The organism is Erwinia mallotivora (assembly GCF_000590885.1).
Taxonomy (GTDB): Bacteria; Pseudomonadota; Gammaproteobacteria; order Enterobacterales; family Enterobacteriaceae; genus Erwinia; species Erwinia mallotivora.
Window position 1 is genome coordinate 1 of record NZ_JFHN01000010.1, and the last position, 57,671, is coordinate 57,671.

Below are 57,671 nucleotides of genomic sequence, written 5' to 3' on the forward strand. Positions count from 1 at the left end.
GACTAGTCCTGGCATAGGTTGACACTTTACGCCCTCAAAACGCCTGATGTACTGCATCTGGCGTTTTATATTTCAGCGACAGATGCGGTCGCTGGCTATTGTAGATTCTTACCGACTCCGCCACCATTATTTCTGCCTGAACGATGTCTGCCGGGCGCGTTATCAGCAGCTCGTTTTTCAGTATTCCGTTGACCCTCTCCGCAATGGCGTTCTGATAACAGTCATACCCATCCGTCATTGAGCAGATTAGCCCGTGTCTTTCATGCACCGACTGGTACATCGCTGAGCAGTACTGTATGCCGCGATCGGAGTGATGGATCAGCGGTGTCCTGCCATGCCGGTTTTTCAGTGCCATCTGTAGCGCCTTCACCACGTGCTCTGTATGAAGACTTTCATGCACATGGTAACCCACTATTTTCCGTGAGAATGCGTCGGTTACCAGGCTCACGTAAGCCGTGCCGGTTCTGACCGGAAGCCAGGTAATGTCCGCCACCCAAACCTGCTCCGGGCCGGAGATGACGGTCCGCCCCGGCCCGTCTTTCAGCAGGTTTGGATGCTTATAAAAGCGATGATGGCTGTGGGTTGTTTTATGATAAGCCCTGGCCGGACGTACCCGCAGCCCGGCCTCCCGGAGTACGGTAAACAGGCTGTCCCGCCCGATATGCAGTTCAGGTGCATCCCGACAGTTAAGGATATGGTGCAGCTTGCGCGTGCCCAGGCGCGGTTGCTGCATCCTGAGGTTTTTCACTTCCTCAGTAATGCGGCAGGCCTGCTCTGACTTACGTTGCACGCGCTGACACCCCTGATACCAGGCCTGACGGCTTATTTTTAAAAACCGGCAGACCCTGACGATGGTCAGTCCGGGTGTTTTTGCCTGCGCGATAACGAAGCTAACTGCTTTTTTGTCAGCGTGGCACCGAACTCAGTGTTCATGACCTTCACGACGGCCTCAAAGAACTGCGCCTTCACTTCGGATTCAGCCAGCTGCTGCTCAAGCTCTTTGATTCGTTGTTCAGGCGTAAGGGGAAGGGATTTTTTCATGAGTCCTCCACGTGCGCTGCGCTGCTTTGAAGAGTGCCAGTCCAGCTGGCCATATTTACGCAGCCACTTCAGAACGGTGGAGCACCCCTGGATACCGTAGCGCTCCTGAGCCTGACGATAAGTCATCTCACCTTTTTCAACCTGCTCAACGACGGCCAGTTTAAAGGACAGAGAGTAGTCGCGTTGTGTACGTTTAACATATTGCTTCATCACATTCTCCTCAGAATCGCGGGAAAATGTGTCAACGCTATTCAGGACGGGTCAATGGCAAAAGAAAGGGATGGTTGTTGGAAAAAACACTTACTACCAAAACATATCAATATTAAGAAAAACGTTTAAAAGCATTGGAATGGATGAAGACATTGTTATCACCATACCTCGTATTGGTTTAACTCTGGCGCAGGGAGTTGATATTCGTTCTGTTCCTGCTGAAGAAAGGAAATCACTATTGACAGTAAGTAAAAAAAACAAGCAGACAGAAAAACGTACCCCGGATTTACATTCACCACCGGAAAACTTACCGGAATCACCCTCTGAACTTCCCGAAAAATTGCTACCTGAGCATAACAGCAACCACATCGAAATTAAGTCAGACGAAACAGCAGAACGCGTGACTGCTCAACCCCTTAAAATTGCAGGAAAGAGATCAAAAATTGCCTGGTTAGTCAGGCCATGCACAAAATACAAAATACTTATTTTTTTTATTTTAATAATAATTCTGACGGCCAGCCTGATATTGCAAGCCAGATCTGAATATGAAGATAAATCGGGAGCACTTCCTGACAAAAATTATGCATGCTTATATATGAATGAAAAAAACAAGACTGAAAATTAAATTATTTGCATTAAAATCACCTGATTGAAAAATTTCAAGTAAACGTTACTTAAAAAAAGAATTCCAAAACCTCAATGTAATTTATTGCAAAAATATGATTTATGAAAAAGAAAATAAATTCAGGCTACATTATATAAATTAAATAAACCTGCAATTATCAATAAGTGCTCTCCCTCTGTTTGTTTTAATCTTATCACTATTTTTATTACTTTCCTTTCTGATATAACTGCCTGAGCAGAATCATCATGCCTTTGTTGAATTATAAATTTACAGAGAATTATGTTTAAACCTCACAAAGAGAGCAATTAACACCCCCTATATACCGCTGAACTAAAACTCACTATTAAATATATTATCGCGGCATTAAAACCATCATCACCGACAGCTTTAATAACAAAACAAAGTATACAAATCGTGCCGATTTTAGTTTTTCCCCAAAAAAAACCATTTAATCAACTTATCTTAATTAACTTATTTTTTTCTGAATATTTCAACACACCCATAAACTTAACTGGCATTCATTTATCATGTAACAATATAGTATCACCGCTGCCAATGTTCCCATTGCAGTAACAACAGACTGGAATCTGTATTTCGTCTTGCAACATATCTCATCAATTAGCGTTAAAGCCTGGTAATGATCAGACTCGCCAGGATTAAATTTAAAGGAATAAATAATGAAAAAGATCGTTTCTGTTTTAGCATTAATGACCGCTATCTCTTCAGCTTGTGCTGCTGATGGCACCATTAATTTCACAGGGAATATCATTGATTCAGCATGTACCGTTGACCTGGATGGCGCAGGCGCAACAACCATGGATGTTGCAATGGGTAATGTCAGTAAGTCTTCATTTACAGGTGTAGGATCCACCGCCGGAGGTAATTCCAGTGCGACTAAATTTAATATCCTGCTGAAAAATTGTCCCGAAACGGTGTCCACAGCCACAGTTAAATTTGATGGTACGGCCTACTCAGGTGACAACAGCGTTCTGGCACTGACCGACGAAACTGGCGTAGCTACCGGCGTGGGTATCCAGCTCTCAGACAACAGCGGCGTGCTGTCTCTGTTCACTGAATCGGCTGCCTATACCCTGACCAGCGGCAGCAATACCAACACTCTGGACTTTACCGCACGCTACATTCAAAAAGCGGCAACCGTAACGGCTGGTAAAGCTAACTCTGTCGCCACTTTCACCGTTAATTATTAATCTTCAATCCGAACACCATCCATCCCGGATGGTGTTATTCATTATGTTCAGAGGAATACAGCGTGAGATATGTTCACATATTTCTGTTATCAGTGGTGCTGTCAGTTACAGGACGTGTAAATGCAGGGGTTATTATCGGTGGTAGTCGCCTGGTATACGAGAGCAGCAAGAAAGAAAAGTCGATTAGCGTGGAAAATCCCGATAAATCACCTTTTCTCATCCAGTCATGGATAGAGGATGCCGAAGGTAACAACATCAGACAGGCCTCTCCCTTTATTATTACACCACCTCTGTTCCGGTTAGACGGTGGGCAAAAAAACCTTCTGAGAATTGTCAGAACCACAACCCAGCTTCCTCAGGATAAAGAATCTTTATTCTGGTTAAACATCAAGTCCATCCCCTCAAAATCTGCGAATGATAAAAATACGCTTCAGATAGCGATACGTTCTCGCCTGAAATTGTTCTATCGACCGGATATGCTCAAGGACAGTTCACCTGAAGACTACGGCAATAAACTTTTCTGGCAGGCGCAAAATGGTCAGCTGAAAGTCACAAACCCATCGAGCTACTTTATGAATTTTTTGTTCATAAAAATTAACGACCATAAAATTATTGATGGCGGTCTGATTGCACCATTATCGTCTGCAACATTCAAACTCCCCGATCACATTCAGTCTGGCGATATCAGCTGGAAATTAATTAATGACTATGGAGGAACAGGTCAGCTGCATCATTCCCGGATTTGATGATTGCAAGGAAATAATCAATCAGATGCTGACCGAATGAATGTCTGCTGGACTGTACGACGGGTTATTCATACACGACGGAGTGTGATAATGAATGGAATTCGCAAAGTTAATGCAGGACGCGCCACCCAATGTGTTTGGGCTTTTTTCGTTTCAACAATTGCATATAACTATGCTGGCCATTTTGCTTATGCCAGCGAAACGTTTAATCCCAATTTCCTGCAAACCAGTGGTGGGAATAATATCACCACCGATCTTTCTGTTTTTGAAAACAAATCACAACCCGAAGGTGTTTATGTTGTCGATATATGGCTGAATGGAACATTTGTAGAAACAAAACCGGTTAATTTTCACAGCCGACAGGATGCCAGTCGCGCTCTTCCTGAGCCTTGTCTCAATGTTGAATTACTGGCCACCTATGGTGTACGAACAACAGCATTTCCCGAATTAATTAATGATGATAAAGGTTGCACAGAAATTACTGTCATTCCCCAGGCATCTGCCACTTTTAATTTCAATTTACAGCGCCTGGACCTGAGTATTCCGCAAGCTGCAATGCAAAACAGTGCCAGAGGATTTGTATCATCGGAACAGTTTGACGAAGGGATCACCGCGCTACTGCTTAATTATCGTTTTTCTGGCGCACAAAATAAGGCTTTGAGTCTCTCATCGAGGGACAATGACAGTCAGTATCTCAATCTGCGTCCAGGATTGAATTTTGGTGCCTGGCGTTTACGTAATTACGGTACCTGGAACCGCAACTCCCTGAGCGGAGGGAACGGAAAATGGGATTCCCTCTACACCTATTTACAACGCAATATCGTTCCGTTGAAAGCTCAGTTAACTTTAGGTGAAAGCACCTCGCCTGCTGAAATTTTCGAAGGTGTTCCTTTTCGTGGTGCTCAGCTCGCCTCGGACGATGAAATGCTGCCAGAAAGCCTGCGGGGATATGCGCCAGTGGTAAAGGGAACCGCGAGGACTAATGCGCAGGTTATTATCCGGCAAAATGGCTACATCATCTATCAAAGCTATGTTGCGCCGGGTGCTTTCGAAATCACCGACCTGTATGCAACGGGTGGCAGCGGCGATCTTTATGTGACGGTCAAAGAAGCCGACGGCAGTGAGCAAACTCTGGTGGTGCCCTACGCCTCGCTGCCGGTGTTGGTTCGCGAAGGTTATCTGAAGTACAGCCTGACCACGGGTCAATATCGTCCATACGATAACGCCGTTGAAAAAAAAGCATTTTCTCAGGCAACGGCCATTTATGGTTTGCCCTGGAATTTTACCCTGTATGGCGGAACGCAGGCCGCAGCCAGTTATCAGTCGGTTGCCTTTGGCATCGGGAAAAACGTTGGTCGTTTTGGTGCATTTTCTGGTGATGTTATCAACGCATGGTCGACGGTGAAAAACGCGGCAAGAACCGACGGGCAGTCTTTACGGGTGCGCTACAGTAAAAACTTCTACGAAACCGGCACCAACTTTGCCATTGCCGGTTACCGTTACTCAACCCGGGATTATTACTCGTTGCCTGAACTGATGGATACCTGGCGCTCTGGCGTCAGTTCATCGCTGCGGGAACAGGCACGAAATCGCACTGAGCTGACACTTAACCAGAACCTGGGATCGGCAGCCGGTTCAGTCAGCGTCAGCCTGTTGCGTGAAGACTACTGGAGAACCGAACGGCGTATGGAGTCGATCTCTACCAGTTACAACAACAGCTATAAGGGCATCAGCTATGGCATCGGATACAGTTACAGCCGTAACTCGCAGAATGCCACCCGCACCCGCAGTTACGAAAGAAATCAGATTTTTATCTTCAACATTTCCATCCCGTTGGATCGCTGGTTATCAAATTCATGGGTGAACTATACCGTCGCTCACAGCAAACCGGGAAATACCAGCCATAGCGTTGGGCTTGGCGGTACCGCGCTGGAAAACAATAACCTCTACTGGAATGTGCGTCAGGGCTATACCACTGCGGGTAAAGGTAACAGCGGCAGTGTTGACGGAGGCTATCGCGGGACCTACGGCGAACTCACCGGAGGTTACAGCTATGACCATGATATGAGGAGACTGAATTATGGCGTGGAGGGAGGGATGATCCTGCATGCAAACGGACTGACTTTGAGTCAGGCCTTTGGTAATACCGCCGCTTTGATAAAGGCGCCTGGTGCAGGCGGTGTACAGGTGACTAATCAGACCGGGGTTAAAACGGACTTTCGCGGCTACACGGTTACGCCCAACCTCACCCCTTATCGTCGTGCAAACGTTATGCTCGATACCACAACGCTCTCCAGTGATGTCGATCTGGATCTGAGCACACAAAGCGTGGTGCCAACCCGGGGGGCGATCGTTCGTGCGACTTTCTCCGCTCAGATTGGCGGCAGAGCCATGATGTCTCTTATCTATCAGGGACAGCCCGTTCCCTTTGGCGCAGTGGTCAAAGATGCCGGTGAACAGAATAAACAGATTTATATTGTGGGGGATGAAGGACAGGTTTATCTGAACAGTCTGAAGCCTTCAGGTGTTTTGCAGGTGCAATGGGGGAAAAGTTCAGATCAGCAATGTCGTGTGAATTACCTTTTGCCTGAGAAAAAATCAGAAAATGGCATTCAGATGTTGAATGGCGTCTGCCAGTAATCGGAAAAGCTAACTATTCTCTGGAGCCGTAAAATGAACATATTTAAATTTATCCACCCATTTTCCGTCGTTATTTTATTCATTTTCCCGTCATTGTCCTATGGTGCCAGCTGCGTGATGGGAGCAACTGGAAAAGGGACAACCGGCGCCATCACGCTGGCCGTCGATCCCACTATTGCTGTTGGTGAAACCCTGGCTATACGTTACAGCAAGGGGCTTTCCGGACAAACGCTGGTGATTGGTTGTACCGGCACCAGCAGTTATCGATCGGCTTCCGTTCTGACTCAAAGCACCACCGTGGATGGTGCTTATGACACCGGAATTGCTGGAGTAGGAGTAATTATTAGCGACCTGTATAAATCAGGGCAGACCGTTCCTTATTCAACATCGATATCGCAGAATTTATTAACACCCTGGACTAATCAAAATGAGGTAAGGCTGACCTTTGTCAAAACCGGTGCGATTACGCCGGGTACCGTCAGTAGCAAAATTTACAGCCGCTACTATCTGAACTCCAGTATATTTGCCACCTTCACCATGGGCAGTCTGACCGTTATTCAGAAAAGCTGCCTGGCAGACGTCAGCTCGAAAAACCAGACGGTCAATCTGGGAAGCCCCAGCCGCAGTGAGTTCTCCGGTGTGGGCAGCACCGCAGCCTCTTCTGAACGGTCCTTCACTATTCTGTTGCAGTGCGAGTCCGATAATATTCCGGTACAGGTGACATTTGATCCGGTCACCAGCTCGACGGGTGACGGAATGCTGAGCATCGATGAGGGGACCGGAGCCGCTACCGGTGTCGCAGTTGAAGTGCTGGACAGCAGCAGCACGCCCCTTACCTTTGCTACCGCGAAGACTTATCATAACCTTGCCGAAAAAACGATTCAGATTCCCTTAACGGCTCGCTATAAACAGACCGGCGAGATTACTGCGGGTACGGCTAATGCGGCAATGACCTTTACCATTACGCAAAACTGATGAGATCTGAATGTGATCACATCCTGAAGTTAACAGATTTATATCTTCAGGTTTATACAACAGTGAGTTGAGATAAAAGTTTTGATGCACAGACAATATTACTCCACCACTAAACACAACTAATAAACAGCTATAATTCACAATAGTTAAAATTAAATAAGTTGTAATAACCAAATTCAGGAAAGTAGAATCCCCCTGTCCAGACAAAAGCGGACATATTAAACGACCTTAACATCAGGGTCAGGATATAAAAAACAAGATATAAGAATAAGGAATCAATGTAATGAGAGAACTTTCCGTAATTGAAATGAACGAAGTTGCAGGTGCATACAGCTGGGATTTTAGTAGTGCTGCTAATGGATTATTAAGCGTTGTATCTAATGGTGCTGAGCTTATCGCTTCTGTTGCAGTTGGTGCTTCTGTGGGTGCCCTGAGCATTGGATATATTGGTGGCCGTCATGGCGCTGAAGGTGGTGGCTTACTGGGTATTGGAATTATTTCTCAAGGCGTTGGCCTGGTTGCTGGTATGATTTTAGGCGGTATAGCTATGGGCGTCACTGGTGCTGTTACTGGCCTGGATAACTCCCTGAAGGTTGCTCAACAATTCTATGATGCTTTCGCAAATGGAACCATTGCTTAATTGTTGATTGAAAAGCCAGGATATTCTCTGTAGCTTAAGATTGCTGACAAAATCAAAGTTTATATGATAAGAAAAGCAAAAATTCCAACTACCATGAACATAGTCTGACATGGCAGCATAGATAACGTTTTTTGCATCATTATGGCAGGTTCATTTCAGCATCTTATCAGATTCAAGCCATGATTATTCATGGCTTTCTACTATTTAAGCCATGGAATTTTTTCATCCCCAAAATAAATATCCCCACCCCTAACATTCACCTTATAAAAAAGGGTCACAGCTATAGTAAGTGTCACTCAGAGTATCATTATACTACATCTTCACAATGCAAAAAATTAACCATTGAATCATCTAATCCTGGCCACAGTAACTCAAAAAAACACCATTACTATAAATAAAAACCTTATAAGTTACATCGCCCATATTCATCTCGAAACCAGTACTTCAATAAAAAACCTTTCAATCCTCACCAGTAATTTCCCACTGTCACCAGATTCTCTCCCATCATATTTACCAAAACATATTTAAGACTCTTTGAACCTTTCATGAGACGGTGGGAAACGCAATAATCCACTCCTTAAGAAGGCATCTTGCCCGGATTTCTCCGGGACTAAAGGTTGTTAAAAGGATTTTTACCATGCCGGATATTGTGGTGATTGATGACCACCCTGCGATTTGTTTCGCAGTCAAAACGCTGCTGGCTCCGCTGGCACAAAGTGAAATACGCACCGCCACTAACGGTATTACCGCGCTCGCCTGTATTAAACAGCACCAGCCCGAACTGGTTATTCTCGATATTATGCTGGATAAAATGGATGGCCTACAGATACTCCAGCACATCCGGCAGTTAACCCCCGGCGTGCAGGTTATCGTTTATACCAGCCTGCCCGCCGATATTTATGCGCCAAGAGCCCTGCGTGCCGGGGCTTCTGCTTTCTTTAATAAAGAGGCGGATATCCGGCAGCTGATCCCTCTGTGCCAGCTGGTATTACAGGGCTATGCCTGTTTCCCACAGACAACGCTGGCCCAGAAAAAAGAGTCGGCGTCGGCTGCCAGCGAGGAGGATCCGCTGGCCCTGCTGTCCGATCGTGAAATGACCGTATTACGCTATCTCGCCACCGGTATGAGTAACAAAGAGATTGCCGATCGCCTGTTACTGAGCAACAAAACCATCAGTACTTATAAACGACGCCTGCTGGATAAACTTCAGCAGGAAAGTACCGCCGGGTTAGCCGACCTGCTGGCGTTGTCGTCAGAGACAGGAGCGGACAATGCGTAAGCTCTGGAGCCTGCTCTGGTTGTGCTGCCTGCCCGTGCTGGCCGGGGAAAAACAGAACTATCGCCAGCTGGAACTGGTTAGCCGGGAACATATTCAGACCCCCTGGCCGGTGTTGAAACAGAACCAGTGGCAATGGCTGCATCGCAGACGCACGCTCAGTTTTGGCGTGGCCAGGCCAGAGTCGCCCCCCTATGAGATGATCACCGGATACCATCAGTTTGACGGTCTGAATGCCGACTATCTTGGCCTGCTGGCTTACAACCTTAATCTGAAAATCGTGGTGCATTATTATCAGAACAAATCGCTGCTGATGGATGCGCTGAGCCGGGGAGAAGTCGATTTTATTGGCAGCGTCACCGCAGACGAGGCCAGAGAATATGGTCTGATAGTCACCACCCCTTATCAGACGCTGATGCCCGCCGTGGTGGAACGGAAAGATATGCCAATCCATCAGACAACAAAAAAGCGGGTCGCCATTGAACCGCTGTTTGAGGCGCGCAAAAGTCTGGCTGGTTATCTCAGCGGCAATCTCGTGCAGCATTATGATTCCCCGCGCATGGCGCTTGAGGCGCTGTCGTTTAACAATCTCGATAGCTGGATAGGCGATGCCATTTCCGCTCGCTATCTGATCAATCAGAACAACCTGATGAATCTGCGTCTACAGGTTCTGTCACAGGAAGAAAGTAATGATTTTGCCTTTGGACTGACCGCCAATAATAAACCGTTGCAGGCTATCCTCAATGCGGTACTGGAACGCATCCCCAAAAATATCCAGGGCAATATTCTCAGCCGTTGGCGGGGAAATGTCCCTTCCCCCACCACCGCCCCCACTCTGCTGTTCACCGCCTTCGAGAGTAAATGGCTACAGGAAAACGCCCTGGTGCGTCTGGTCATTAACGAAGATGCCGGACCGCTTAACTTTTTCGATGATACCGGCCATTTTCGCGGGCTGACGGCGGATATCATCAACACCATAGCGGAACAAACCGGCCTGAAATTTACTTTAGTCCGCTCCGCCACGCTGGCCGAAGCCCTGTCGATGGTGAAATCCGGTAAGGCCGACGCCATCGCCGGCGTGCCCAGAGATGCAGCCTGGTATAACGGATTGATCACCACCCGATCCTATCTGCTTAATTCCTGGGTACTGGTTGGGCATAAAAGCCAGAAACGTCCCGTCAAGATGCAACGGATTGCATTAATCAGGGGGCATCCTTTAGAAACCCCGCTGCAACAAAGCTATCCCGGTGTACAGATCCTTCCTGTCGATACGGCGCAGGAGGGGTTAGTGGCCGTGGAAAAAAATCAGGCTGACGGGCTGGTCCTGCCGATGATTGAGGCAAACTCGCTGCTTGCCCAGAGGAGAGAATCCGGCCTGACAATCCTGACCGGGCTGGATACTGAACAATCACATTTTGTCATTGCCGTGGGGAATGAAAAATACACGCTGGCGACCATCCTCGATAAAGCGTTACTCAGCCTGACGCCTGAAGAAATGCATGCCATGATCCGCAACTGGTACAGTGACGCAGCCCGTATTCGGGTCAACCCGGAAAATAACGATCTGAGCGCTGGCTGGCTCCCCCCTTTGCTGGTGATGGTCGTCATTCTGTGTACCTCTGTGGCGATATACCATTATCTGCGGCGACAACAGGCACAGCAGCACCGGCTGACAGAGCAGTACCAGCAGGCCAAAAATCAGGCTGATGAAGCCAGCCGGGCCAAAAGCACCTTCCTTGCGACGATGAGCCATGAAATTCGTACGCCACTCAATGCCATCATTGGCACACTGGAACTGGTGCTACGCCAGCAACAGCAGGAGCAGCCTGTTGATATCTCGCTGCTGACCATCGCTCATGATTCGGCACATTCGCTGCTGGCGCTGATTGGCGACATTCTGGACATCTCACGCATTGAAAGTAACCGTCTGGTACTGCATCCCACTCGTACCAGCCTGCGGCAACTGATTGAGTCTGTAGCCCTGCTATTTGAAGGCGTGGCGCAGCAAAGAGGGCTGAATTTCAGACTGGAAATTGAAAATGGCCTGACCGGCGATGTGCTGGCCGACCCGGTCAGAGTAAAACAGATTCTGTCCAACCTGGTCAGCAATGCGATTAAGTTTACCGAACAGGGCGAAGTCACCCTCAGCGCGCAGTTGATGAGTATCACTGAGCAGCGGCTGGACATTTGCCTGCGTGTTACCGACACCGGGCAGGGAATGGAACCCGCCGTGCAGCAACGGCTGTTTCAGCCATTTGTGCAGGGCAACAATCCGGCAGGCACCGAGGGTGCGGGTCTGGGGCTCTATATCTGCCGGATTCTGGTTGAAATGATGGCCGGAGAAATTACCCTCTCAAGTCAGCAAGGGGCTGGCAGCACCTTCACCGTGACGCTCTCCCTTCCCCGCATGCTGGCAAAAGTCGATCCGCCCGTGCAGCCTGCCGCAGCACAGCCTCCACATCCCCTGAAAATCCTGATTGTTGAAGATCATCCCGCCGGTCGCGTGCTGCTGCTTCAGCAGTTGCAACACTTGGGGCATCATGCCACGGCGGTGGCAGATGGTGCTGAGGCGCTGCAATACTGCCAGCATCACCGCTGTGACCTGGTCATCACCGACTGCCACATGCCCAGGCTGGATGGCTTTCAGTTCACTCAACAGCTGCGGCTACTGGAGCAGGAGCGGCAACAGAGCCGCACCCCGGTCTGGGGGCTGACGGCCAATGCCCAGAGCAGCGCACAGGAGGCTTGTCTTCAGGCTGGCATGGATGACTGCCTGTTCAAACCCATCAGACTGAAGCTGCTGAAAGAAAAACTGCAAAGCCTGCCGTGCCCTGCACAGGCCGCCTTTAATCCGGATCACCTGCCCGACGAGCTGAAAGATCCCGCCGTGCTGAGGGAGTTCATGCAGACCATGCTGACCAGCCTGCAACAGGATCTGACCCGCCTGATCGATGAAGCTCAGCATTCGCCGCTGCGCGAGGAAGCGCTTGCTGAACTGGCGCACAAAATTGCCGGCGGAGCACGACTTATTCAGGCCGCCATGTTGGAAACCGCCTGCCGCAGGCTTGAGGATGCGCCCTCCGCAGAGACGCTCGCCACCGTCATCCAGGAAACAGAGCGCCTGATCGCCAGTCTGATGGCGGTGCCGGGGACTACAGATGAATAGTCCGGTCCTACAAGCCGATGAGTCCGCTCGCCGCTTTTATCGCGCCGCTCATCACACTATTCTTTTTCGCACTGAGAGGGAGAAAGGGTTTCTCCCCGGTACAAGAATAAAGGATGCCAATATGAACAAGTTCAACACTCGCGTAATCCCTCTGATGCTTTTACTGACCGCCGGTTTCAGTGGCATGGCCCTCGCCGATTGTGATACCAAAATTTCCGTACTCGAAGCCAAAATCAGCGCGGCAGAAGCCCACAACAATACGGCTAAAGCCACTGCACTGAAAAAGGCGCTGGCTGAACTGAACGCCAACTGCACCGACAGCGCCAAACTGGCGGCGGCCGAGCAGAAAGTAGCCAAGCTGGAAGCAAAACTGGCGGATAAACAAGCGAGCCTGGCCGAAGCTCAGGCGGATCTGCGTGAAGCTCAGGCCGCAGGTAACAGTAAGAAAATTGCCAAATACCAGAAAAAAGTGCTGGAAAAACAGGCTGACGTAAAAGAAGCCACCGCAAACCTGGCGCAGGCCCGCGCGGCTCTGGCGGCATTGCAGGGGTAATTGCTCCCTCAGCGCCTGGCGTCCCACCAGCACGCCAGCGGGCGTTGATAAACTGCACGCCCGGTGTCACCAGCCACGTTATGGGCCGGTGACGTGATCATGACAGGCATATTATGCCAATAAATACTGGCGTCCCGGATGGGACGCCTTTTGCCGTTACAGAAGGAAAAGTGTATTTCACGGATGAACATAGTGCCGCGCCTGCTGGCCAGTCTTCTCATCGATGCGGCTTTGGTCAGTTTTGCCGAAGGCGCGTCACAATACATACTGGTTAACGATATTTATCGCGGGCAAACCGAGCTGAATTTCAGTAAGACAAACACGCCCTGCCTGACCGCTCCCCTGTTGCAGGAGTGGGGAATACGCCAGCAGGAGATGCAGAGGCTACACTTCTCTTCGCCCGCAGGCTGTGCCACCGCCCGTTCGCTCGCCGGGCTAAAGATACGCTACTACTATGACCAGCAGGCTCAGGTTTTTACTCTGTATATTCCGCCTGAGATTACCAGTCCGGTGACCAATGGCGTGGCAACCAGCCGCTGGGATGACGGCGTTAATGCTGCTTTTCTTGACTATGACCTGAGCTATTCACATTTCACCGGCGGCAGCTATCGCCGCTATCCCCGCCAGCACAGCCTGGATGTCACCACCACCTGGGGTGCCAACCTGGGTCCGTGGCGCTTTCGCTATCAGCCGGTCTACAGTAAGGATGCCTACAGCGACCCTGTCTGGCACACTGAAAATGCCTCAGCCTTTCGCACCATACAACCCCTGCGTGCCCTGCTGACGCTGGGTGACAACACCACCACGGCGGATATGTTTGACAGCATCAGCTATCGCGGTTTCAGCCTCGCCACCGACGATCGCATGTTGCCTGATGAGATGCGTCCTCTCTCCCCGTGGATCAGGGGCTTTGCCCACAGCCAGGCACAGGTCAAAATCAGGCAGTATGGTACGGTTATCTATCAGACTACCGTGCCAGCAGGCGCGTTTATTCTGAAAGACATCTACCCGGCTGATGCCACCGCTGATATTGAAATGACCATTAAAGAGAGTGACGGCACGGAAACCGTGCGCACGATCCCTTACTCCGCCATGCCTAATCTGGTCCATGACGGACAGTGGAAATTTGCGCTTTCGGCAGGAAAATACCGCCCTTACTATACGCTTGACCAGCAGGAGCCCTTTTTCTCTCAACTCTCGCTCAGCTACGGGCTGCCTGATAACCTCAGCCTGTTCGGCAGCGTGATGGCAGCAGATATCTGGCAGGCTGGTCTGTTTGGCGTGGGAAAGCGACTGGACCGCTGGGGTGCGCTGTCACTGGACGTCAGTTACAGCCACGCGACGGATCCGCGCCGGACAGGGAGCGATCACGGCACGATGACCCGGTTGCGGTATACCAAAGCCTTCTCAGAATGGGAATCCTCATTCAGCCTGACCGCTCAGTACTATCCTGACCAACGCTATCGTACGTTCAGCGAAGCCGTTGCGCAGCAAACAAAATACTGGTGGGACTGGGAAGACGGCGTTTTTGTGGGCGAGTTTGATGCAGAGAAAAAGAACAAAATCGCCATCAGCTACACGCAAAATCTCGCAGAAGAGGACAATCTCTGGCTGACGCTGGCGAGTGAAGCATTGCGTGGCAGGAACAGGCGGGAAACCTCCGTTGAAGTAGGCTACAGCGCCAGCTGGCATAAAATTGACTATGCCATTTACCTTGCCTACAACCGCCCCGATGATGAAAAAGAGGAGAGTAAAATTACCTTTTCCTTTTCCATTCCGTTTCAACTGTTTTCTTCACCCCGCATCAAGCTGAATATGGAAAACACCCTGGCAAAAAATGGTGACGCAGAACGCAAAGTGGGGATCAGTGGCACCGCGCTGGAGGATTACAGCCTGAGCTATAACCTCAGCACCAGCCAGCAGGAGGGAAAAGGCAGCAGCAAGAATCTCACCCTTGATTATCAGTACAACGCCGGTGAACTGATGGCGGTATACACCCGCAAAAAACAGACCAGTACGAAATATCTTGGTCTGACGGGCAGTGTGATGGCACACCCGGGCGGCGTGACCTTCGGACAGGCGCTGGGCGAAACCCCGGCGATCGTGGAAGTGGAGAAGACCCCCGGCGTGGGGATAATCAATCAGTATGGCACCACCACAGATTCACGGGGATTTGCCATTATCAGCAGCCTGACACCATACCGGGTTAACGAGCTGACGCTGGATGCTTTCAGCCTGGCCTCGGGGGAAGAATTGCCGGACAGTGAACGCGAGGTGGTGCCCACCGCAGGGGCAATTATGTACAGCCGCTTCAGAGCGCCCACGCCCTGAAGCGTTATGGCCGGTACGGCGGGCCAGACTGACTTACGCCTTTGCCTGCGCCACAAAGGCGCTGACAACATCCTGCCATGGAGTGGTTGCCCGACCAGTCAGTTTGCTCAGCGTGTGACTGTCATCAAACAGCGCGCCCCTGGCAGCATTGACATCAGAGTCGGCCAGCATCTCCGCCAGCGCGGGGGGCAGTCCGGCTCCGGTCAGCGCCGCCACAAATTCCGCCTGGGGCAGGTTGACATAATTGACAGCCTTACCGCTTTGCCGCGCAATTTCCGCGCTGAATTCAGCCAGCGTATAGGCCGTATCCCCCGCCAGCTCATAGATTTTATTGCTGCTGCCACCGTCGGTCAGCACCGCCGCCGCCGCATCGGCATAATCTTCCCGGCTGGCCGAAGCGATTTTGCCCTCCTGCGCTGCGCCAATAAACGCCCCATGGCTGATGGCCGGCGCGATGCTGGCAGCGTAGTTTTCGGTGTACCAGCCATTACGCAGGATCGCATAAGGAATGCCGGAGGCAATCAGCGCCTGTTCGGTAGCACGATGCTCTCCGCCCAGCCCCATTTCGGTGGTATCGGCGTGGAGCAGGCTGGTGTAAGCCAGCAGTTTAACCCCCGCCTGGCTGGCGGCATCAATTACCGCCCGATGCTGTGTTTCACGCTGACCAATTTCGTTGGAGGAGATAAGCAACACCTTCCCGACCCCATCAAAAGCACGCCGCAGCGTGGCCGGATCGTTATAGTCAGCCTCTCTTACCTGAACGCCTGAAGCCACCAGCTCAGCCGCCTTCTCAGCTGAACGCACCATTGCGACTATTTCTGACGCCGGGACTTTTTTCAGTAACGCTTTAATCACTAAACGGCCAAGCTGGCCAGTTGCGCCGGTTACAGCAATCATAATGCTCTCCTTGAGTCTGAAGGATGATAAGCCTGGCAGACCAGGCTCTGAAACGACGGGCCAGTCGGATGCTGGCGAAATCGTTTGGACCCGAACAGACTATGCCATACACTTACAAAAAGTAAGTACGCACAGGAATGTTAGTATGAAAATAAAAGAAGAAATATCCGCCAGCTCGCTCAGCGAAAAATTTCGCCGGGGTGAACTGCTGGATGCGAAATGTCCTTCACGCGAGGTGCTGAAACGGCTCACCAGCCGCTGGAGCTTACTGGTGCTGCTGGCGCTGGAAGAAGAGACATTGCGCTTTGGTGAACTGCGCAGAAAAATTGGTGGCGTCAGTGAAAGAATGCTGGCGCAGACCCTGCGCCATATGGAGGAAGATGGTTTCGTCACCCGCATCGATCACCAGATGAACCCACCTCACGTTGACTACAGCCTGTCGCCGCTGGGTTACCAGGTGCGGGGGCAGGTCACCGACCTTGCCGACTGGATTGAAATGAACCTGCAACAGATTATGGACAACCGGCGCACCTTTGCGGCTTCATCAGAGCAGCACGATGGTTAAAGCCACCTCTCTGTCGCCAGCAGCAAGGCTAAACGCCACAGAGGGTAGCTTTTAAAACAGGCGCGCCGGTCGGGGGCGGCGCTGCGGACGGTTATGACGGTAGCAGATCCGGGTACATCACCATCAGACGGCGGGTGACACCATTGGTCCAGCCAAAGCCATCCTGAAGGGGATATTCGCCACCGCCCGCCAGCACCAGAGTGGTGCCGAGGACGTTATATTTCTCCACCATCTTGTGATGGCGATGATAAGTGGCGGCCACCACCTGTAACCAGCGCGCGGCGATCTCCTTTGCCAGCAACTCTTCGCCGTAGTGATTCAATCCCTTAATCGCCATCCACTGCATCGGTGCCCAGCCGTTTGGCTTATCCCACTGTTCACCGCTCTCTTCTACCGTGGAGAGCAGGCCACCCGGTGCCAGCAGATGTGAACGAATGGCGGCGGCGGTATCCGTGGCCTGTTCCAGGCTGGACATCCCGACATACAGCGGCGTTACCGAGGCCGCCGAGAACGCGGCTTTTTCCCGTTCACGCCAGTTATAATCGCGATACAGCCGCGCTTCACTGTCCCACAGATATTTATCAACGTTGTCGCGACGACGCGCCGCACGCTGCTGGAACAGTTCAGCCGTCAGCAGATCGTTGCGGCCTGCTGCCAGCCGGGCGATGGTGGTTTCCAGCTTGTAAAGAAAGGCATTAAGGTCGACTGGCACAATGCTGGTGGTCTGAATGCTCTCCAGCCGTCCCGGCTCGCTCAGCCAGCGGGAAGAGAAATCCCAGCCCGATGCAGCACCCGCACGCAGATCACGGTACACCTCGCTGGAAGGTCGCGCCGAATTTCTGGCGGTTTCCACGTCTTCAATCCACGACTCATCACGCGGCGTATCGCGGTCGTCCCAGTAGCGGTTGAGGACCGAACCATCCTCCAGCATCACCACATGGCGATATGCCTCATTGGGTGCCAGGGTATCAGCCCCCTCCATCCAGAATTCATACTCACGTTTCAGCTGTCGCAGATAATGGTGCGCCTCATTAACGCCATCCTTCTCAAACAGTTCCACCATCATGGCGAAAACCGGCGGCTGTGAGCGGCTGAGATAGTAGGTGCGATTACCATTGGGAATATGCCCGTAGGTATCAATCATCCAGGCGAAGTTGTCTGCCATCTGGCGCAGCAGGCCGGTCTGCCCACTCGCCGCGAACCCCAGCATACTGAAGTAAGAATCCCAGTAATAGGTTTCGCCAAAACGACCGCCCGGCACCACATAGGGCTCCGGCAGGGGCAGTAATGAAGAAAATTCCGAATGTTTCTCCGGCTGGCGGGTTAACACCGGCCACAGCGCATCAATGTGCTCTGCCATCGTTCTGCCGGGATCGGAGACATAGCGGCTGTCGTGCGCCCTGGGAAGATCGAAATTCTCCAGTACAAACGTCAGCAAATTAAAATCATCCTGCTCACGTTGCAGGTAATAACGATAAAGAATGCGTTCCGGTTCAGTTTTAGGCGCACAGTCAGCGAAGGTTTTGCTGTCGCTGAATATTCTTGCGGACTGAACGGCTTCGAAAAGTTCCTGATAACGGTCCGCTGGGGTCAGGATATCTGATACGGGCAGACCACGAATGCTTTCCGGTTGCGGCTCAGCCACGCAATCCGGACCTGCTTCATAGTCGTGATACCAGGTTTCATATTCCGTCTGGCTAATGTCAACAATCTGGTCATTTTGATTAAAAGTGATAATAACCTCCAGATGCCAATGACGTTTGACAATGTTACAGAGTGAATTTCGAAACAAGCGATCAGTATAGTACCCTCGTCTCACAACGCAACCCAATGATTTTATTACTGCTGATGAGATAATATGTCAAAAAATGAATGTCTGTTCCCAATATTTCTGCCCTGATTTTATTTTTTTCACGCCCTGTTATGCCGGGGAAAAATAAATAACAGATTGCCGTTATCTTTCAGTGAAAAATAATGGCCTGACCATTGCATCTGAACAGCCGGATACTGACGCGGTCAGAATGGCTTGCAGGCCTTGCCACGTCTGGCATCAATAACTTTATCTGATAGCAAACCAGTATGTTCAACCACAACCAGGGGACTCTCGTGGCACCGGTAGTAAATAAATCCGTGGCGTTGCACCCGGAAAATCTCGCTGAAGAAGATGACAGTTTAGTTTCACCCGCCGAAGTAAATAATCCAGCCATAAATAAAAGTTATATTACCCGTGGCACCCGCAGATTTACCCATGCCACGCTGGCGCTGTTCTGCGCAGGACTTTCCACCTTCGCCGTCCTTTATTGTGTCCAGCCCATCCTGCCCGTGTTTTCGCAAAGTTTTCATCTTACTCCCGCGCAAAGCAGCCTCTCTCTTTCCGTCACCACGGTGATGATGGCGCTGGGCCTGCTGGTCACTGGCCCGTTATCAGATGCCATTGGACGTAAATCGGTGATGTCGGTTTCGCTGCTGCTGGCGGCGCTGTTTACCCTGATGTGCGCGGCCATGACCAGCTGGCAGGGCGTGCTGGCAATGCGCGCGCTGACCGGGCTGGCGCTGAGCGGCGTGGCAGCAGTAGCGATGACCTGGCTTAGTGAAGAACTGCATCCGGTCTTTCTTTCGTTTTCGATGGGCCTGTACATCAGCGGCAACTCAATTGGCGGGCTGGTGGGCCGTCTTTCCAGCGGAATGCTTGCCGACCACTTCTCATGGAACGTGTCGCTACTGGTGGTCGGACTCTTTGCACTGGCCGCTGCCGGGCTGTTTTTCCGCCTGTTGCCCGCTTCTCAGCATTTCCGGCCCAGCTCCCTGCGGCCACGCAAGCTTTTAATCAACTTCATGTTCCAGTGGCGGGACATGGGATTACCAATGCTGTTCCTTGTCGGTTTCGTGTTGATGGGCAGCTTTGTCACCCTGTTTAATTATGTCAGCTATCGCTTTTTATCTGCCCCCTTCTCCCTGAGCCAGACCGTGGTTGGCCTGCTGTCGGTGGTCTATCTCACCGGCACCTGGAGCTCGCCACGCGCGGGAATGATGACCGTGCGTTACGGCCGGGGCGTGGTACTGATCGGCGCACTCTGTCTGATGCTGACAGGCCTGATTGCCACCCAGTTCACCACGCTGTTTCTGGTCCTGCCCGGGCTGATGCTGTTTGCCGCCGGGTTCTTTGCCGCCCATTCCGTCGCCAGCAGCTGGGTCGGCCATCGCGCAAGGCGCGCCAGAGGCCAGGCGTCCTCACTCTATCTGTTCTTTTATTATCTTGGTTCCAGCGTGGCAGGTACGCTGGGCGGCGTGTTCTGGCACGGCTTTGGCTGGCCTGGCGTCTCGGCGTTTATCGCCGTGATGTTAATCGCCGGTCTGGTACTTGCCAATCAGCTGCGAAAGATTCCGGTTCTGGTAAAAAAAGTGCGCTGAACAGACAGGGCGGTGCCCGCCTCCGCCCTGTCTCACCTGCGGTGCCAACGATTTACTTCCCGTCCGTCACCCCTTACTCTGTCGCCATTCTGATTAGCCGCCGTTGCCGTCCGGAGTCACCATGAGCGATGTGGAAAACCTGCATGCGATGATTATCTTCGCCAGAGTGGTTGAAACCCTGAGTTACACCGAAGCCGCAAAACGGCTGGGCCTGTCCAAATCGTCGGTCAGCAAGGAGATCTCCGCGCTGGAGGTGCGGCTTGGCACCCGGCTTTTACAGCGAACCACCCGCAAAATAGCCGTCACCGATGTCGGTATGACCTGGTATCACTACTGCGCACGCATACTTAGCGAAGTCAAAAGCGCCGATCTGTTTATCCGCCAGTACCATGAGGAACCCACCGGCAGCCTGCGTCTGGTGGCCCCGGTAACCTTTGGCTGTCAGTGTATTGTCCCGGTGCTGAACAGGTTTGTCGCCAGCAATCTGCACGTCAGCGTCGATCTTGACCTCACCGACCGCCCGGTGAATCTGGTGGATGACAATATCGATCTGGCCATCGTGGTGCGCCGTGAGCGACCCGAGCACAACCCCTGTCAGAAACTCATTGATATCAGCTGGGGGCTGTATGCTTCACCGGCGTATCTGCATCGTTTTCCGGCTATCAACACGCCCGACGATTTGCCGCGTCATGATTTCATTCTGTTTCGTGGCCCGGCCCACACCATTTCCCTGCCGTTTCGCAAAGAGAAGCAGAAGCGGGATATTGATGTACGCAGCCGTTTTCGCGCCAACAACAGCACCGCGCTGGTCAATTCCGCTATCGCCTGCACCGGCATTGCCTATCTGCCGGACTACAGCGCACAGGAAGCGGTGAAAGCCGGAAAACTGGTGCGCATTCTGCCGGAGTGGGAGATGGATCTGTATCAGTCGTGGATTTTAAGTAAGGGTGACGGCTTTATTTCGCCGCGCGTCAGGCTGTTTATCGAGGCATTGCAGGAGGCGTTACAGCAGCAGTAGTCAGGGGCGGAAAAAACGCTTCCGCCCCCTGTTGATCAGTAGTAGTTACCGTGACGGTAATCCCAGGTGGTGAAGGTGTCAGAAAGCATCGACATGATTTTATCCACGTCCAGACCTTTACGGATCAGCACCGGGCAGGGAGTGATATTACGCTCGCCTTTCTGCTCCGGCACCAGTTTGCCGCTCTCATCAACCATGGCTACCATCACGCCCTGCTCGTAGCGGGTCTTTTCAGACTCATTTGGCTGAATAGACTTCACATAGTCGTTGGCGGCGATGATCAGATCGGCCTGCGATTCAATGCGCTCACCGATGCCTTCAACCAGACCACGGTTGCCTTTACCTGATGGGTTAGCCGAGCTGGCGAAAGAGAATTTACCGTGGTTTTCCCACAGCTCTTTTGCCAGTTTTTCGCCCGGAATACCAAATTTAATAACGAAACAGCTGGTCTGACGGCGATCCATCATCAGATCTTTAGATCCATCGTCCGGGATGCGCGCCACGGCTTCCTCTTTCCACGGCAGGATGCAGCCCAGCAGCACATCTTTATCCCAGTGCTGCTGATACAGCGCTTCGATCTCAGGATTCAGCTGCGCCAGCTCTTTCAGCTGCGCCAGTGAGCCACACAGCACCACGCCGGGTTTATTGCGGTTACGCTGCTTGGCATCAAATTTACGCTCCAGACCTTTCGCATCAGAGGTCATGATGATGTAGCCCACCTTGGTAGGACACACAATCATGCCGCCATCGGCAGAAAGAATTTCAACCGCTTCTGGTTGTAAGCCGCCGTTCCACTGAATTGTCTTATTGCTCATAATCATACCTTGTCTTAAAAGGGTTAATTTTGCGGGCCAGGCGTGCTGATTTTTCCTGCATCAGAAGATGCGGTGCGACGCCTGCCACTGAAAACCGGTTGCATTCATCCTAACCTGTTACGCCTTTTAAGCAACAATAAAGCAACGGATAGCATTATTGTTTCCATCTGGAAACAAATGTTGCGAGGTCAGGCGGGGATCAGCCGTTCAGACTTCAGTTGGTCGAACAGGGCGAAAAACGCGTCTCGCGTAGACTGGTAGCCGGTAAAGCCCGCCTTGCGACTCTTGCTGATATCCGTGAAAACTTCCATTGGCCGACCCAGGTCAGCATCGGTATGCCACCAGGAAACCAGTTTATCGATATCCGCCTGCTGCAAACCATATTTTTCCGCTATCGACCGCCATTCAGCCGGTGCCGTCTGCATACGATCGGCCAGCGGCTGTACCTCAGCGGGAAACGCCGCGGCCTCAATGCCGAAGTAGTCAGCAATCTGGCTCCACATCCACTTCCAGCGGAACACGTCACCGTTAACCACGTTGTAGTCCTGGTTTTGCGCGGAAGGCGTGGTCGCTGCCCACTCCAGGTGCCGTGCCAGTAAACGCGCATCGGTCATATCGGTTACCCCCTCCCACTGCGCTCGGGAACCGGGAAAAATAAACGGCTGACCGCTCTCTTTACACAGGCTGGCATACACCGCCAGTGTCTGGCCCATATTCATCGCGTTACCCAGCGCAAAACCGATAATGGTATGCGGGCGGTGAACGCTCCAGCTGTAGCCATACTTTTTCGCACCAGCAAAAACTTCATCTTCCTGGGCGTAGTAGAAATTATCCACCGGCTGGCGGCCCTGTTCCTCGCGAAAAGGCGTCACCGGCACTGCCCCTTTGCCATACGCATCGAACGGCCCAAGGTAGTGCTTCAGGCCGGTGACCAGCGCCACATGCCCGCCTCGCAGGCTGTCACCCAGCGCGTCGATGACATTGCGCACCATCGCACCGTTAACGCGAATATTCTCCTGCTCATTCGCCTGACGCGACCAGGCGCTGAAAAAGACGCTGTCCACCGTCACCGTCTGCAAGGCCTGGCGGACGGAGTCGCCGTCGGTCAGATCGGCGGTCAACGCTTCACATCCGGCGGGCACCGGTGTGCGACCACGGGATAACCCCGCTACCTGCCAGCCATCGGCAATCAGTTGTTGTGCCAGTGCCGTGCCGATGACGCCACTGATCCCGACGATCAACGCGCGCTTTTGCATACTTTGTCTCCTTATTGAAGTGCAGAAACAAAGCTTAATAGAGAATTTAATTCTTATCTCAGGTATAAATTCAGATCATTAGAGAATATGAGTCATCAATTATGATCGGTCAGGATCGCCTGAAGGGGATCACTCCCTTTGTTGCCAGCGTGGAATCCGGCAGCTTTACCGCCGCCGCCAGTCAACTGCATCTCACCAGCTCAGCGATAAGCAAAAGCGTGGCGCGGCTGGAAGCCAGGCTGGGCTCCCGCCTGTTTGAACGCACCACCCGCAGCCTGACACTGACCGATGCCGGGCTGGCTTTTTACCAAACCTGCACCCGCGTGTTGAGCGAACTGGCAGAAGCAGAGTCCGTGCTGGCGTCACAACGGACCATTCCGGTTGGGCGACTGCGAATCTCGCTACCCAATACCTTTGGCCGGATGCACGTGATGCCACTGCTGACTGCATTTTGTCAGCAAAATCCGGAAATGCAGATCAACCTGTCGTTTTCCGATCGCTTTGTTGATCTGTTTGAAGATGGCGTGGACGTGGCGGTGCGTATTGGCGGGCCTGCTGAATATCCGCCATCGCTCGGCTACCGGTTTCTGGGCAATGAACGGCTCATCTTTTGCGCCGCCCCGGCCTGGCTGGAAAGCCACGGTGAACCTGCATCGTTGCAGGCATTAAGCCAGCACAGGGCAATTGTCTACGACAGAGTGGATGGCAGCACCAGTCCGTGGTATCTGCCTGCGCCAGATGGCCGTATCGCCACCCGCACCGTCGCGCACCGGATGGCGCTGGGTGATGGTGAGGCACAGGTGGCGGCGGTGGTCGCCGGGCTGGGCATTGCGCAGATGGCCACCTGGTTGATGGCAAAACAGCTGGCAGATGGTGAGCTGGTGCAAATCCTGCCAGAACTGACGGTAGATGGCCTGCCGCTCTCGGTCATCTGGCCGCGCAAAAAGCAGCTGACGCCCAAAGTACATGCGCTACTGGCCGCGCTGGATAACCTGCGTATCACCTGAACCCCGGCGGTTTTACTCCTGCTCCGGCGCAGGCAGGGCGTCCGGCAGTGTCGGCACCACCGGGCTGAACAGCCGGAGCCTGTTTTCCGCCAGCTGCGGGCGACCAAAGTAGTATCCCTGAAACAGGGTGCAGCCTTCGATTTTCAGCTGCTCATACTGCTGAATGTTTTCCACCCCTTCGGCAGTGATCTGGATATCCAGGCTGCGGCTCATCCCCGTAATCGCGCGAATGATAGCCAGCGCTTCCCGACTCTCATGCATGTCATTAATAAACGACTTGTCGATTTTAATTTTATCGAACGGAAACGAGCGCAGATAGCTGAGGGAAGAGTAGCCGGTGCCAAAATCATCCAGTGCGATGCGAATGCCCAGCGCCTTCAGCTGTTGCAGGACGCGAATATTATTCAGCGAGCTGTCCAGCAGTACCGATTCGGTGATCTCCAGTTCCAGCCGGTGCGCTGGCAGCCCCGATTCGGTCAATGCCTGTTCCACCACCGACACCAGCGAGCTGCTTTTAAACTGCAATGGCGACAGATTTACCGCCACGCTTTGCTGTTCAGGCCAACCCGAGGCTTCCCGGCAGGCTTCAAACAGGGCCCAGGCTCCCAGCGCGTGGATCAACCCGGTTTCTTCCGCCACGGGGATAAAATCTATCGGCATAATCATGCCTTTGACCGGGTGATGCCAGCGCATCAGCGCTTCATAGCTGACCACCTCGCGTCCGTGTGCATCGGTAATGGGTTGATAATAAAGTTTAAGATGGTTGCCGGTTATCGCTTTTCGCAGATCGGTTTCTATCATCCGCCGCCTGCTGGCCGCCTCGCCCATCGCCATAGAAAAGTACTCAAAACGGTTACGCCCGTTGCGTTTACTCTCATACAGAGCCATATCCGCGCAGCGTAACAGTTCATCCGACGTGGCGATGGCATCACTTCCAATGGCGATACCAATGCTCAACCCAATCGACAGCGTGTGCCCATCAATAGTGAACGCCGGGTTAGTGACATCAATCATCAGCTGCGCGACGGTTTCTGCCTCCGTTGAGTAGTTCAGTCCGGGCAATACCACCGAGAACTCATCACCGCCCTGACGTGACAGAGTATCTTTGTCGCTCACCGTGCTGGCTAAGCGGCGGGCAACGGCTCTCAACAGACCGTCCCCCACCTGATGGCCCAGCGCATCGTTAACGTTTTTAAAGTTATCCAGATCGAGGCAGAGCACCGCCGTCAGTTTACCGGCCGCACGGTCACGCCACAGGGCATCGTTCAGACGCTGACTGAACAGTGCGCGGTTAGGCAGGCCGGTAAGATTATCGTAATGAGCCATATGGTGAATACGCGCATCGGCGTTGCGCTGGTCGGTGACATCATCCGCTATCAGCAGGATATAGTTGCTGCGCACATCATTGCCTCGAATGATGGTGGCCGAGGCGCGGATAATCTTTTCCCCCCGGCCGGTAACCAGCAACTGCTCATTTTTATTGACGCCCACACTACGCTGTACTGTCGATGTCAGCTGCGCGAAATAGCGGCCCACCTCCGGCGAGGTGCAGTCGGCCAGTTTTCTGCCGTTACACTGGTCTTTGCAGATGCCGAGCAGCTGTTCTGCTTTGCTGTTCAGCAGCAGAATTTCGCGGGAGACCAGGTCCTCCACCACCACGCAGGAAGGAATATTGGCAATGATGGTGTCAAGGACGGTTGAGAGCGAGGCCAGCGACAGGCTGTTCTGTTCCGCCAGCTCTTTCGCCAGCAAAATTTGCTGTTCATATTCATGCGCTTCGGTGCAGTCGCGGGTAATCTTCGAGAAGCCGATTAGCTCGCCACTTTCATTATGCACCCCCTCAATCACCACATGTGCCCAGAAAGCACTGCCATCTTTGCGATAGCGCCAGCCGTGATCCTCAAAGCGGCCTTCGCTGCGCGCCAGCCCAAGATTAGTATCAGGCACACCGGCCTGGCGATCCTGAGCGCTGTAGAAGCAGGAGAAGTGTTTGCCGACGATTTCATCGGCCGTGTAGCCTTTGGCACGACGTGCTCCGGCATTCCAGTTGATGACAAAGCCGTTGGTGTCAATCATATAGATGGCATAGTCAACCACGCTTTGAACCAGAAAGCGGTACATCACATCGTTATGGTTAGTCATTCTTTTCCGCCTTAGGGGGCTTATCGCCACTCAGAAGAGGGTCACAACATGCAGCCCGGCCCGTAAGCAGCCTGCATAGCGAACACCCCCCTGCAAGGCTGAACCATTGAGGCCAGTTCCTGAGAGAGGTCGCTGAATCAGGAAAATTCACCTGAAAACGCTCAAAGGGTTATCGACCATCCGCAAATAAAATTCAGGATTAATTTTGGAAATGGGGGGCAGGCAGCACGATTTAATTCGCCATTTTCCCGACGGATTAAAGAATTATCCTGCACTATTCATCGTCGTTTTTTTTAATTGCATTTAAACCAGAATGAATGGCTGACTATTTTGCTTTGAGAAGATTTACTTTCTGATGCCTCATCAACCGCAGAAATTGTGCGGAAGATAATGCGGGAAATATAAGTGTTACAAAGATAAGAACCTGGACATTTGCCGATACAACCCTGGCAAGACCATTAACATTTTATCGCGTTATATAGCTGTGCTAATGGTGTGGAGTGCCTATGTTTAAATCTTTTTTCCCCCGACCTGCGCTGTTTTTCAGCAGTGCCGCCATCTGGTGCGCGATAGCGATTCTGGTCTGGTTTGAAGGCGGCAGGAACTGGCTGTCTCACTTTTCAGCTTTTGCCCATTCTGCCCCGCTGCCGGTTAACGCACTGCGTTTTATCGCGCCCTCTGAAATTGCTTTTTATCTCTATTACCTTGCGGCTTTTCTGCTGTTTGCCGGATTCTGGCGCATCTACAGTCCGCATCCGTGGCAACGCTGGTCGGTGGCTGGCTCTGCGCTGATTATCTTTGCCACCTGGTTTTCGGTTCAGGTGGGTGTGGCGATCAATGCCTGGTATGATCCGTTTTACAACTTAATCCAGCGGGCCATGACTCATCCCAACACTGTCAAAGTGGAAACGTTTTACAGCCAGCTGGCAGGGTTTCTCAGCATTGCGCTGATTGCGGTGGTGATTGATGTGCTGAATATGTTTTTTATCAGCCACTACGTCTTCCGCTGGCGTACGGCAATGAACAATTATTATATGGCGCACTGGTCCGAACTGCGCGGCATTGAAGGGGCTGCCCAGCGTGTGCAGGAAGACACCATGCGTTTCTCCTCCACGCTGGAAGATATGGGCGTCAGTTTTATCAATGCCATCATGACGCTGATCGCTTTTCTGCCCGTGCTGGTCGCCCTCTCGGTGCACGTCAAAACCGTGCCGCTGCTGGGCGACATTCCCTATGCGTTGGTGATTGCCGCCGTACTGTGGTCGCTACTGGGCACCGGGATGTTGGCGGTAATCGGCATCAGGCTGCCGGGCTTGTCATTTCGCAATCAACGGGTGGAAGCGGCTTATCGTAAAGAGCTGGTTTATGGCGAGGATGATCCGCAACGTGCCAGACCGCCCACGGTGCGCGATCTGTTCCACAACGTGCGTAAGAACTACTTTCGCCTGTACTTTCACTATCTGTACTTCAATATTGCCCGCATCCTCTATCTGCAACTGGATGCAGTCTTCAGCCTGTTTGTTCTCTTCCCGTCAATCATTACCGGTGCCATCACCCTGGGGCTGATGACCCAGATTACCAATGTGTTTGATCAGGTGCGTAGCTCCTTTCAGTACCTGATTAACTCCTGGACCACGCTGGTGGAATTGCTGTCAATCTACAAACGTCTGCGCAGCTTTGAGCAGCGGCTGAACGCCCTTCCTGGCCCGCATGATATGGCAGCATAACGCCTGCGAAAACCGCCGGGCGGCGTTATTCCGCCAGCCCGGCGAAGACCCGTTCGACGGCAAAAGCACCGGGATCTTTCACACCGTGCAGACTCTGCGCATTCAGAAAGGATGAGCGTCCGGCACGGGCAGATTCCATCTGTGCGGTGCTGTCAGCCCCTTTTCTGGCCGCGGCGGCCACGTCGCTGAGCGATGCTCCCCGTTCCAGCGCGGCGAACGCCGGGGCCAGCGCATCGATCATCGTACGATCCCCAGGCCTCGCCCCACCATAATGCTGCATACGCGCCAGTCCGTCGTTCAGCGCCTGCGCCAGCGATTTTCCCTCTGCCAGCTGTTGCCCTGCCGCCGTAAACATAATCGACATCAGCACACCTCCTGAGCCACCCATCACCACCGCCAGTTCGTCACCCACCCATTTCAGCAGGCTGTGCAGCTCGTTAAGCGGCAGCTGTCTGTCCCGCAGCGCCTGTAATACTTTTCCGGCACCGAGAGCAAAAGTGGAACCGGTATCCCCATCGCCGACTCTGGCATCCAGCTGGTTCAGTTCACTTTCCAGAGCCAGCAGCGTACGGCAAACAGTCTCAACAATGTGGGCGACGGCGTCATTCTCTGAAGGGGCCGCCTGATGACGTTGCGCCAGCTTTTCACCGTTGACCCGCGTCGGTTGCCTGACATTCACCACCGGATGCCAGCCACTGGTTTCTACCGGGGCGCAGAGCGCTTCGCTGAAATAGTCCGACAGCGCCAGGACGGAGAGGGAGAACCCTTTCATGTCCAGCGCGCTGACCAGCGTGACCGGCCCAATCAACTGCTGCACATGGTTGCCCAGCGGCGAACAGAGCACTTGCCTGGTCAGCGCCGCCATTTCCAGCATCGAGCATCCGCCAAGATTATTTACCAGCAGCGCCACTTTTTTATCCTGTGAATACGCCATCAGTTTTTCCGCCAGCAGGGCAACGATTTGCTGACTGTTCTGTGTGTTCAGCGTCGAGGCACCCGGCTCTCCATGAATGCCCATGCCTAACTCGCTGCATCCCGCTTCCACCCGCTCATCGCGTTTTTCCCCGGGCATATGGCAACCGGATAAAGCCACGCCAATACTGGAGAGGGCGTTGATGGCATCATTCGCCACGGCTACCACCTCTTGCAGATATTTTCCCTGCGCAGCGGCATAACCAGCGATTTTATGCACCAGTACCGTTCCGGCAATACCGCGCGGCTGGGGATTTTCCGGCAGCGAAATATCGTCACAGACCATCACCAGCTCAACCTGGTAGCCCAGCGCCCTGGCTTTTTCCGCCGCAAGGCCAAAATTAAGCCGGTCACCGGTGTAGTTTTTGACAATCAGCAGGCAGCCTTTCTCTCCGGTGACATTGATAATGGCGCTGAGTACCGCATCCACGCTGGGTGAGGCAAAAATATCGCCGCACACTGCCGCCGTCAGCATCCCTTTGCCGACAAAGCCAGAGTGAGCAGGCTCATGCCCTGAGCCGCCGCCGGAAATCAGCGCTACCGCATTTTTGTCCCAGTCATTGCGGACCACCACGCGGATGTCCGGCCCAACATCCAGCAGGCTGATATTGTGATAACGGCTGCTGAGCAGCGTTCCTTCGATGGCCTCGCTGACCAGTCGATTTTTCTGATTCATAAAAAACTGACTCATGATGTTTTCCCTCTGGCAACAGGATAAAAATATCTGCGTCAGTAACTGTAGTTTGCATTGTTACGATGAGCGAGGTGGGATATTCCGTTAAGGAAAATGCAGGAGTGCTTAATTATTATAAGCACAAATGAAAAAAGATTTAAAAATGCTACCCGGATAACATTATTTCCATTTCATTACGATTTTATCACCCTGAAAAACGGTTGATTTGCGCAATTCCCCGGTTAAAAGAACTCGTAATAAAAGAGCGTATGTTATGATAAATAAGGGTTTTTATTTAAAAAAAACGGAATTTATCTTATTTTACCTGTTATTTGTTATTAAGAATTGCGATTGCTATGAGATTTATTATAAAGTTCCTCCATGATTTCAAAAGCAAGAAACTGATAAAACATTTTACCCTCTGCATCAGGCTTTACTGATGTTGTTATGAAATGAGCCTCATTACGATAAAAAACATATCTTACTGCCAGTTATATCTGGAGTTTTTAATTACGCCAACACCAGGGCGTTAATCCGTGCAGGTCGTAAGACCTGCTTTTTTTTACCGACTTTCGCCTCGCAGAGGCCTGGTCAGGACGAACAAAATATCTACCTCAGTACATTGATCGCGCCCACCAGCCGGGTTGCCTGATGCGTCATCAACTCAGAAGCCTGCGCCCCTTCTTCCACCCGAGCCGCATTTTTGTGGGTAATATTGTCCAGCTCTTCCACCGCAAGGCTGACTTCACCCAGCGCCCTGCCCTGCTCGGCGGTAGCGGCACTGATTTGTGCAATCAGCGACGTCACGTTTTGCACCTCGCTGACAATATTTTCCATCGTTTTTCCCGCATCATTGACATGATCGCTGCCGGATTGAACTTTTGCGACGCTGTTTTCCACCAACGTTTTGATTTCACTGGCGGCTTTAGCACTGCGCTGGGCAAGACTACGAACTTCCCCTGCTACCACGGCAAAACCTTTCCCCTGTTCCCCGGCCCTGGCCGCCTCGACGGCAGCGTTGAGCGCCAGAATATTGGTCTGAAAGGCAATGCCGTCGATGACGCTGGTAATACTGGCAATTTTCTTCGAGCTGTCAGCAATCTCTGCCATCATGCTGACCATGTCATGCATCACCTTCCCCCCCTGCATGGCCGCATCGCGGGTATTGTTTGACAGGCTGTTAACCTGCTCTGCCATCTCCGTATTGCTTTTGACCGTTGCGGTCATTTCATTCATCGTCGCAGCGGTCTGCTGCACATTAGCGGCAGCCTGTTCGGTGCGGCGGCTGAGTTCACTGTTGCCCTGAGTAATGGCATCACTGGCGCTCAGTACACCGACGGCCTGTTCACTGACATCATCCACCAGCCAGCGGAACATCAGGCCCAACTGGGCAATCGCACGCAGGGTGGTGCCGACTTCATCCACTCTGTCCATCTGATCAACCGTATGCCTCTCTCCCGTCGCCACCCGCAGCGCCTGCTGACACATCTGCTCAATCGGACGCGAAATCTGCTGCTCAAGCAGAACCGACGTCAGCAGCAGCAACACCGCCAGCACGGCAGCCATTATCCCGACAGCCTGGAGATGCAAGCCCAGCGCCCAGGCAGCGGCAACGCTCAGCGGCAGCAGTGCCAACAGGGGAGAACGGATACGCCAGCGCAGCGGCATGGTTTTGCCAATCGAAGCCCAGCGCAGCAAACCGGTGCGCACCAGTACACCTTTCTGAAAGCGCCAGCCTTTGCGCCTGCCTTCACTGAAACCACGATAAAGCGCCTCCGACTGTTGGATTTCCTGCGGCGAAGGCCGGGTGCGCACCGACATATACCCCTGAATCTTACCCTTGCGTACCAGCGGGACAGCATTTGCCCGTACCCAGTAGTGATCGCCATTCTTACGTCGGTTTTTCACCAGTGCCGTCCAGGGTTCTCCCTGTTGCAGGGTCGCCCACATATCCTTAAAAGCCTCGGGCGGCATATCCGGGTGACGCACAACATTGTGAGGCTGTCCGGTCAGCTCATCTTCGCTGAAACCACTGACGGCAATAAAGGTATCGTTGGCCCAGGTGATGTGGCTTTCAGCATCGGTGGTCGACATCAGGGTGGCGTGCTCGTCAAACACATATTCCTGTTGTGTTACGGGAGAGTTCGTGCGCATTACATGAGTCCTTGCTGCGGTTTTCAGAATTGAATGGCGGGATAATGATTTACGTTGTTACTGTTTTCGACGCAAACATCGCATTCTTTAACATTACCTCGCGATAATGTAAGCAAGGTCACAAAGTTCGCCAGACCGGCGGCAGATAACTTCACGGGGATCGAACGCAGGGTAATGACCATGAAAAAATCAAGTCATTATTCTACAGAGAAATTTCAGGATGGTTGGGGGATATTTTGGCGGGATAGCCAACCCCGGATATCACCAGGGTCGGCGTTCAGCTCTGAATCAGTATTATGGCGGTCAGGAAGCGCCAGGCAGATGTTTCAGTTTCGCTTCGTAAGCCTGCGCCTGCTCGCTGTCAAACTGGTTTTCCCACTTGGCGATAACCAGTACCGCCAGCGCATTTCCCACTACGTTAAGAGCGGTACGCGCCATATCCATGATACGGTCAACCCCGGCGATAAAGGCCAGGCCTTGCAGTGGGATCCCCACGCTGCCCAGCGTCGCCAGCAGCACGACAAACGAAACGCCAGGCACACCGGCAATCCCTTTCGACGTCACCATCAGGGTCAGCACCAGCACAATTTCCTGGCCGATGGAGAGGTCAATACCATACAGCTGGGCGATAAAGATCGCCGCGATGCTCTGATACAGCGTGGAGCCATCGAGGTTAAATGAGTAGCCGGTCGGTACGACAAAGCTGGTGATCGACCTGGGCGCACCATAGGCTTCCATCTTCTCCATAATGCGTGGCAGCACGGTTTCCGAACTGGAAGTGGAATAAGAGAGGATCAGCTCATCCTTCAGAATACGCATCAGCGTGGTAATGCGCAGTTTGCAGATTCGCGCAACGGCACCCAGCACCACAAAGGCAAAGAACAAAATCGCGGCGTACACCAGGATAACCAGCTTCGCCAGCGGCCAGAGCGAGGCAAAACCAAAGTTAGCAATGGTCACCGCAATCAGCGCAAACACGCCTACCGGTGCGTAACGCATAATCATATGCGTCACTTTAAACATGGTTTCGGAAGTGGAACGGAACACATTCAGCAACGGCTCACGCTGCTCAGACGGCAGTGAAGAGAGGCCCAGACCGAACAGCACCGAGAAGAAAATGATTGGCAGCATGTCGCCTTTGGCGATCGCCGCGAAAATGTTCTGCGGTATCAGTGACAAAATGGTGGCGACGAGGCTGTGTGCGCCACTTTCGACCTGTGCCGTGGTGGCCTCGTATTTAGAGATGTCCACCGTTGCCAGCGTTGACATATCAATGCCATTACCCGGTTGAAACACATTCGCCAGGGTAATACCAATAACAATGGCAATGGTGGTAATCACTTCAAAATAGATGATAGTTTTCAGGCCGATACGTCCCAACTTCTTTGCGTCACCGACCCCGGCTATACCGACAATTAACGTGGAAATAACGATAGGCACCACGATCATTTTGATCAGGTGGATAAAAATATCCCCGGCCGGGCTAAGGATGTTAGTGATTAACCATTCACGTTCAGACGGTTGGTTATGCAGTATTGCGCCGACGATAATCCCCAGTACCAGTGCCGTCAATATTTGCCAGGCAAGGCTCAATCTTACAGCTTTCATAATAATGTTTTCCTTTACAAAACCCGTTCTCCGCATGAGGCATGCAGAGTGAATTACTCTCAGGGAGGATGAGCCGAAATCGGCCAATTCGCGGATAATGGATGGTTAATTACTGATTTTCAGGCCCAAGATATCTACCATTTTAGCGGGTATAAATGCAACCCTGTGTGATATACGGCTGCCAGGATATCGACTGGCAGGATAAAACTCCGGATTGATCGTCGCCCACTAAATCATTGTTATAATTGGCAATATTTTAGTCTTTTTTCGCATAGCTATGCAATATATCTGTCACTTTCAGAACCACAACCCGGTTCAACTGATTAACTTTTAACCAGCAAAATCTCTCAGATAGTCTAGCGGTGGCAACAACAGGGCAACATTTTGCCTGTTAAGCATCATTTCAGCCCCATGCCCGATGACGACGACGTGATCTGTGGCGCAAAAAGCAAACAAAGCCCACCGACTCGCTTCATTTAACTTTCAGCTGACATATCATTAACAACTTCAAGGAGATCAGCCATGAGCCAACAACACCGTCATCCCGTTCCCGCCACGGTTGCGGAAAACACCCTGATTAATGCCCAACAGTACTCATCGATGTATCAACAGTCGGTGCAGGACCCCGATGCATTCTGGGGTGAACAGGGCAAAATCCTTGACTGGATTAAACCCTATACCACGGTGAAAAATACCTCCTTTGCACCAGGCAACATTAATATCCGCTGGTTTGAAGATGGTACGCTGAATCTGGCCGCCAACTGCCTTGATCGCCACCTGCAACATCGCGGCGATCATACGGCGCTGATTTGGGAAGGTGACGATGCCAGCGAAAGTAAAACACTAACGTTCCGTGAGCTGCATCGCGACGTGTGCCGCTTTGCTAACTCACTGAAATCGTTGGGTGTGAATAAAGGCGACGTGGTGGCGATTTATATGCCGATGGTGCCGGAGGCCGCCGTCGCCATGCTGGCCTGTGCGCGTATCGGTGCCGTGCATTCGGTTATCTTCGGCGGCTTTTCACCCGAGGCCGTCGCCGGGCGAATTATCGATTCCAGTGCAAAACTGGTTGTCACCGCTGATGAGGGGGTGCGGGCAGGTCGTAGCATCCCGTTAAAGAAAAATGTCGATGACGCGCTGGCCAATCCCGAGGTAAAAAGCGTCACTCAGGTGGTGGTCTTTCGCCGCACCGGCAGGGAAACAGGCTGGCAAAGCGGCCGCGATATCTGGTGGCATGAGCTGATGAACAGCGCCAGCGCTCATCACCAGCCAGAGGAGATGAACGCGGAAGATCCGCTGTTTATTCTCTATACCTCGGGTTCCACCGGGAAACCCAAAGGGGTGCTGCACACCACCGGCGGCTATCTGGTTTATGCGGCCACCACCTTCAAATATGTTTTTGATTATCATCCCAACGATATTTACTGGTGCACCGCCGATGTCGGCTGGATAACCGGTCACAGCTATCTGCTGTATGGGCCGCTGGCCTGTGGGGCCACCACGCTGATGTTTGAAGGTGTACCTAACTGGCCGACGCCTGCCCGGATGGCACAGGTGGTGGACAAACATCAGGTTACCCTGCTTTACACCGCGCCCACCGCGATCCGCGCCCTGATGGCCGAGGGCGATAAAGCGATTGCCGGGACGGACCGATCCAGCCTGCGCATTATGGGCTCCGTCGGTGAACCCATTAACCCGGAAGCCTGGGAGTGGTACTACAACAAAATTGGCAACGGCCGCTGCCCGATTGTTGATACCTGGTGGCAGACTGAAACCGGGGGTTTCATGATAACGCCGCTACCGGGTGCCACAGAGCTGAAAGCCGGTTCTGCCACCCGCCCCTTCTTTGGCGTCCAGCCCGCGCTGGTGGATAACGAAGGCAATGCGCAGGAGGGGGCCGCCGAGGGCAACCTGGTGATCGTTGACTCCTGGCCGGGTCAGGCGCGCACGCTGTTTGGCGATCATGATCGTTTCGAACAGACCTATTTTTCCACCTTCAGCAATATGTATTTCAGTGGCGACGGGGCGCGCCGGGACGAAGATGGCTATTACTGGATCACCGGTCGCGTTGACGATGTGCTGAATGTTTCCGGTCACCGTCTGGGGACCGCTGAAATCGAATCGGCGCTGGTTTCGCACCCGAAAATTGCGGAGGCCGCCGTGGTAGGTATCCCGCATAACATCAAAGGCCAGGCTATTTACGCCTATATCACCCTCAACAGCGGTGAGGAACCCTCGCCGGAGCTGTACAGCGAAGTCCGGAGCTGGGTGCGTAAAGAGATCGGGGCCATTGCCACCCCGGACGTGTTGCACTGGACCGACTCTTTACCGAAAACCCGTTCAGGAAAAATCATGCGCCGTATTTTGCGCAAAATTGCCAGCGGCGATACCAGTAATCTGGGGGATACCTCTACCCTGGCCGATCCGGGCGTGGTGGAAAAACTTCTCGAAGAAAAACAGGCGATTAACATGCCCTGAATAAGGGGACAGCCTCACCGGCAAGCCAGGCAGACGGCATTCCGCTGCCTGGCTTTTTTCAAAAACAGGCGCAAAACCAGCGGACGCTGGCCGCCAGAAATCACGCCAAATCCGGCAGGTTCTGCCAGTGTGCATCCTTCGTCGTATTCATCCGTTCAGCCAACAGGGTGCCCACCGTCAGAACACTGAGTTGCAGATAACACAGCCCGTAAAACCCTTACCTCTGGAGGCTCTGTGATGAATAGTCTTATTTATCAACGGCTGGAAAAGAGTGCCCGCTTTAAAGAACTGGTCAGGAAACGCCAGAACTTTGCCACCCTGCTCTCCGTCATCATGCTCATTCTGTACGTCGGCTTTATTCTGTTAATCGCCTTTGCGCCCGACTGGCTGGGAACTCCGCTGAGCGCCGGAAGTCACGTTACGCGCGGCATCCCCATCGGTGTCGGGCTGATTGTGGTCTCGTTTTTGCTGACCGGTATTTACGTCTGGCGGGCCAACGGGGAATTTGATCGGCTGACCAGAAAGCTGCTTGATGAGGTGAAAGGATGAAACGACACGCTCTTGTCGGCGCGCTCACCGTTCTGTTGCCGGGCTCCGCCCTGGCAGCCGATGCTATCAGCGGTGCGGTTCAGCAGCAGCCCATTAATCGGGAAGCCATCGTGATGTTTGTCATCTTTGTGGCGGCCACGCTGGGGATCACTTTCTGGGCGGCAAAACGTACCCGGTCGCGTAGCGATTATTACACCGCAGGCGGCAATATAACCGGCTTTCAGAATGGCCTGGCGATGGCAGGCGACTTTATGTCTGCCGCCTCATTTCTGGGTATTTCAGCGCTGGTCTATACCTCCGGTTTCGACGGGCTGATTTATTCACTGGGCTTTCTGGTGGGGTGGCCGATCATTCTGTTCCTGATTGCCGAGCGCCTGCGTAACCTTGGCCGCTACACCTTTGCAGATGTGGCCTCTTACCGTCTGAAACAGATGCCGATCCGCACGCTTTCCGCCTGTGGTTCTCTGGTGGTGGTGGCGCTGTATCTTATTGCGCAGATGGTGGGCGCGGGCAAACTTATCCAGCTGCTGTTCGGGCTGGATTATCAGGTCGCCGTGGTGCTGGTGGGTATTCTGATGGTGCTCTACGTACTGTTTGGCGGCATGTTAGCCACTACCTGGGTACAGATTATTAAGGCGGTGCTGCTGCTGTTCGGGGCCAGTTTTATGGCAATTATGGTGATGAAAAGCGTCGGCTTCAGCTTCGATAACCTGTTTGCTCAGGCGGCGATGGTGCATCCGAAAGGCATTGCCATTATGCGTCCGGGTGGCCTGGTGCACGATCCCATTTCGGCGCTGTCACTGGGGCTGGGGCTGATGTTCGGCACCGCCGGTCTGCCGCATATTCTGATGCGTTTCTTTACGGTCAGCGATGCGCGGGAAGCGCGCAAAAGCGTATTCTACGCCACCGGTTTTATGGGCTATTTCTACTTTCTTACCTTTATTATTGGCTTTGGCGCCATTCTGCTGGTCGGTGCCAATCCGGCATTTAAGGATGCTTCCGGCGCGCTGATTGGCGGCAACAATATGGCCGCCGTTCATCTGGCGGATGCCACCGGAGGCAGTCTGTTTCTCGGCTTTATTTCCGCAGTGGCCTTCGCCACCATTCTGGCAGTGGTTGCCGGTCTGACTCTGGCGGGCGCATCGGCGGTTTCGCACGATATCTACGCCAGCGTCATGCGTAAAGGCCAGGCGACAGAACTGGAGGAGCTGCGGGTTTCTAAAATCACCGTGGTAATGCTGGGCTTTGTCGCAATCGCCCTGGGGATTCTGTTTGAGAAGCAGAATATTGCTTTTATGGTCGGACTGGCGTTTTCCATTGCCGCCAGCTGTAACTTCCCGATTATTCTGCTGTCGATGTACTGGTCGAAGCTGACCACGCGCGGCGCGATGGCTGGTGGCTGGCTGGGGCTGCTGACGGCGGTGGTACTGATGATCCTTGGGCCAACCGTCTGGGTTCAGGTGCTGGGCAACGCCCGAGCCGTTTTTCCTTATGAATACCCGGCGCTGTTTTCCATGATTACCGCCTTTGTCGCCACCTGGTTGTTCTCCATTACCGACCACTCCGCGCAGGGCGCAGAGGAGCGTCAACGCTTTCAGGCGCAGTTTGTTCGGTCACAGACCGGCGTGGGCATCGATCGCGGTAAAACGCATTAAGAAAAGAAAGGTGAAGGCAGTAAAGGGGCGGAATCATTCTCCGCCCTTTGCATCAGAAATGCAGCGAGGCACCGACATAAGGACCATCGGCAATGACGTTATCTTTCCGACCGTCTTTACCATTCAGCGCCATATACTGGTAACCGACATGCACATCAACCAGTGAGATCGGCTGGAAACTGACGCCAGCAGACGCTTCCTGATAATTATCAATATGGCTGGAAAACGCATCCGGCGAATAGTAGTACTGGCCGTAAATGTTAAACATTTTGCTCACCGGCACGCTGACGCCCAGCCCGGCGGCAACAGCATAGCCATCTTTGCTGTTGCGCGGATTAGTGGAGATAGCCTTCACGCCCGGTGTCAGGAACACATCTCCCAGCGCCACGTTATAGCCCAGTCCGACGCTGCCCATGCTGCCATCATGGTCACTGCGCAACCAGTTACCGGTCAGCGCAAAACCAGGGGAGGTGGTGCCAAGCCCGGCGTGCAGATTGGTGTATTCACGGCCCACATCCACGCCACCTTCAATTGCCTGCGCCGATCCCGCCAGTGCCAGTAGCGCCAGAGCGCCTGCGGTAGTTGCCACTGCTTTCATCTTATTCTCCTGAAAAATTAACTCACGCCGCTTGCCGACGGCCTCGCCGAGAGTAAACCATCATCAGTTGGAATAACATGAGAGTCGGGCTGATTTACTTAACATTAAAATTCAGTGGGTAACAGAATATGTCTCAGACGGTTGCCCACATCAGATGGCCAATCGCCGGGGCCAGCACCACCGTGACAATCCCGGAAAGCATCATCACCAGGCTGGCAACCACCCCTTCCTGCTGGCCGATTTCGTAAGCTCTGGCGGTCCCGGCACCGTGAGACGCCGCGCCAAATCCGGCCCCTTTTGCCATGCCCTGCTTTACCGCCAGGCGCAGAAACAGCACGTCCCCCACCGCCATACCAAAAACCCCGGTAATCACCATAAACAGCGCGACAAGATCGGGCTGGCCGCCCAGCTGCTTCGCCGCCGCCAGCGCAAAGGGTGTGGTAATTGAGCGCACCGCCAGGCTGCGCTGAACCGCTTCCGGCAAGGTTAACAATCTTGCCAGCCATACCGAGCTGCACACCGCAACCAGCGTGGCGGTGATCACCCCGGCGGTGAGCGACAACCAGTGACGACGAATTACCGGCAGGTTTTCGTAAACCGGCACGGCAAACGCCAGCGTCGCCGGGCCCAGCAGCCACATCAGCCAGTGACTTTCACCGATATAGTTCTGCCAGGAGATGTGCGTCACCAACAGCAACGCCACCAGCACCATCGGCGTCATCACCAGCGGCATCAGTAGCAGTCGGTGCCAGCGGCGATACAGCCGTTTATTGAAAAAGTAAATCAGCAGCGTGACGATCGGACAGAGCGTGGTGATAATCAGATCATTCATGATGGTGACCTGATTTACGCTCTGCCAGCCATATTTCAAAACGGTAAACGCGGTCCACCACCAATGCCGTCGCGCTTAATACCAACAGTGTACTGATGCCAATAACCAGCAGAATACGCCAGCCATCAACCCGCAGCAGATGTGAATAATTCACCACGGCCACCACTGCCGGAATAAAGAACAACAGCATTTCGGCCAACAGCCAGCGCGATCCGGCTTTCACCCAGTTCAGCGGCATGACCCGCAAGACTATCAGCGCCAGTAACAACAGCATCCCCACGATATTGGCGGGTAATGGCAGATGCAGCCAGTCCACCAGCTGCTGCGCCATGATGAACAAAGCGATATATAAAACCACCTGAAGCGCAACCTGAATACGTTGCCACCATCCCGTAGCGGGTATTGCCAGCGCCATAATGCCTTTCCTCTGATAATGCATCCGCAAAGTATAAAGCGGTAACAGAGGGTGAAAAAAATGACTTAATATTATTTCAACTATGCATAAAAGGAATGTTTATGGACGTCCGCGCGTTGCGTTATTTTGTCGAAATGGTACGCCAGCAAAGCTTTACCCGCGCCGCAGAACAGCTGTATGTCACCCAACCGACCATCAGTAAGATGCTGCGACAGCTGGAGGATGAACTGGGCTGCACGCTGCTGATCCGTGAAGGACGCAAACTGCATCTCACCGATACCGGGCAGGCAGTGTATCAGCGTGGCATGACCATCCTGCAAGAGTTCAAACAGCTGGAAGCTGAGATCAGTGATATTAACGATCTGAAGACCGGCGAGCTGAGACTGGGCATTCCGCCAATGGTCGGGATGCAAATTGCCGGATCGATTTCCGCTTTCCGTCAGCGCTATCCGGGGGTGGAGCTGAAGATTTCAGAATTTGGCGGACTGACGGTGCAGCAGGCAGTGCTGTCCGGCAGCCTCGATATTGCCCTCACTGCGTTGCCGGTTGCTGACGATTTACCGCTCAACGCCCTGGCATTAATGAGCCATCCCCTGTGTGTGCTGGTGCCACGCACCACCGAATGGCTGCGCCTTAGCCATATTCCGTTGGTGGAACTGGCCGGGCACCCCATTTTGATCTACAACGAGGAATTTTCACTTAACCGCCAGTTGATGCGCGCTTTCCAGGCCAGCGGCTTTACACCGCAAATTGCAGTACGCAGCGGGCAGTGGGATTTCCTCGCGGCGATGGTCCAGGCGGGAATGGGCGTGGCGATCCTGCCAGAACCTATCTGCCAGCGGCTGGATACCAGCCAGTTGTTGTGGTTACCGCTGGAGTCCGATTTGCAGTGGAAACTGGGCCTGATCTGGCGCGAGGGGAGCTATCTGTCGAAAAGTGCCCAGGCATGGATCAGTTGCTGCCGTGAATTCTGGCCCGGTGATACCCCTGCGCTGTCGGTGTAAAACGTGGCAGAAACAGGGGCAGCGGAATCCGCTAATCGCCTCCGGTTGCGCACTCACTTCTCCCCAGGCCATAAACACCATATGACAGGGTTATCACTGTCGTCTGGTGGCGGCCAGAAATCTCTGTTCAGCCGCACTCCCCTACCATTGATATGTGCCCACATCCTCTTCTCATCCAGAATTCTGTAGAAAAAGAACTTCATCTCTCCGTTCTTTAGCACCCCATAAACACCTTTGTCAGAGCGACCACGGGTTAATTGCGATACGACAGAATCCCAGACCGACTGCCATGTCGTATGGGCATGGGTGCCTTCACGCTGAAAAAAATGATAACTCTGTTGAAAACTACCGCCTGGCGGGGAGGTTTTTTTCAGTTCAGCTATTTTGCCAGTTTGATAATCCAGTTTGACCAGTCTTCCTTCAGGATCTTTGGCAATCACCACTGAATGACCACTTTTCAGCGGAAACCCCTGCTCCCGGTTTTCGCTTTCAGTCCGTATCCAGATCAGACCGAGTGCTTCCTTTTCTCCCAGTTCCATAATCAGGTAATCATATACTTCCTGCCAAAGCTGTTCTGTTGTGCAACTTTTATTGGCTGATGCGTTTGTAATAACTGGCTGGATCTCCATGCTTTTAAATAAATCAGCGATTTCATGAAAACTGGCACCATCCTGCTGCATTATTTCTGTTATCTCCACCATCTCTTTAACGCTTTGATTGGTTAGTGCCGCAGAAGTACAGAAGCAACAATTACCTTCCAGCCTGTCCGGATTAAGATCCTCAGACAGCGCAGAAAAATCATCAAACAGATTATTCCCCATGCCGTAAATATTACTGAAATTCGCCCTCAATGGCCGGGTATGGTGAGAATGCATGAATTCAGTAACCAACTCTTGTAGCTGGGGGTTGGTGTAGAGTGAAAGAGCAGCCGCTGAAGTCTGAAAATCAATTGAGAAACGACCGATTCCCTCGTTGGGATGAGTCGAATTTGACGTGCCGGATGCAATTTTATCTGACCCTGCTCCCGTGTTTGATGGAATAAAGAGTTTTTCATTAATCACTACTCTTGCAAACACTTCCGGCTCTGGCTCCTGGCTATTATTTTCTGTATGAACACTGACACGCTTCTTAACTTCAGATTCTGACTTATCAGACAAATCAACGTTTAATTCTGCTGATTGGGCGTCTCGCTTGTGGTTTTCCGTGGATGATAAAGGTATTTCAGGGCGGGGCTTCGCAGCATCATCGGTTGTATTCACCACTTTCTTAATATTATTACTAAGATTATTGCGCACGGGTAATTCATTAACAGGACTGGTGCATTTATCCGTTACAACAGGGGGTGTTTCACGTGGCCTCACTGGCAACATTAAAATCTCCTGAATTAATTTTACTTATTTAATACCTTATTAAAATTATTGAGCAAAAATCATTAAAACCCAGTAAATAACAATACCAGAATTTAAACACAGAATAACGATTGTGATTTATTTAAGGCGAGTGGGCTACGCAGTCAATTGTACTTAATTAAATTAAATGACGATTAAATAATACTATTCAAAAAAACAGCACGGTGAATCGCGCACCAGAAGGTGCGCGCCTCTCTCTACGCTTCTTTCTCTATCAGCAATGCCTCCAGCAGGTCGAGCTCGTGCTGTATCTTTTGCATGGTCTCGTTACTGATCTTCTGCGTCGCACGCAGATGATAGAGTTCTCCGCGCTCCGCCCGCAGGGCAGTCAGCCGGAAACGACGCTCCAGGTTCTCCGCGTAAAGCGCCTGCTCCAGATCCTCTTTACCTTCCACCCGTCGACGCAGGTTACCAATCACCCGCGAGCTGATCTCTTTCACCAGTTCAGGGTCAATATTCTCCTCGGTGTCGGCAATCAAACGCTCTTCCATTTTGTGCAGGCTGTCGATGGCGATACCGGCCATTACGGCGCGGGCCATCTGCGTTTCGTGACGATGAGCGGTTTTATCCATGCCTTCCACGCCACGCAGCAACAGCGGTAGTATCACCACGCCAACCAGCAAAGAGAAAAGAATCACCCCTGTCGCCAGGAAGACCAACTCATAACGCGCCGGGAATCCCTCACCGGTCGGCAGAAACAACGGAACAGAGAGCACACCGGCCAGGGTGATTGCGCCACGTACACCGGCGAACGAGGCGATCAACAGTTCGCGTAATGAATAACTGGTGAACTCCATCGGGTGTTTTTTCAACAACCGCTGGCTTATCAATCGCATGGTCCACAACCAGGCAAAACGCACCAGCATCAGGGCGGCGTAAACCATCACGACCGACAACACCAGCATCCAGAAATCCACATTCGGATCGGCGTTTGCCTCGGTGACGGAGTTTTGCAGAATGTCGGGTAATTGCAGACCCAGCATCAGGAACACCATGCCGTTAAAGACAAATTCCAGCATCTGCCAGACGCTGTTAGCACGCAGGCGCATTGCCAGCGGAGCCTGACGAATAATGCCCGAACGGGTGATGGTCATCCCGGCGGCCACCGCTGCCAGAATGCCTGAAAAACCAATATGTTCCGCAATCAGATAGGATGCAAACGGCAGCAGCAACAGCAGTACAGTCTGCGTGGCAGGATCATCACCGCTCCAGCGGCTGAACAGGCGCAGCGAGCGGCCATACAGCCAACAGATAACGATCCCGGCCACCAGACCGCCAACCGCTACCTTCACGAACTCCAGCGAGGCACCGGAAACGGTAAACACCATCGTCCCCATCGCCACCGCCACGGCAAATTTCAGTGAAACCAGACCTGATGCGTCATTCATCAACGCCTCACCCTGTAAAATCGCCTTAATCTTTTTGGGGATACGCCCTTCACCTACGATACCGGAAAGCGCCACGGCATCGGTGGGTGACAGCACCGCCGCCAGGGCAAAAGCAGGCAGTAGCGGGATACCCGGCACCAGCCAGTAAATCAGATAGCCGATTCCGACCACGGTTATCAACACCAGCACCAGCGCAAGGCCAATAATTTCCCGGCCATGCCGCAGGAACTCACTGGTCGGCGTTTTCCAGCCATCAGCGAATAGCAGCGGAGGGATAAACAGCACCAGAAACAGCTCAGGATCAAAATCCACGTGCAGTCCAAAGGTAGGCCAGGCAAGGAGTGCACCTAACACAATCTGTACCAGTGGCAGTGGAATTTGAAAGGGGATGATGCGGGCCGCGACGCCAGACAGCGATACCATCAGCGTCAGTATCAGGATAGTAAAGAATATTTCCATGTTGTCCTTAAAAAAGCTCTTCCAGTGTGTGCCACAATCCTGCCTGGGGCAGGCGCAGAGGAATAGTAAAACAAAAATATAAGCCGTTTAAAAACAGGATGTGCGCTGATGCGGAGAAAAAAGAGGAAAATGACAGAGAACAGAGGCCGGGTGCCCGGCCTCTGGAAGAAGAGTTAAATCGCCCAGCCTCCCGCGTAGAAGGCCACCAGCGCCACGGCAATCACCACGGTGCCCAGGTTAAGCTTGCGCCATTCTCCGGCGAAAATACGGCCGATCACCAGCGAACCAAACCCCAACATAATGCCGGTCACAATGTTACAGGTCAGAACGATAAACACCGCAGCCAGCAGGCCGGACATCGCATCGACAAAATCACTGAAGTCAATTTTCGACACATTGCTCAGCATCAGTAAACCCACATACATCAATGCGGGGGCTGTGGCATAGGCCGGAACCAGGTAAGCAAGCGGAGAAAGGAACAGGATCAGCAGAAATAACACGCCAACCACGATAGCCGTCAGACCGGTTTTGCCACCGGCTGCCGTACCCGCCGCCGACTCGATGTACACCGCTGCCGGTGCGCCGCCTACCAGGCCAGAAAACACGCTGCTCAGCGAATCCGTGGTCAGGGCTTTGCCGCCATTGATAATCTGCCCTTCTTTGTCCAACAGATTTGCCTGGCCCGCTACCGCACGAATGGTGCCGGTGGCATCAAATACGGCAGTCATCACCAGCGCCAGTACACTCGGCAGTACCGCAGGTTTCAGCGCGCCGAGAATATCCAGGCTGAATACCAGTGAATGACCCTGAGCATCTGACAGGGACGGCATGGCAAACAGCCCCTGATATTTCACCGTTGGATCAAAACACAGGCCAGCAACCGAGATGACAATGATTGTCAGCAGGATGCCGCCCGGCACGCGCAGTTTCTCCAGGCCAAAAATAACCGCCAGCCCAAGCAGCGACATCAGTACCGGAAAAGAAGCAAAATTACCCAGCGCCACAGGCAGGCCGGGTGCCGGATTTTTTACCACCAGCCCCACACCATCAGCGGCAATCAGTAGCAGAAACAGGCCAATACCCACGCCAGTTCCGTGCGCCACGCCCATCGGCAGGTTGCGTAAAATCCATGCGCGAATACCGGTGGCGGAAATAAGGGTAAACAGCACCCCCATCAGAAAGACCGCGCCGAGCGCCACAGGCACGCTGATGTGTTGTCCCAGTACCAGGCTGAAGGCGGTAAAGGCCGTCAGTGAGATCGCACAACCAATCGCCATCGGCAGGTTGGCCCACAGCCCGATAATTAAAGAACCAAAACCTGCCACCAGACAGGTGGAAACAAACACGGCGGTTGGCGGGAAGCCCGCTTTGCCCAGCATTGAGGGCACTACAATCACCGAATAGACCATCGCGAGGAAGGTGGTCAGACCCGCTACCACCTCCTGACGAACGGAACTGCCACGTGCAGAAATAGAAAACCAGGTATCCAGCGAACCGCCGGCCTGAGAAGAAGGAGTAGACATTGAGAAATTCCCCTGAGATTTCTTATCATTTATGGAAAGGCAAACGATTATCCTGCCTTTATCAATGCACTTTCAACTCCTGACCGTGCATAAGTTAATGTCAGCACGCTGGCTCTTAACAGAAAAGACTCTACCCATCCCGCAAAGCGTATCCTAATAGCACTTTCTTATGGACACAGGGGCACCTGGCAGGATGAAAGTCTGATGCTACGGGAAATCAGTCCAGATGAACTTCGCCGCCCTTCTGCACTGCACGTTGCCAGGCGGCACGCTGTTTAACTTTGCCCAGCCACGCCTGAATAGCCGAGGAATCAGCCGCACCACCACGACTACTGAGCGCCTGCAATGGAAAACTCATCTGCACATCAGCAATACTGAACCGCGATCCGGCAAACCACTCATGGCCCGCCAGATGTTGCTCAATAAAATCACGGTGGGTGGCAAGCTGCTTATCCAGATAGCCCTTGCCGACTCCTTTAGCAAATGCGTTGCCTATCGGGCGCATCAGCCAGGGCACCGGCGGCTTACCCAGCCGACTGAAGATCAATTTCATCACCAGCAGCGGCATCAGCGAACCTTCGGCATAGTGCAGCCAGTAACGAGACTGCAAACGGGCATCCTCATCATAAAGTGTCAGTCGGTTTTCGCTGTCGTATCGTTCCTGAAGGTATTCAAGGATAGCCCCGGATTCCGCGATAGTGCGGTTACCGTCAGTAATCACCGGGGATTTGCCCAGCGGGTGCACTTTTTTCAATGCTTCCGGGGCCAGCATGGTGCTTTCTCGCTGGTAAAGTTTGATTTGCCAGGGCAACTCCAGTTCCTCAAGCATCCACAAAACACGCTGTGAACGGGAGTTATTCAGATGATGAACAGTGATCATAACCGGTCCTTGTGTGAAACGAAGAACCCTCAGTATAGACGTCGCTAGTCGCTGGCAGGCTCCAGCAGGATCGCCCCGGTCCCGCGCGCGCTCAACTGGTCATCAGGATTGCGCAGCGGACAATCGGCCATAGACAGGCAACCACAGCCAATGCAGCCGTCAAGATCGTCACGCAGGCGGGTCAGCGTATTGATGCGATCGTCCAGCTCTTCGCGCCATTTTGCCGACAGCACCGCCCACTCTTTTGGTGACATGCGCTTACTCACTGGAAACTGCATCAGATGCTCGCCAATGGTTGCCAGCGGAATACCAATACGCTGAGCGATTTTAATAATCGCCACCCGCCGGAGCACGTCGCGGTTGTAGCGCCGTTGATTACCGCCGTTACGGAAGCTGCTGATTAATCCTTTGCTTTCATAAAAATGCAATGCCGAAACCGCCACCCCACAACGCCGGGCCACATCTCCGGGGGTCAGCTCACGTTTGTTCAGAGAGTGAAGATTTTTTTTCATCTTTACGCTTTACCTCAAGTTAACTTGAGGAATTATACTCAGCAGCCATTACGAAGGCGAAAGAAAGTTACCCATTATCCAATGACCAACAGGCCAGTCGTCAGAAACCAGGGAGAACACAACGTATGCATGATCAAATCATCAACACGCTCACCAACTGGATCGACAGTAATCTGGATAAAACACTGTCTATCGATAAGGTGGCGGAAAAATCCGGCTATTCGAAATGGCATCTGCAACGTATGTTTCGCACCGTAACCCGGCAGACGCTGGGGGGCTATATTCGCGAACGTCGTCTGACCCTGGCCGCAGAAGCCTTACGCCAGACCCAACGTCCGGTTTTCGACATCGCCATGCAGTATGGTTACGATTCACAGCAGACCTTCTGCCGTGTTTTTCGGCGGCAGTTTTCTCTGACGCCCACCGCCTATCGCCACACCATGCGTCGCCGCACTGTTACCCACTGAGCAGCCCCACCCCGCACGGGGCTGACATTTCCGGCGTAAAAAACCACCTGATTACGCCTTAAAAGTGTTCAGTTTTTGAAAATGGCTGATATAATGTGACCTTCGTCACACTTCTTTGACTGACTGGTCAGTTCAGGTGAAAAGCATTCCTGGCAACTTTCTTACCTGAATTGTGATGAAAATTCACTGTCAGGCCTGATTTGTCGCGGAGTTTGCAAAAGAAATGGGTACCCTAACCGCCAGCCTGGTGTTAATGAGATGGGAACTGTTAAGTGCAGTAATGATGTTTCTGGCCAGCACCTTCAACGTGAAATGCCGTCAGGCAAGCCATAACGGTATGGCTTTTGTTTTCACCGGCGTGGGCATCGGTATGTCCTGCTGGTTCGTCACCGGCCTGCTGGGTATCACGCTGAGCATGGAAAATCTGCTCAATTTCTGGCACATCACTAAAGATGTCTTTGTGGATGTGATGAGCCACACCCCTACTGACTACCCAATGCCGTAAAAATTTCCCGCCGCGCTCTGAAGAGGGCGGCGGCAAGACTGACCGGTGATTAAACTTTCTTCAGCATCACCGGCAATGCAGTAACAAGGCTGCCCGAGTTTTGCGCTTTGCGGTCCTGCTCCCACATGTTGCCCATCATTTCGTTCAGCCCCTGATCCAGGCCAGTCACCAGACCTGCGCCCGGCGTGAAAGTCAGTTCGCCAAAATAGATTTGTCCTTCATTGATATACCAGTCAACCCGGACATAATCGAAGTCCGCCGCCAGCTTTTTACTCAATTCCAGCGCTTTTTCCAGCGAGGGCATCTCGCTACTGGTATCAAACCCGGTATCGCGAATTTTGTAAAAGCAGGTCTTGAGGTTATTTACATAAAAGCTCATTGACAAAGGGGCCGCGCCAACACGGTTATAGATAACCTGCAAAACATACTCAAAATGACCATTTTTCTTATTAAACATGTGGAATTTATAATCCACTGCGGCGAATTTACCGTCGCCGACATATTGTTCAACCAGGATGCGTGGCTTGATATAGCGATAATGGATTTCGCGCGCTTCCAGAGAAAAATCACGGCTTAACCACTCTTCGCATTGCTTAATCAGCAATTGCTTTTTTATACAGTCCGGCTCCTCAAGCACAATTTCGACCATTCCGGAGCCATGATTCGGTTTGATGACGGTATTCTTTAATGACTTCAGCTCCAGCAACGTAATCGGTTGCGATGTTTCATGTATCATAGGAATCAGATACTTGTCACCAATCGTTTTTGCTATGTAATCTCTCACTAAAATTTTATCTGAAAGAATGCCATAACGAACATGATCACCCGTAACAAATTTACGATGCAGTATTTTTTCGTTAAATAATTTCGGCTGATATATATTTGGCAACCTCTTAAATTTACGAAAATAATTAATTCTGTCCTGATAAACCCACGGCATTTTCTTAAAAATATACGAGATGCTTTTTCTCAATTGTGTTTTGAGTTTTAACATTTTTGCCTCAGTTTGTATGTTTTGTAGTTGAGTGAGGAAAGCTGTATTTTAAGAATGACGCCATTCTTAAAGAAATAATTCATTACGGTCAGAGACAAAATCTCAGTAATGAGCACGCTCCAGGCTGCTCCTGTTAATCCCCAATGCTGAATGAAGTACCAGTTGGTCACCACGCTTATCATTACCAGCAAAATAATTTTTATCAGCAGATAATTGAACCCACCTTCTTTCACCATATAGCGATAAGCGACGGTGCCCATTGCCGAAAAACAGGTTGCCAGTGACAACAGCGTAACCAGATTGCCGGACGCGGAGTAATCATGCCCGTACAGGGAACGAATCAGATGCTCCCCTGACAATGCCACCAGCAGAAGCATCAGTAATGATACCGCCATAACATAGCCATTCAGCCTGGCGGCCAGCTGTATCGCAACCTCCTTACGCTCCCTGAAAATTTCAGCAAAGCTGGAAGTAATAAGGGCCACCGGGATAAATATCCACGAGGCAGAAATCGTATTTGCAGCGGTGAACAGCCCTAACTGATGGGCAGAACCGACGCCGACCAGGAAAAACTGCGCCAGCCTGACCTGAACGGAGATAAACACGCTGGAAATCGCCAACGGCAATCCGGCGTGCAGCAGATAGCGCAGATAGTTACGCTGCTTCCGCTTTGGTGGCGAGCTGATGCTGTTGGTCTGATAAAACAGAGTGCGCTTAATCAGGTACGGTACCAGCGTGACCGACACGACAGAGAGAGACAACCACAATGGGCTGAGCCTCAGCCAGGCAATGGTAAAGCTGATAGCAAAGCTCAGTATCATTCCCGTTGCGTTAGCAAGGGTATTCATGCGCGATTCCAGTCGTGCATTGTTATAGACGCTGAAAATATCCTGAGTGACAAAAATGGCAGACAGGAAAGATGCCACGGTGAAAATCAAAAAATTTTCCCGCATCATTAACCAGACATAAATTAATACCGGCACGGACAGTAATAATAACAATGTTATACGTAGCTGCTTAGCAACAGCCATCAGGCGCGTCCCCCGATTTACACTCTTACTGATACTTTTAAACAGAATGGTTTCCGTGCCGAATATAGCAATTGTCTGAATAATAGAAAAAAGCGAGGCAGAAAATGCTATTTGTCCGAATACAGATGGCCCAAATGATTTAGCCACATAGGACGTTACAAATATCACACCGAAAACTGAAACCACTTTTTCAGACATCATCCAGGCGGCGTTTGAGACAACACTGTATTTCATTGGAGCATCCTTTGTCGTACTTAACTTAATGCCAAACTGCGTACATCCTTGTCTGGAAGAGACAAAAAACCACGTCAGACACCCGAAAAAAAAGGAATCTGAAAATAAGATTACAAAAAAACCAGACCGCTCTTATTTTTAGTTTTTATTGCTGCCATCCGCTCCGTTCAGGAATATTCCGATCTCAGCCGGACTTAATTCAAGTGAAGCATATTTAAAACACCTGACTAATAAATAGCAGAGACACAGGAACTATCCTGGGGATTATTCTTAATTACGTTCAGCCAATGCCTGACGACGTGAAAAGAATTTATAACAAAAAACGAAATATCGAAAGTCAACTGGCACCATGACAAATAAAACAGGAGAAATCCCATGATGATATTTCTTCATAATACCTTAACGTAAAGCATTCAATTCAAATCGCGCACTTAACGAGACTGAACTAATTTATGGATTATTTAGATCCATTAATTAATGAAATCGTTCTCATCACATTATAGTTAAGAAAGGTAATAGCATTTATGAGAAAGTCACGATATACCGAAGAGCAAATCACCAGTGCTATTAAAGCATCGGAATGCGGCGTTAAAGTGAAAGAGATTTGTGAAGAACTGGGGATTTCTGAAGCCACCTTTTACAGCTGGAAAAAGAAGTATTCTGGCCTTTTCTCAGAGGAAGGCAGGAAAATCAAAGACCTGGAGGATAAAGTTCACACGATGGAGCGTGAGCTGCAAACCCTGTCCTCAGATAAGGAAATGCTGCAAAGCGTGATGAAAAACTTCTTTACTACCAATGAGAAACGTCAGGCAGTTAATTTTCTACAGGAAACTTTTGAGATCGGCACCCGACGCAGCTGCCGGTTGATGGATATTAGTCGCAGTGTTTATCACTATCCTTATAACTTAGAAAATCATTAATTGCGGCTGGCAAAAATGTCTTCTTTGAAAGTATGAATTTTAAATATTCTGGTTATTGTTCTTAAGTTTAGTGCCTTTTTTGAACGACATATTTTCTGTATTGTTAATCATTAAACTCAACGTCCATCCGGGCGCCACATCCGTCGCACGTCAAATTTAACCTGCAACATCAGTAGAATAGAAGCACATCTCTCTCAGTAGCTGAGAGAGATGTGCTTATTACTACATTAGCATCACTGACGATTATCAACGATTATGTCTCTTCTGGTGCCAGATAAGATAATCTGTTTCCTGCTATGTCTACGAACTCTGCTGTGCCCTGCGCGCTCTCATGGCGAGAATATACGTATTTACAGCCATAACGTCAGGAAAGGCGATGCCCCTCTGACCACTGACCGAAGATAAACTCAGTAAAAACACTTAACGTTTGATTCATTATCCAGCAATAACTAAACAATGATGACTCTTTTATCCCTCTGTGGTTAATGTGTCTGGAAAGGTAGTGACCATTATTAACCAGAGCGAGACTAAAGAAATTTGAGTTAATGATGGCTCACAGGGACGAAGACAGTCTGGTTAATTCTGCGGGAGGAAATGAGTAGAACAAATTGACTGTCCCGGAAAAGCAAAGAATAGGATTAGCGATTATTCTGATAGCGGAACAATTGTTCCTTGTGGCAGGCAAACCATGAATGCCACGCCAAAGAAACTGATATCGTAATTGTGCAAAAATGAGGCAAACGTCACAAATTTTCGCCAGGAAAAGTTCCGTTCTTTGTTTATATCCCGGCGAGAAGAGTGCCTGATTCATTTAACGTCAGCGATTTTTCGAACCAGTGGTTGCGGTTTGATTCGCGTGGCCAGCACCACCCCAACGACCAGGCAGCCAATACCAACACTGGTCAGCAGTCCAGGCCAGCTGTGACGTAATATAAAGGTATAAGCCAGACCGGCGAGTATCTCGAAAACAATCAGCGGACCCACCAGAACCGTTGGCAGCCGCTGGCTGGCTTCATTCCAGCACAGCGCTCCCAGCCAGGAACAGAACAGGCCAATAGCCAGCATCAATGCCAGAAATATTGCCGGTCGTGGGCCAAGCGGCAGGGGAAAATCAGGACGACTGAAGTGCAGCTGCATATTCACCAGCAGATACCCCATCACTGCCAGGGGTAAGGTGGCGATCCCCTGGGCAGTAGCCCAGGTGGTGGCTTTGCTGCCCGGATGTTCACGCAGCCAGCGGGCGTTACGCAGGGGATACCATGTCCAGCAAACCATTGCCGCCAGCGCCAGCAGGATGCCGCTGAGATAACGCAGCAAATCGTTTTGCTGCCCCATTGCCTGCCATTCCGCCACGTTGACCAACCCCAGTCCGGCAGCGATCAGCACCAATACGGGAACTAACTTCAGCCAGGGTAACCGGCCATCCTCACCGCCATACAGCAGATTCGCGCTGATGGAGATCACGACCGGCAGCGTGCCAATAATCATGGTGGATACCGGTGCGCCAGTGCGCTGGATGGCACTGGCCAGGCAGGTGTAATAAAGAAGGTTGCCGACCAGCGCCAGCTTCAGGGCTTCAATCCAGTCGCTGCGAGCCAGCCGTTTCAGGCGGTGGCGATCGCGCCAGGCAAGCGGCAGCGCAATCACGCCAAAAGCAACATAGCGCCCGACAGATTGCAACGCGCCGGGATAGTCCGGCACCAGCAGCGGGCCAACGAAGATCAGTCCCCACATCAGCCCGGCTGCCAGGGCAAAAAGTACACCTGCTAACATCATCGTCCTGCCTGTCTCAGTTCAGAATAGTTTTCAGCCCAGACCTCATATCATGATGACATTTCCGGTGAAAAATCATCACAACATAATGACACTGCGCAATATTCCCACCCCGAAAACAACATAATAATTTGCCTTTAGTTGCACTAACTTAAACACCTCATCAACCATTTATAAAGACAGCTAACGACAAATTTATCATTTATCTGATGTTGAAGATTGGGGTGTTTCACTGGGCTTTTGACCCCTGGAATACTTAACATGTCTGACACCACTTTTTTACCTCATCCGGAGAGCAGTCTCACATTCTTCTTATCCCTTGTTTCGGGCAGGCTCAAGCCAGGTAAACTGTGGTATGACCGTGAATATCGTGTTAAGTATCTGATGCGTTCGCTGATTTGGCCCGCCCAGACGCATCGTCTGGTCAATGCCATTACCGCCGAGCCGGTGATGCGCAGTATTCTCTCCGTCCAGCACACCTTACCCAGTAAGATTCACCGCCCTTATCTCTATGGGGGTATGCCGGTGATGCAACGCGTGCAGGCCGTCATCGATCATTATGATTTCATTAAAAATCTGTCGTCGCCGCGCCTCAGGGAGGCGATGCTGACGGCGCAAGGCGTTGAGTTGTTGCAGTTCGACGGTAAAAATGGCGAGCACTTCAGCATTACGCTGGCCTGCACCGGTCGCTGTGAACGTGAAGGAGAAGTTAATCTGTTCGTCAGCGTCGATGGCGAGAAGCTGGCGATGCTGACCTTTGCCGTTGTGTGTCAGAACGGAAACCCGGTGGTGGTGATCGGCGGTATTCAGGGGGCACACAGAGATACCCCACATGAACGTATTCGCGAAGCGACCAAAGCCTGTTATGGCCTGTTCCCCAAACGGTTGCTGATGGAAACACTGCTGTTATTTTGTCAGGCAACCGGCGTAGTGCAAATCCAGGCGGTCAGTGATCACGGACATATTTTCCGTAGCCTGCGTTATCGTCTGAAGAAAAAGAGCCTGTTTCACGCCAGCTATAACGAGTTCTGGGAGTCACTCCATGCCGTACCGCTGTCAGCTCAGCTCTATGCCATCCCAATGACATTTCCGCGCAAGCCGCTGGACGAGGTGGTCAGCAAGAAGCGTTCGGAATACCGTAAACGTTATGAACTGCTGGACAGGCTCAGCCAACAGTTTGTCGGGCGGCTTTGAGTGCCGCGCGACTTATTTATTCTCTTTAACCACATCATCAATCCGCCAGCCATGACGATCCCGGTGCAGAGTGACCAGCAACAGTTGCTGATCGCTGGGATCGTTGCCGAGAATGACATCCCCTGACGCAGTATCGCCATCAATGGTGAAACGACTGACGCTGACGTGATCAATCCAGGCATCGCTGTAATCCTGATCCTGCAAAAAATAGTCATCTTCCATGCCATCAGGACTTTTGATCAGCACGTTGATTTTTTGCAACAACCGGGGCGTGACGTAGTCGTTCAGTAACGGATCGTGCTCATCTATTGGGCTTTCATCTTTATTCAGTGCAGCAAGATACCAACTGTAGAAATTTTTGCTGGTAGTCTGAGGATCGCTATTTTCCGCCGCACTGGCGTACAACGCACACAGCGCCAGGCCCAGCGCCAGTAACCATTTTTTCATTCTTACCATCTCTTCCCGATTCATGCTTTCAGTAACTACCCCGTTGCATCCATGCTGCTGTAACAGGACCCCCGCTAATTTACCCTTTCGCACTATTTTTTGAGCGGATTTCTGCAATTTATTTAGTAAATTTTTATCCTGGCGTGTCGGACAGCCAGCGACAGATACATCTGGTAAGAGAAGCGGGTTGTTCCAGCGGCAGCATATGCCCTGAATCATCAATGATTTCCAGCGTGGCATCAGGAATAAGTCGATACATTACTTGCGACTCCTCCAGGCTGCGCATCCTGTCCCCGGCAGCCGCGATCACCAGCGTCGGACAAGAGATCTGGTTTAACAGATGTGTATCGCTGTGACGGTCCATCAGTAACTGACGGCAATATGCCTCTTTTCCCATCCGCAGACTCATCTGCCGGATTTGCGTCTGCAACCCGGGATCACTGGCATGGTCTGCACTCAGTGACAACGCGATAGCCTTTTGTCCAGGGCCATGAAAAGCCCCCTGGCTGCCCGACAGTGATTTTGCAGTGGCGACTTTGACAGCACGGGTTTGTGGGCTGTCCTGCTGGCTGGACGTGGCAATCAGGATCAAACGCTGCACCCGCTCGGGAGCCTGTCGAATCATCTCTCGGGCCACAAATCCGCCCATTGAGAATCCGACCAGCGTAAAACGTTCAGGAGCCTGAGAAAGGCACCTCGCCGCCATCTCCTCCAGCGAAGCGTCGCGGGATAAATCACCATAAATCAACGGCCCGTATCCTGCCAGGTCGGCTACCATCTCCTGCCACAGCCCGGCATCACACATTACGCCAGGCAATAAAACCATCCCCGCCATCTTATTCTGCCCTGTATAAGCCAGCGGTGATGATAACAGTCCTGCAACAATTTTTTCAGCGGATTCGTCTGACGTTGCTTTACTGGCTGGCTACGATCTGAGGAAAGTGACGTTCTGTTTCGCCCGCTCATCTACCTGAAGCGAGAACACATCAGGGCGCGAGTAGTGTCCGGAAACATCAAAATCATAACGCGCACGGACCAGCTCAGCGCTGTCGATTTGCACCACCAGCAGACCGCTAACGCCAGTCATCGGCCCCGCCAGCACCTCGCCCAGCGGCCCGACGATCATACTGTTGCCATTAATTAATGCGCGCTGTGGCTCCCAGCCCGCCACCTCAATGCCCAGTTCGGCCGGAGAAGGCTGAACCTGGCAGGCGGTGATCACAAAACAGCGCCCTTCGTGCGCAATGTGCCGCATCGAAGCCCGCCAGACATCGCGTTCATCAACGGTGGGCGCACACCATATTTCCACTCCTTTGGCATACATGGCTGCGCGTAGCAGTGGCATATGGTTTTCCCAGCAAATAGCACTGCCCGCTTTACCCGCTGCGGTTTGCACCACCGGCAGCGTCGAGCCGTCGCCCTGCCCCCAGATCAGACGCTCGGTCCCGGTCGGCATCAGCTTGCGATGCTTCGCCACCAGTCCCGCCTGCGGAGAGAAAAACAGCGAACTGCAATAGAGCGTGCTGCCGTCACGTTCGATGACGCCGATAACCAAATCGGCACCACTGCGTGCAGAAAAAGCCGCCAGCTCGTCACACTCCGGGCCAGGAACGTCAATGGCATTGGCGTAATAATCAGCAAATGCGTCGCGCCCCTCCGGCAGTCGGAACCCCAGCCATGTACCAAAATTACTGCCTTTCGGGTAGCCCCCCAGCAACGCTTCCGGCATCACCACCAGGCTGATGTTCTGACGGCGGATCTCATCTTCATAACTCAGGATCTCCGCCAGGGTGGCGGCTTTTCCGGCAGGATGCGACCCCATCTGTAATGCGGCAACAACGGATAGCGACATGATGATTCTCCTGTGATTTTTTCACCATGCTGAGATAGATTGAGTCATCAATCAATCATCCCGGGACGCTAAGTGATATGAATAAAATTGATATCAGCAGACTGGATCTGAACCTGCTGAAAGTGTTTGAAGCCCTGTATGAGGAAGGCGGCGCGGGCAGGGCCGCAGTGCGTCTGGGACTGACGCAATCTGCGGTCAGCGCGGCGCTGGGAAGATTACGTCTGGTCTGGCATGACCGCCTGTTTGAACGCACCGGACGGGGCCTGCGCCCGACCGCCAGGGCCAGCGAACTGAAGCAGCCCATTTCTGACATTCTCAATCAGTGCCGCCTGACGCTGTCAGCCTTTTCTGCTGAAACATCCGGCTGGCAGGGACGCACGGTGATTCTGGCCCTGTCAGATGATTTTGAACTTGCCTGGGGCAGTGCGATCATCGCCGCTGTTCGCCAGCAAATGCCGGGATTACGCATTCAGTTCAGGCAAACTTATGCGCAATTGGTGGAGGAGATGCTGATACTGCGCCAGGCCGATCTTGCGATAACTTCCGGCGGAATCAAATCCCCTCTGCTGAGCCGACAACTGTCAGGAACCGGCCGTTACCGCTGCCTGCTGGCCGGTAAGCCTGACGGCCCTTTTGAACTGGCCGAGTTCCTTGCCAGACCGCATATTCTGGTCTCTTCCGGCGGCTTCATCGGTATTGTCGACGAGAAACTGGCAGAGCTGGCGCTGACCCGCCATGTCATTGCCTCGACCACGCATTTTGCGGCCTTGCCCTGGATGATTGGCGAGACAGACGCCATCGCCACCCTGCCCGCCCATGCCGCAGAGGCGCTGGCAGAGAAAACCGCCCTGACGGTGGTGGACTGCCCTCTTGCTTTGCCGACGTTTTCCGTGGAG

46 protein-coding genes and 1 pseudogene (1 of these 47 running past the window's edge) are annotated in these 57,671 nt (G+C 52.2%); 24 read left to right on the forward strand and 23 right to left on the reverse strand.

What is annotated here, in order from left to right; genetic code table 11:
- Nucleotides 1–34: 34 nt before the first annotated feature.
- Nucleotides 35–1,251, reverse strand: a protein-coding gene (locus BG55_RS00110) for an IS3 family transposase (protein WP_152542550.1) whose coding sequence is annotated in 2 segments (ribosomal slippage) — nucleotides 35–904 and nucleotides 907–1,251 — 1,215 coding nt in all. Because the reading frame shifts where the segments join, the coding sequence is not laid out codon by codon here.
- A gap of 28 nt (nucleotides 1,252–1,279) precedes the next feature.
- Here BG55_RS00110 and BG55_RS22925 point away from each other — a divergent pair.
- The 10 genes from BG55_RS22925 to BG55_RS00170 all read left to right on the forward strand — a co-directional run bounded on the left by BG55_RS22925 (nucleotide 1,280) and on the right by BG55_RS00170 (nucleotide 15,411).
- The gene (locus BG55_RS22925; RefSeq protein ID WP_200871581.1) at nucleotides 1,280–1,876 is read left to right on the forward strand and encodes a winged helix-turn-helix domain-containing protein; all 597 of its coding nucleotides are present in this window, start codon (nucleotides 1,280–1,282) and stop codon (nucleotides 1,874–1,876) included.
- A 677-nt stretch (nucleotides 1,877–2,553) separates the two neighbouring features.
- Nucleotides 2,554–3,084, forward strand: a complete 531-nt coding sequence (locus tag BG55_RS00125) for a fimbrial protein (RefSeq protein ID WP_200871582.1) — start codon at nucleotides 2,554–2,556, stop codon at nucleotides 3,082–3,084.
- A 62-nt stretch (nucleotides 3,085–3,146) separates the two neighbouring features.
- A complete protein-coding gene (locus BG55_RS00130; RefSeq protein WP_034932819.1) occupies nucleotides 3,147–3,830 on the forward strand; it encodes a fimbrial biogenesis chaperone in 684 nt (227 codons plus the stop codon).
- Between the two features lie 90 nt (nucleotides 3,831–3,920).
- Nucleotides 3,921–6,470 carry a fimbria/pilus outer membrane usher protein gene (locus tag BG55_RS00135; protein WP_034932822.1) on the forward strand — a complete coding sequence of 850 codons (2,550 nt, stop codon included), beginning with the start codon at nucleotides 3,921–3,923 and terminating at the stop codon, nucleotides 6,468–6,470.
- 33 nt (nucleotides 6,471–6,503) lie between these two features.
- Nucleotides 6,504–7,445 carry a fimbrial protein gene (locus tag BG55_RS00140; protein WP_034932825.1) on the forward strand — a complete coding sequence of 314 codons (942 nt, stop codon included), beginning with the start codon at nucleotides 6,504–6,506 and terminating at the stop codon, nucleotides 7,443–7,445.
- A 283-nt stretch (nucleotides 7,446–7,728) separates the two neighbouring features.
- Nucleotides 7,729–8,085 (forward strand): hypothetical protein, encoded by a 357-nt coding sequence (locus BG55_RS00145; RefSeq protein ID WP_034932828.1) that lies wholly within the window; start codon nucleotides 7,729–7,731, stop codon nucleotides 8,083–8,085.
- Between the two features lie 637 nt (nucleotides 8,086–8,722).
- The gene (locus tag BG55_RS00150) at nucleotides 8,723–9,364 is read left to right on the forward strand and encodes a response regulator transcription factor (RefSeq protein WP_034932830.1); all 642 of its coding nucleotides are present in this window, start codon (nucleotides 8,723–8,725) and stop codon (nucleotides 9,362–9,364) included.
- Nucleotides 9,357–12,527, forward strand: a complete 3,171-nt coding sequence (locus tag BG55_RS00155; protein ID WP_034932833.1) for an ATP-binding protein — start codon at nucleotides 9,357–9,359, stop codon at nucleotides 12,525–12,527. Before BG55_RS00150 ends, BG55_RS00155 begins: the two co-directional genes overlap by 8 nt.
- Nucleotides 12,520–13,080 carry a DUF1090 domain-containing protein gene (locus BG55_RS00160; RefSeq protein WP_200871583.1) on the forward strand — a complete coding sequence of 187 codons (561 nt, stop codon included), beginning with the start codon at nucleotides 12,520–12,522 and terminating at the stop codon, nucleotides 13,078–13,080. Before BG55_RS00155 ends, BG55_RS00160 begins: the two co-directional genes overlap by 8 nt.
- 138 nt (nucleotides 13,081–13,218) lie before the next feature.
- Complete coding sequence (locus BG55_RS00170; RefSeq protein WP_084276129.1) at nucleotides 13,219–15,411, forward strand: fimbria/pilus outer membrane usher protein; 2,193 nt, start codon at nucleotides 13,219–13,221, stop codon at nucleotides 15,409–15,411.
- Between the two features lie 33 nt (nucleotides 15,412–15,444).
- Here BG55_RS00170 and BG55_RS00175 read toward each other — a convergent pair whose 3' ends face one another.
- A complete protein-coding gene (locus BG55_RS00175; RefSeq protein ID WP_034932840.1) occupies nucleotides 15,445–16,308 on the reverse strand; it encodes an SDR family oxidoreductase in 864 nt (287 codons plus the stop codon).
- Nucleotides 16,309–16,453: 145 nt separating this feature from the next.
- Here BG55_RS00175 and BG55_RS00180 point away from each other — a divergent pair, with 145 nt between their 5' ends.
- Complete coding sequence (locus tag BG55_RS00180) at nucleotides 16,454–16,873, forward strand: winged helix-turn-helix transcriptional regulator (RefSeq protein WP_034932842.1); 420 nt, start codon at nucleotides 16,454–16,456, stop codon at nucleotides 16,871–16,873.
- A gap of 91 nt (nucleotides 16,874–16,964) precedes the next feature.
- Here BG55_RS00180 and treF read toward each other — a convergent pair whose 3' ends face one another.
- Nucleotides 16,965–18,620, reverse strand: a complete 1,656-nt coding sequence (treF, locus tag BG55_RS00185) for an alpha,alpha-trehalase TreF (protein WP_420889598.1) — start codon at nucleotides 18,618–18,620, stop codon at nucleotides 16,965–16,967.
- A 332-nt stretch (nucleotides 18,621–18,952) separates the two neighbouring features.
- Between treF and BG55_RS00190 the strand changes: the two genes are divergently transcribed.
- The gene (locus BG55_RS00190) at nucleotides 18,953–20,284 is read left to right on the forward strand and encodes an MFS transporter (RefSeq protein WP_052018626.1); all 1,332 of its coding nucleotides are present in this window, start codon (nucleotides 18,953–18,955) and stop codon (nucleotides 20,282–20,284) included.
- A 121-nt stretch (nucleotides 20,285–20,405) separates the two neighbouring features.
- Nucleotides 20,406–21,302, forward strand: a complete 897-nt coding sequence (locus tag BG55_RS00195) for a LysR family transcriptional regulator (RefSeq protein WP_034932844.1) — start codon at nucleotides 20,406–20,408, stop codon at nucleotides 21,300–21,302.
- A 35-nt stretch (nucleotides 21,303–21,337) separates the two neighbouring features.
- Here BG55_RS00195 and BG55_RS00200 read toward each other — a convergent pair whose 3' ends face one another.
- Nucleotides 21,338–22,117 (reverse strand): L-threonylcarbamoyladenylate synthase, encoded by a 780-nt coding sequence (locus BG55_RS00200; protein WP_034932848.1) that lies wholly within the window; start codon nucleotides 22,115–22,117, stop codon nucleotides 21,338–21,340.
- A 188-nt stretch (nucleotides 22,118–22,305) separates the two neighbouring features.
- Nucleotides 22,306–23,373 carry an SDR family oxidoreductase gene (locus tag BG55_RS00205; RefSeq protein ID WP_034932851.1) on the reverse strand — a complete coding sequence of 356 codons (1,068 nt, stop codon included), beginning with the start codon at nucleotides 23,371–23,373 and terminating at the stop codon, nucleotides 22,306–22,308.
- Between the two features lie 101 nt (nucleotides 23,374–23,474).
- Here BG55_RS00205 and BG55_RS00210 point away from each other — a divergent pair, with 101 nt between their 5' ends.
- The gene (locus tag BG55_RS00210) at nucleotides 23,475–24,380 is read left to right on the forward strand and encodes a LysR family transcriptional regulator (RefSeq protein ID WP_420889597.1); all 906 of its coding nucleotides are present in this window, start codon (nucleotides 23,475–23,477) and stop codon (nucleotides 24,378–24,380) included.
- Between the two features lie 12 nt (nucleotides 24,381–24,392).
- On the opposite strand, the pseudogene BG55_RS00215 reads toward BG55_RS00210, so the two are convergent.
- Nucleotides 24,393–26,507 (reverse strand): annotated as a pseudogene (locus BG55_RS00215) (putative bifunctional diguanylate cyclase/phosphodiesterase); the annotation flags it as partial.
- Nucleotides 26,508–27,028: 521 nt separating this feature from the next.
- Between BG55_RS00215 and sbmA the strand changes: the two are divergent.
- On the forward strand, nucleotides 27,029–28,249 hold the full coding sequence (sbmA, locus tag BG55_RS00220) for a peptide antibiotic transporter SbmA (protein ID WP_034932856.1): 1,221 nt from the start codon (nucleotides 27,029–27,031) through the stop codon (nucleotides 28,247–28,249).
- Nucleotides 28,250–28,274: 25 nt separating this feature from the next.
- Here sbmA and BG55_RS00225 read toward each other — a convergent pair whose 3' ends face one another.
- From BG55_RS00225 to gltP, 3 genes are all read right to left on the reverse strand, one after another.
- Nucleotides 28,275–29,912, reverse strand: a complete 1,638-nt coding sequence (locus BG55_RS00225) for a dihydroxyacetone kinase subunit DhaK (protein ID WP_034932858.1) — start codon at nucleotides 29,910–29,912, stop codon at nucleotides 28,275–28,277.
- Between the two features lie 591 nt (nucleotides 29,913–30,503).
- The gene (locus tag BG55_RS00230; protein ID WP_034932861.1) at nucleotides 30,504–32,048 is read right to left on the reverse strand and encodes a methyl-accepting chemotaxis protein; all 1,545 of its coding nucleotides are present in this window, start codon (nucleotides 32,046–32,048) and stop codon (nucleotides 30,504–30,506) included.
- Nucleotides 32,049–32,351: 303 nt separating this feature from the next.
- Complete coding sequence (gltP, locus tag BG55_RS00235) at nucleotides 32,352–33,656, reverse strand: glutamate/aspartate:proton symporter GltP (protein WP_034932863.1); 1,305 nt, start codon at nucleotides 33,654–33,656, stop codon at nucleotides 32,352–32,354.
- 522 nt (nucleotides 33,657–34,178) lie between these two features.
- On the opposite strand from gltP, the gene acs reads away from it, so the two are divergent.
- From acs to BG55_RS00250, 3 genes are all read left to right on the forward strand, one after another.
- Nucleotides 34,179–36,134, forward strand: coding sequence for an acetate--CoA ligase (gene acs / locus BG55_RS00240; protein WP_034932866.1), 1,956 nt, complete (start codon nucleotides 34,179–34,181; stop codon nucleotides 36,132–36,134).
- Nucleotides 36,135–36,371: 237 nt separating this feature from the next.
- The gene (locus BG55_RS00245; protein ID WP_034932868.1) at nucleotides 36,372–36,683 is read left to right on the forward strand and encodes a DUF485 domain-containing protein; all 312 of its coding nucleotides are present in this window, start codon (nucleotides 36,372–36,374) and stop codon (nucleotides 36,681–36,683) included.
- Nucleotides 36,680–38,338, forward strand: coding sequence for a cation acetate symporter (locus BG55_RS00250; protein ID WP_034932870.1), 1,659 nt, complete (start codon nucleotides 36,680–36,682; stop codon nucleotides 38,336–38,338). The genes BG55_RS00245 and BG55_RS00250 overlap by 4 nt, the downstream gene beginning before the upstream one ends.
- Nucleotides 38,339–38,390: 52 nt before the next feature.
- Here BG55_RS00250 and BG55_RS00255 read toward each other — a convergent pair whose 3' ends face one another.
- From BG55_RS00255 to BG55_RS00265, 3 genes are all read right to left on the reverse strand, one after another.
- Nucleotides 38,391–38,936, reverse strand: a complete 546-nt coding sequence (locus tag BG55_RS00255) for a YfaZ family outer membrane protein (protein ID WP_034932871.1) — start codon at nucleotides 38,934–38,936, stop codon at nucleotides 38,391–38,393.
- Between the two features lie 133 nt (nucleotides 38,937–39,069).
- On the reverse strand, nucleotides 39,070–39,768 hold the full coding sequence (locus BG55_RS00260; protein WP_034932873.1) for an LrgB family protein: 699 nt from the start codon (nucleotides 39,766–39,768) through the stop codon (nucleotides 39,070–39,072).
- On the reverse strand, nucleotides 39,761–40,183 hold the full coding sequence (locus BG55_RS00265; RefSeq protein ID WP_034932875.1) for a CidA/LrgA family protein: 423 nt from the start codon (nucleotides 40,181–40,183) through the stop codon (nucleotides 39,761–39,763). Before BG55_RS00265 ends, BG55_RS00260 begins: the two co-directional genes overlap by 8 nt.
- A 101-nt stretch (nucleotides 40,184–40,284) precedes the next feature.
- On the opposite strand from BG55_RS00265, the gene BG55_RS00270 reads away from it, so the two are divergent.
- The gene (locus BG55_RS00270) at nucleotides 40,285–41,187 is read left to right on the forward strand and encodes a LysR family transcriptional regulator (protein ID WP_034932878.1); all 903 of its coding nucleotides are present in this window, start codon (nucleotides 40,285–40,287) and stop codon (nucleotides 41,185–41,187) included.
- A 53-nt stretch (nucleotides 41,188–41,240) separates the two neighbouring features.
- Here BG55_RS00270 and BG55_RS00275 read toward each other — a convergent pair whose 3' ends face one another.
- The 5 genes from BG55_RS00275 to soxR form a co-directional block, all read right to left on the reverse strand.
- Complete coding sequence (locus tag BG55_RS00275; protein WP_034932881.1) at nucleotides 41,241–42,557, reverse strand: hypothetical protein; 1,317 nt, start codon at nucleotides 42,555–42,557, stop codon at nucleotides 41,241–41,243.
- 236 nt (nucleotides 42,558–42,793) lie between these two features.
- Nucleotides 42,794–44,443, reverse strand: a complete 1,650-nt coding sequence (locus BG55_RS00280) for a Na+/H+ antiporter (protein ID WP_034932882.1) — start codon at nucleotides 44,441–44,443, stop codon at nucleotides 42,794–42,796.
- A 173-nt stretch (nucleotides 44,444–44,616) separates the two neighbouring features.
- Nucleotides 44,617–45,966, reverse strand: a complete 1,350-nt coding sequence (locus tag BG55_RS00285; protein WP_034932885.1) for an NCS2 family permease — start codon at nucleotides 45,964–45,966, stop codon at nucleotides 44,617–44,619.
- Between the two features lie 217 nt (nucleotides 45,967–46,183).
- Entirely contained in the window at nucleotides 46,184–46,846 is a 663-nt protein-coding gene (locus BG55_RS00290; protein WP_034932891.1) for a glutathione S-transferase family protein, read from the reverse strand.
- 44 nt (nucleotides 46,847–46,890) lie between these two features.
- A complete protein-coding gene (gene soxR / locus BG55_RS00295; protein WP_034932892.1) occupies nucleotides 46,891–47,358 on the reverse strand; it encodes a redox-sensitive transcriptional activator SoxR in 468 nt (155 codons plus the stop codon).
- A 125-nt stretch (nucleotides 47,359–47,483) separates the two neighbouring features.
- On the opposite strand from soxR, the gene soxS reads away from it, so the two are divergent.
- On the forward strand, nucleotides 47,484–47,825 hold the full coding sequence (soxS, locus tag BG55_RS00300; protein ID WP_052018627.1) for a superoxide response transcriptional regulator SoxS: 342 nt from the start codon (nucleotides 47,484–47,486) through the stop codon (nucleotides 47,823–47,825).
- A 223-nt stretch (nucleotides 47,826–48,048) separates the two neighbouring features.
- A complete protein-coding gene (locus BG55_RS00305; protein WP_034932894.1) occupies nucleotides 48,049–48,330 on the forward strand; it encodes a YjcB family protein in 282 nt (93 codons plus the stop codon).
- Nucleotides 48,331–48,379: 49 nt separating this feature from the next.
- On the opposite strand, the gene BG55_RS00310 is transcribed toward BG55_RS00305, so the two are convergent.
- Both BG55_RS00310 and BG55_RS00315 read right to left on the reverse strand, forming a co-directional pair.
- Nucleotides 48,380–49,324 carry an ATP-grasp fold amidoligase family protein gene (locus BG55_RS00310; RefSeq protein ID WP_034932895.1) on the reverse strand — a complete coding sequence of 315 codons (945 nt, stop codon included), beginning with the start codon at nucleotides 49,322–49,324 and terminating at the stop codon, nucleotides 48,380–48,382.
- On the reverse strand, nucleotides 49,318–50,589 hold the full coding sequence (locus BG55_RS00315) for an MATE family efflux transporter (protein WP_034932896.1): 1,272 nt from the start codon (nucleotides 50,587–50,589) through the stop codon (nucleotides 49,318–49,320). Before BG55_RS00315 ends, BG55_RS00310 begins: the two co-directional genes overlap by 7 nt.
- Nucleotides 50,590–51,113: 524 nt before the next feature.
- Between BG55_RS00315 and BG55_RS00320 the strand changes: the two genes are divergently transcribed.
- The gene (locus tag BG55_RS00320) at nucleotides 51,114–51,509 is read left to right on the forward strand and encodes a transposase (protein ID WP_034932897.1); all 396 of its coding nucleotides are present in this window, start codon (nucleotides 51,114–51,116) and stop codon (nucleotides 51,507–51,509) included.
- Between the two features lie 807 nt (nucleotides 51,510–52,316).
- Here the strand turns inward: BG55_RS00320 and BG55_RS00325 are convergent.
- Entirely contained in the window at nucleotides 52,317–53,282 is a 966-nt protein-coding gene (locus tag BG55_RS00325; RefSeq protein WP_034932917.1) for a DMT family transporter, read from the reverse strand.
- Nucleotides 53,283–53,543: 261 nt separating this feature from the next.
- Here BG55_RS00325 and BG55_RS00330 point away from each other — a divergent pair, with 261 nt between their 5' ends.
- Nucleotides 53,544–54,476, forward strand: coding sequence for a VirK/YbjX family protein (locus BG55_RS00330; protein ID WP_034932899.1), 933 nt, complete (start codon nucleotides 53,544–53,546; stop codon nucleotides 54,474–54,476).
- 12 nt (nucleotides 54,477–54,488) lie between these two features.
- Here the strand turns inward: BG55_RS00330 and BG55_RS00335 are convergent, their stop codons facing one another.
- From BG55_RS00335 to BG55_RS00345, 3 genes are all read right to left on the reverse strand, one after another.
- On the reverse strand, nucleotides 54,489–54,923 hold the full coding sequence (locus tag BG55_RS00335; RefSeq protein ID WP_034932900.1) for a DUF3828 domain-containing protein: 435 nt from the start codon (nucleotides 54,921–54,923) through the stop codon (nucleotides 54,489–54,491).
- A gap of 133 nt (nucleotides 54,924–55,056) precedes the next feature.
- Nucleotides 55,057–55,749: an alpha/beta fold hydrolase gene (locus BG55_RS00340; protein ID WP_034932919.1), complete on the reverse strand. Its 693-nt coding sequence runs from the start codon at nucleotides 55,747–55,749 to the stop codon at nucleotides 55,057–55,059.
- Nucleotides 55,750–55,848: 99 nt separating this feature from the next.
- Nucleotides 55,849–56,775: a carbon-nitrogen hydrolase family protein gene (locus BG55_RS00345; RefSeq protein ID WP_034932901.1), complete on the reverse strand. Its 927-nt coding sequence runs from the start codon at nucleotides 56,773–56,775 to the stop codon at nucleotides 55,849–55,851.
- Between the two features lie 77 nt (nucleotides 56,776–56,852).
- Here BG55_RS00345 and BG55_RS00350 point away from each other — a divergent pair, with 77 nt between their 5' ends.
- Nucleotides 56,853–57,671, forward strand: partial view of a LysR family transcriptional regulator gene (locus tag BG55_RS00350; protein WP_034932902.1) — the 5' portion only. Its footprint extends 78 nt past the window's final position; only the first 819 of its 897 coding nucleotides appear in the window; its start codon is at nucleotides 56,853–56,855; its stop codon lies beyond the right edge, outside the window.

Bases quoted from the DNA above. Each gene is read 5' to 3' on its own strand.
- BG55_RS00125 (WP_200871582.1), top strand. From the start codon at position 2,554: ATGAAAAAGATCGTTTCTGTTTTAGCATTAATGACCGCTATCTCTTCA.
- BG55_RS00135 (WP_034932822.1), top strand. From the start codon at position 3,921: ATGAATGGAATTCGCAAAGTTAATGCAGGACGCGCCACCCAATGTGTT.
- BG55_RS00140 (WP_034932825.1), top strand. From the start codon at position 6,504: ATGAACATATTTAAATTTATCCACCCATTTTCCGTCGTTATTTTATTC.
- BG55_RS00145 (WP_034932828.1), top strand. From the start codon at position 7,729: ATGAGAGAACTTTCCGTAATTGAAATGAACGAAGTTGCAGGTGCATAC.
- BG55_RS00150 (WP_034932830.1), top strand. From the start codon at position 8,723: ATGCCGGATATTGTGGTGATTGATGACCACCCTGCGATTTGTTTCGCA.
- BG55_RS00155 (WP_034932833.1), top strand. From the start codon at position 9,357: ATGCGTAAGCTCTGGAGCCTGCTCTGGTTGTGCTGCCTGCCCGTGCTG.
- BG55_RS00160 (WP_200871583.1), top strand. From the start codon at position 12,520: ATGAATAGTCCGGTCCTACAAGCCGATGAGTCCGCTCGCCGCTTTTAT.
- BG55_RS00170 (WP_084276129.1), top strand. From the start codon at position 13,219: ATGGGACGCCTTTTGCCGTTACAGAAGGAAAAGTGTATTTCACGGATG.
- BG55_RS00175 (WP_034932840.1), bottom strand. From the start codon at position 16,308: ATGATTGCTGTAACCGGCGCAACTGGCCAGCTTGGCCGTTTAGTGATT.
- BG55_RS00180 (WP_034932842.1), top strand. From the start codon at position 16,454: ATGAAAATAAAAGAAGAAATATCCGCCAGCTCGCTCAGCGAAAAATTT.
- BG55_RS00190 (WP_052018626.1), top strand. From the start codon at position 18,953: ATGTTCAACCACAACCAGGGGACTCTCGTGGCACCGGTAGTAAATAAA.
- BG55_RS00195 (WP_034932844.1), top strand. From the start codon at position 20,406: ATGAGCGATGTGGAAAACCTGCATGCGATGATTATCTTCGCCAGAGTG.
- BG55_RS00200 (WP_034932848.1), bottom strand. From the start codon at position 22,117: ATGAGCAATAAGACAATTCAGTGGAACGGCGGCTTACAACCAGAAGCG.
- BG55_RS00205 (WP_034932851.1), bottom strand. From the start codon at position 23,373: ATGCAAAAGCGCGCGTTGATCGTCGGGATCAGTGGCGTCATCGGCACG.
- BG55_RS00210 (WP_420889597.1), top strand. From the start codon at position 23,475: ATGATCGGTCAGGATCGCCTGAAGGGGATCACTCCCTTTGTTGCCAGC.
- sbmA (WP_034932856.1), top strand. From the start codon at position 27,029: ATGTTTAAATCTTTTTTCCCCCGACCTGCGCTGTTTTTCAGCAGTGCC.
- BG55_RS00225 (WP_034932858.1), bottom strand. From the start codon at position 29,912: ATGAGTCAGTTTTTTATGAATCAGAAAAATCGACTGGTCAGCGAGGCC.
- BG55_RS00230 (WP_034932861.1), bottom strand. From the start codon at position 32,048: ATGCGCACGAACTCTCCCGTAACACAACAGGAATATGTGTTTGACGAG.
- gltP (WP_034932863.1), bottom strand. From the start codon at position 33,656: ATGAAAGCTGTAAGATTGAGCCTTGCCTGGCAAATATTGACGGCACTG.
- acs (WP_034932866.1), top strand. From the start codon at position 34,179: ATGAGCCAACAACACCGTCATCCCGTTCCCGCCACGGTTGCGGAAAAC.
- BG55_RS00245 (WP_034932868.1), top strand. From the start codon at position 36,372: ATGAATAGTCTTATTTATCAACGGCTGGAAAAGAGTGCCCGCTTTAAA.
- BG55_RS00250 (WP_034932870.1), top strand. From the start codon at position 36,680: ATGAAACGACACGCTCTTGTCGGCGCGCTCACCGTTCTGTTGCCGGGC.
- BG55_RS00255 (WP_034932871.1), bottom strand. From the start codon at position 38,936: ATGAAAGCAGTGGCAACTACCGCAGGCGCTCTGGCGCTACTGGCACTG.
- BG55_RS00260 (WP_034932873.1), bottom strand. From the start codon at position 39,768: ATGAATGATCTGATTATCACCACGCTCTGTCCGATCGTCACGCTGCTG.
- BG55_RS00265 (WP_034932875.1), bottom strand. From the start codon at position 40,183: ATGGCGCTGGCAATACCCGCTACGGGATGGTGGCAACGTATTCAGGTT.
- BG55_RS00270 (WP_034932878.1), top strand. From the start codon at position 40,285: ATGGACGTCCGCGCGTTGCGTTATTTTGTCGAAATGGTACGCCAGCAA.
- BG55_RS00275 (WP_034932881.1), bottom strand. From the start codon at position 42,557: ATGTTGCCAGTGAGGCCACGTGAAACACCCCCTGTTGTAACGGATAAA.
- BG55_RS00280 (WP_034932882.1), bottom strand. From the start codon at position 44,443: ATGGAAATATTCTTTACTATCCTGATACTGACGCTGATGGTATCGCTG.
- BG55_RS00285 (WP_034932885.1), bottom strand. From the start codon at position 45,966: ATGTCTACTCCTTCTTCTCAGGCCGGCGGTTCGCTGGATACCTGGTTT.
- BG55_RS00290 (WP_034932891.1), bottom strand. From the start codon at position 46,846: ATGATCACTGTTCATCATCTGAATAACTCCCGTTCACAGCGTGTTTTG.
- soxR (WP_034932892.1), bottom strand. From the start codon at position 47,358: ATGAAAAAAAATCTTCACTCTCTGAACAAACGTGAGCTGACCCCCGGA.
- soxS (WP_052018627.1), top strand. From the start codon at position 47,484: ATGCATGATCAAATCATCAACACGCTCACCAACTGGATCGACAGTAAT.
- BG55_RS00305 (WP_034932894.1), top strand. From the start codon at position 48,049: ATGGGTACCCTAACCGCCAGCCTGGTGTTAATGAGATGGGAACTGTTA.
- BG55_RS00310 (WP_034932895.1), bottom strand. From the start codon at position 49,324: ATGTTAAAACTCAAAACACAATTGAGAAAAAGCATCTCGTATATTTTT.
- BG55_RS00315 (WP_034932896.1), bottom strand. From the start codon at position 50,589: ATGAAATACAGTGTTGTCTCAAACGCCGCCTGGATGATGTCTGAAAAA.
- BG55_RS00320 (WP_034932897.1), top strand. From the start codon at position 51,114: ATGAGAAAGTCACGATATACCGAAGAGCAAATCACCAGTGCTATTAAA.
- BG55_RS00325 (WP_034932917.1), bottom strand. From the start codon at position 53,282: ATGTTAGCAGGTGTACTTTTTGCCCTGGCAGCCGGGCTGATGTGGGGA.
- BG55_RS00330 (WP_034932899.1), top strand. From the start codon at position 53,544: ATGTCTGACACCACTTTTTTACCTCATCCGGAGAGCAGTCTCACATTC.
- BG55_RS00335 (WP_034932900.1), bottom strand. From the start codon at position 54,923: ATGAAAAAATGGTTACTGGCGCTGGGCCTGGCGCTGTGTGCGTTGTAC.
- BG55_RS00340 (WP_034932919.1), bottom strand. From the start codon at position 55,749: ATGGTTTTATTGCCTGGCGTAATGTGTGATGCCGGGCTGTGGCAGGAG.
- BG55_RS00345 (WP_034932901.1), bottom strand. From the start codon at position 56,775: ATGTCGCTATCCGTTGTTGCCGCATTACAGATGGGGTCGCATCCTGCC.